The organism is Methylomonas lenta (assembly GCF_001644015.1).
GTDB lineage: Bacteria > Pseudomonadota > Gammaproteobacteria > Methylococcales > Methylomonadaceae > Methylomonas > Methylomonas lenta.
In genome coordinates this window covers 1-56,704 of sequence record NZ_LUUI01000044.1, presented here as the reverse complement: position 1 = coordinate 56,704, position 56,704 = coordinate 1, and the positions used below count along the sequence as shown (strand labels likewise).

At 45.5% G+C, this 56,704-nt stretch carries 59 protein-coding genes (1 of these 59 cut by a window edge); 32 read left to right on the top strand and 27 right to left on the bottom strand.

Annotation, left to right across the window (positions count from 1 at the left end):
* Window positions 1-117 carry the 5' end (the start) of a protoporphyrinogen oxidase HemJ gene (gene hemJ / locus A1359_RS03055; RefSeq protein ID WP_066977810.1) on the bottom strand. 309 nt of this gene lie to the left of the window's left edge, so only the first 117 of its 426 coding nucleotides appear in the window; it begins with the start codon at window positions 115-117; its stop codon lies beyond the left edge, outside the window.
* A gap of 181 nt (window positions 118-298) precedes the next feature.
* Here hemJ and A1359_RS03050 point away from each other — a divergent pair, with 181 nt between their 5' ends.
* From A1359_RS03050 to A1359_RS02995, 12 genes are read left to right on the top strand one after another with little or no spacing between them, the layout of a single operon-like run.
* On the top strand, window positions 299-997 hold the full coding sequence (locus A1359_RS03050; protein ID WP_157200443.1) for a hypothetical protein: 699 nt from the start codon (window positions 299-301) through the stop codon (window positions 995-997).
* Window positions 994-2,175, top strand: a complete 1,182-nt coding sequence (locus tag A1359_RS03045; RefSeq protein ID WP_066977804.1) for a hypothetical protein — start codon at window positions 994-996, stop codon at window positions 2,173-2,175. The genes A1359_RS03050 and A1359_RS03045 overlap by 4 nt, the downstream gene beginning before the upstream one ends.
* Window positions 2,176-2,190: 15 nt before the next feature.
* The gene (locus A1359_RS03040; RefSeq protein ID WP_066977801.1) at window positions 2,191-2,730 is read left to right on the top strand and encodes a GTP-binding protein; all 540 of its coding nucleotides are present in this window, start codon (window positions 2,191-2,193) and stop codon (window positions 2,728-2,730) included.
* 1 nt (window position 2,731) lies between these two features.
* Complete coding sequence (locus A1359_RS03035) at window positions 2,732-3,391, top strand: hypothetical protein (RefSeq protein ID WP_066977797.1); 660 nt, start codon at window positions 2,732-2,734, stop codon at window positions 3,389-3,391.
* 48 nt (window positions 3,392-3,439) lie between these two features.
* Window positions 3,440-3,802: a roadblock/LC7 domain-containing protein gene (locus A1359_RS03030; RefSeq protein WP_066977794.1), complete on the top strand. Its 363-nt coding sequence runs from the start codon at window positions 3,440-3,442 to the stop codon at window positions 3,800-3,802.
* A gap of 24 nt (window positions 3,803-3,826) precedes the next feature.
* A complete protein-coding gene (locus A1359_RS03025) occupies window positions 3,827-4,303 on the top strand; it encodes a PAS domain-containing protein (protein WP_066977791.1) in 477 nt (158 codons plus the stop codon).
* Window positions 4,304-4,314: 11 nt separating this feature from the next.
* Window positions 4,315-5,061: a phosphate/phosphite/phosphonate ABC transporter substrate-binding protein gene (locus A1359_RS03020; RefSeq protein ID WP_066977788.1), complete on the top strand. Its 747-nt coding sequence runs from the start codon at window positions 4,315-4,317 to the stop codon at window positions 5,059-5,061.
* A 12-nt stretch (window positions 5,062-5,073) separates the two neighbouring features.
* On the top strand, window positions 5,074-5,685 hold the full coding sequence (locus tag A1359_RS03015) for a histidine phosphatase family protein (RefSeq protein ID WP_066977785.1): 612 nt from the start codon (window positions 5,074-5,076) through the stop codon (window positions 5,683-5,685).
* 41 nt (window positions 5,686-5,726) lie between these two features.
* Window positions 5,727-8,525 carry a class I adenylate cyclase gene (locus tag A1359_RS03010; protein ID WP_066977783.1) on the top strand — a complete coding sequence of 933 codons (2,799 nt, stop codon included), beginning with the start codon at window positions 5,727-5,729 and terminating at the stop codon, window positions 8,523-8,525.
* Between the two features lie 56 nt (window positions 8,526-8,581).
* Entirely contained in the window at window positions 8,582-9,073 is a 492-nt protein-coding gene (locus A1359_RS03005; protein ID WP_198159248.1) for a hypothetical protein, read from the top strand.
* A gap of 46 nt (window positions 9,074-9,119) precedes the next feature.
* Complete coding sequence (locus A1359_RS03000; RefSeq protein ID WP_066977959.1) at window positions 9,120-9,482, top strand: PilZ domain-containing protein; 363 nt, start codon at window positions 9,120-9,122, stop codon at window positions 9,480-9,482.
* A complete protein-coding gene (locus tag A1359_RS02995; RefSeq protein WP_066977780.1) occupies window positions 9,475-9,687 on the top strand; it encodes a YbdD/YjiX family protein in 213 nt (70 codons plus the stop codon). The genes A1359_RS03000 and A1359_RS02995 overlap by 8 nt, the downstream gene beginning before the upstream one ends.
* Window positions 9,688-9,698: 11 nt before the next feature.
* Here A1359_RS02995 and A1359_RS02990 read toward each other — a convergent pair whose 3' ends face one another.
* The 7 genes from A1359_RS02990 to A1359_RS02960 all read right to left on the bottom strand — a co-directional run bounded on the left by A1359_RS02990 (window position 9,699) and on the right by A1359_RS02960 (window position 15,708).
* Window positions 9,699-10,106 carry a CBS domain-containing protein gene (locus A1359_RS02990; protein WP_083960466.1) on the bottom strand — a complete coding sequence of 136 codons (408 nt, stop codon included), beginning with the start codon at window positions 10,104-10,106 and terminating at the stop codon, window positions 9,699-9,701.
* On the bottom strand, window positions 10,103-10,453 hold the full coding sequence (locus A1359_RS02985) for a P-II family nitrogen regulator (RefSeq protein ID WP_066977778.1): 351 nt from the start codon (window positions 10,451-10,453) through the stop codon (window positions 10,103-10,105). Before A1359_RS02985 ends, A1359_RS02990 begins: the two co-directional genes overlap by 4 nt.
* A gap of 8 nt (window positions 10,454-10,461) precedes the next feature.
* Window positions 10,462-11,241: a DUF1538 domain-containing protein gene (locus A1359_RS02980; protein WP_157200442.1), complete on the bottom strand. Its 780-nt coding sequence runs from the start codon at window positions 11,239-11,241 to the stop codon at window positions 10,462-10,464.
* Entirely contained in the window at window positions 11,238-11,969 is a 732-nt protein-coding gene (locus A1359_RS02975) for a DUF1538 domain-containing protein (protein ID WP_066977775.1), read from the bottom strand. Before A1359_RS02975 ends, A1359_RS02980 begins: the two co-directional genes overlap by 4 nt.
* An 81-nt stretch (window positions 11,970-12,050) precedes the next feature.
* Window positions 12,051-13,610 (bottom strand): cation:proton antiporter family protein, encoded by a 1,560-nt coding sequence (locus tag A1359_RS02970; protein WP_066977773.1) that lies wholly within the window; start codon window positions 13,608-13,610, stop codon window positions 12,051-12,053.
* A gap of 71 nt (window positions 13,611-13,681) precedes the next feature.
* Window positions 13,682-14,566: a carbon-nitrogen hydrolase gene (locus A1359_RS02965; protein ID WP_066977770.1), complete on the bottom strand. Its 885-nt coding sequence runs from the start codon at window positions 14,564-14,566 to the stop codon at window positions 13,682-13,684.
* Window positions 14,567-14,670: 104 nt separating this feature from the next.
* A complete protein-coding gene (locus A1359_RS02960) occupies window positions 14,671-15,708 on the bottom strand; it encodes an agmatine deiminase family protein (protein WP_066977767.1) in 1,038 nt (345 codons plus the stop codon).
* 290 nt (window positions 15,709-15,998) lie between these two features.
* On the opposite strand from A1359_RS02960, the gene A1359_RS02955 reads away from it, so the two are divergent.
* The gene (locus A1359_RS02955; RefSeq protein ID WP_066977950.1) at window positions 15,999-17,246 is read left to right on the top strand and encodes a cation:proton antiporter; all 1,248 of its coding nucleotides are present in this window, start codon (window positions 15,999-16,001) and stop codon (window positions 17,244-17,246) included.
* A 30-nt stretch (window positions 17,247-17,276) separates the two neighbouring features.
* Window positions 17,277-17,831: a DUF4136 domain-containing protein gene (locus tag A1359_RS02950; RefSeq protein ID WP_066977762.1), complete on the top strand. Its 555-nt coding sequence runs from the start codon at window positions 17,277-17,279 to the stop codon at window positions 17,829-17,831.
* A gap of 10 nt (window positions 17,832-17,841) precedes the next feature.
* On the opposite strand, the gene recD is transcribed toward A1359_RS02950, so the two are convergent.
* The 6 genes from recD to trxB form a co-directional block, all read right to left on the bottom strand.
* Window positions 17,842-19,737 carry an exodeoxyribonuclease V subunit alpha gene (recD, locus tag A1359_RS02945; RefSeq protein WP_066977759.1) on the bottom strand — a complete coding sequence of 632 codons (1,896 nt, stop codon included), beginning with the start codon at window positions 19,735-19,737 and terminating at the stop codon, window positions 17,842-17,844.
* Window positions 19,734-23,414, bottom strand: a complete 3,681-nt coding sequence (gene recB / locus A1359_RS02940; protein ID WP_066977755.1) for an exodeoxyribonuclease V subunit beta — start codon at window positions 23,412-23,414, stop codon at window positions 19,734-19,736. The genes recD and recB overlap by 4 nt, the downstream gene beginning before the upstream one ends.
* Before the next feature lie 281 nt (window positions 23,415-23,695).
* Entirely contained in the window at window positions 23,696-24,262 is a 567-nt protein-coding gene (gene efpL, locus A1359_RS02930; RefSeq protein WP_066977750.1) for an elongation factor P-like protein EfpL, read from the bottom strand.
* A 19-nt stretch (window positions 24,263-24,281) separates the two neighbouring features.
* Entirely contained in the window at window positions 24,282-24,983 is a 702-nt protein-coding gene (locus tag A1359_RS02925) for an arginyltransferase (protein ID WP_066977747.1), read from the bottom strand.
* Complete coding sequence (aat, locus tag A1359_RS02920) at window positions 24,980-25,672, bottom strand: leucyl/phenylalanyl-tRNA--protein transferase (protein ID WP_066977744.1); 693 nt, start codon at window positions 25,670-25,672, stop codon at window positions 24,980-24,982. Before aat ends, A1359_RS02925 begins: the two co-directional genes overlap by 4 nt.
* Before the next feature lie 40 nt (window positions 25,673-25,712).
* On the bottom strand, window positions 25,713-26,669 hold the full coding sequence (trxB, locus tag A1359_RS02915) for a thioredoxin-disulfide reductase (RefSeq protein WP_066977741.1): 957 nt from the start codon (window positions 26,667-26,669) through the stop codon (window positions 25,713-25,715).
* Between the two features lie 174 nt (window positions 26,670-26,843).
* Here trxB and A1359_RS02910 point away from each other — a divergent pair, with 174 nt between their 5' ends.
* The 11 genes from A1359_RS02910 (at window position 26,844) to trxC (ending at window position 34,027) form a co-directional block, all read left to right on the top strand.
* On the top strand, window positions 26,844-29,138 hold the full coding sequence (locus tag A1359_RS02910; RefSeq protein WP_066977738.1) for a DNA translocase FtsK: 2,295 nt from the start codon (window positions 26,844-26,846) through the stop codon (window positions 29,136-29,138).
* Window positions 29,139-29,149: 11 nt separating this feature from the next.
* Complete coding sequence (locus A1359_RS02905; RefSeq protein WP_066977735.1) at window positions 29,150-29,338, top strand: hypothetical protein; 189 nt, start codon at window positions 29,150-29,152, stop codon at window positions 29,336-29,338.
* An 8-nt stretch (window positions 29,339-29,346) separates the two neighbouring features.
* Entirely contained in the window at window positions 29,347-29,613 is a 267-nt protein-coding gene (locus A1359_RS02900; protein WP_066977732.1) for a SemiSWEET transporter, read from the top strand.
* Window positions 29,614-29,807: 194 nt separating this feature from the next.
* Window positions 29,808-30,344 carry a cob(I)yrinic acid a,c-diamide adenosyltransferase gene (gene cobO, locus A1359_RS02895; protein WP_066977729.1) on the top strand — a complete coding sequence of 179 codons (537 nt, stop codon included), beginning with the start codon at window positions 29,808-29,810 and terminating at the stop codon, window positions 30,342-30,344.
* Window positions 30,345-30,409: 65 nt separating this feature from the next.
* Entirely contained in the window at window positions 30,410-30,817 is a 408-nt protein-coding gene (locus tag A1359_RS02890) for a ketosteroid isomerase-related protein (protein WP_066977947.1), read from the top strand.
* Window positions 30,818-30,940: 123 nt separating this feature from the next.
* Window positions 30,941-31,303 (top strand): hypothetical protein, encoded by a 363-nt coding sequence (locus A1359_RS02885; protein WP_066977726.1) that lies wholly within the window; start codon window positions 30,941-30,943, stop codon window positions 31,301-31,303.
* Between the two features lie 182 nt (window positions 31,304-31,485).
* Window positions 31,486-31,836, top strand: a complete 351-nt coding sequence (locus A1359_RS02880) for a (2Fe-2S) ferredoxin domain-containing protein (protein ID WP_066977723.1) — start codon at window positions 31,486-31,488, stop codon at window positions 31,834-31,836.
* Window positions 31,837-31,892: 56 nt separating this feature from the next.
* Window positions 31,893-32,222: a cold shock domain-containing protein gene (locus tag A1359_RS02875; RefSeq protein ID WP_066977720.1), complete on the top strand. Its 330-nt coding sequence runs from the start codon at window positions 31,893-31,895 to the stop codon at window positions 32,220-32,222.
* Between the two features lie 108 nt (window positions 32,223-32,330).
* On the top strand, window positions 32,331-33,107 hold the full coding sequence (locus A1359_RS02870; RefSeq protein ID WP_066977944.1) for a DUF3530 family protein: 777 nt from the start codon (window positions 32,331-32,333) through the stop codon (window positions 33,105-33,107).
* A gap of 30 nt (window positions 33,108-33,137) precedes the next feature.
* A complete protein-coding gene (locus A1359_RS02865; RefSeq protein ID WP_066977717.1) occupies window positions 33,138-33,386 on the top strand; it encodes a TIGR02647 family protein in 249 nt (82 codons plus the stop codon).
* A gap of 203 nt (window positions 33,387-33,589) precedes the next feature.
* A complete protein-coding gene (gene trxC, locus A1359_RS02860) occupies window positions 33,590-34,027 on the top strand; it encodes a thioredoxin TrxC (RefSeq protein ID WP_066977714.1) in 438 nt (145 codons plus the stop codon).
* Window positions 34,028-34,230: 203 nt separating this feature from the next.
* Here trxC and A1359_RS02855 read toward each other — a convergent pair whose 3' ends face one another.
* Window positions 34,231-34,884, bottom strand: coding sequence for a transglutaminase-like cysteine peptidase (locus A1359_RS02855; RefSeq protein WP_066977711.1), 654 nt, complete (start codon window positions 34,882-34,884; stop codon window positions 34,231-34,233).
* A gap of 7 nt (window positions 34,885-34,891) precedes the next feature.
* Window positions 34,892-36,799: a LapD/MoxY N-terminal periplasmic domain-containing protein gene (locus A1359_RS02850; protein ID WP_066977708.1), complete on the bottom strand. Its 1,908-nt coding sequence runs from the start codon at window positions 36,797-36,799 to the stop codon at window positions 34,892-34,894.
* A gap of 109 nt (window positions 36,800-36,908) precedes the next feature.
* Here A1359_RS02850 and A1359_RS02845 point away from each other — a divergent pair, with 109 nt between their 5' ends.
* Window positions 36,909-39,209, top strand: a complete 2,301-nt coding sequence (locus A1359_RS02845; RefSeq protein WP_066977705.1) for a PKD domain-containing protein — start codon at window positions 36,909-36,911, stop codon at window positions 39,207-39,209.
* 208 nt (window positions 39,210-39,417) lie between these two features.
* A complete protein-coding gene (locus A1359_RS02840) occupies window positions 39,418-40,254 on the top strand; it encodes an SDR family oxidoreductase (protein ID WP_066977702.1) in 837 nt (278 codons plus the stop codon).
* Window positions 40,255-40,412: 158 nt separating this feature from the next.
* Here A1359_RS02840 and A1359_RS02835 read toward each other — a convergent pair whose 3' ends face one another.
* From A1359_RS02835 to A1359_RS02825, 3 genes are read right to left on the bottom strand one after another with little or no spacing between them, the layout of a single operon-like run.
* On the bottom strand, window positions 40,413-41,048 hold the full coding sequence (locus tag A1359_RS02835; protein WP_066977699.1) for an MBL fold metallo-hydrolase: 636 nt from the start codon (window positions 41,046-41,048) through the stop codon (window positions 40,413-40,415).
* A gap of 55 nt (window positions 41,049-41,103) precedes the next feature.
* Complete coding sequence (gene odhB, locus A1359_RS02830) at window positions 41,104-42,282, bottom strand: 2-oxoglutarate dehydrogenase complex dihydrolipoyllysine-residue succinyltransferase (protein WP_066977697.1); 1,179 nt, start codon at window positions 42,280-42,282, stop codon at window positions 41,104-41,106.
* Window positions 42,272-45,109 carry a 2-oxoglutarate dehydrogenase E1 component gene (locus tag A1359_RS02825; RefSeq protein ID WP_066977694.1) on the bottom strand — a complete coding sequence of 946 codons (2,838 nt, stop codon included), beginning with the start codon at window positions 45,107-45,109 and terminating at the stop codon, window positions 42,272-42,274. Before A1359_RS02825 ends, odhB begins: the two co-directional genes overlap by 11 nt.
* 141 nt (window positions 45,110-45,250) lie before the next feature.
* Between A1359_RS02825 and A1359_RS02820 the strand changes: the two genes are divergently transcribed.
* Window positions 45,251-45,958 (top strand): DUF2914 domain-containing protein, encoded by a 708-nt coding sequence (locus A1359_RS02820; RefSeq protein ID WP_066977691.1) that lies wholly within the window; start codon window positions 45,251-45,253, stop codon window positions 45,956-45,958.
* A 68-nt stretch (window positions 45,959-46,026) separates the two neighbouring features.
* Window positions 46,027-46,344 carry an H-NS histone family protein gene (locus A1359_RS02815; protein WP_066977688.1) on the top strand — a complete coding sequence of 106 codons (318 nt, stop codon included), beginning with the start codon at window positions 46,027-46,029 and terminating at the stop codon, window positions 46,342-46,344.
* Here A1359_RS02815 and A1359_RS02810 read toward each other — a convergent pair.
* The 3 genes from A1359_RS02810 to A1359_RS02800 are packed head-to-tail and all read right to left on the bottom strand — an operon-like array spanning window position 46,337 to window position 49,864.
* Window positions 46,337-47,125, bottom strand: a complete 789-nt coding sequence (locus A1359_RS02810) for an alpha/beta fold hydrolase (RefSeq protein WP_066977685.1) — start codon at window positions 47,123-47,125, stop codon at window positions 46,337-46,339. The two genes, A1359_RS02815 and A1359_RS02810, sit on opposite strands and share 8 nt — an antisense overlap.
* The gene (locus tag A1359_RS02805) at window positions 47,118-48,134 is read right to left on the bottom strand and encodes a M14 family zinc carboxypeptidase (RefSeq protein ID WP_066977682.1); all 1,017 of its coding nucleotides are present in this window, start codon (window positions 48,132-48,134) and stop codon (window positions 47,118-47,120) included. The genes A1359_RS02810 and A1359_RS02805 overlap by 8 nt, the downstream gene beginning before the upstream one ends.
* 8 nt (window positions 48,135-48,142) lie before the next feature.
* Window positions 48,143-49,864: a lysophospholipid acyltransferase family protein gene (locus A1359_RS02800; RefSeq protein WP_066977679.1), complete on the bottom strand. Its 1,722-nt coding sequence runs from the start codon at window positions 49,862-49,864 to the stop codon at window positions 48,143-48,145.
* A gap of 492 nt (window positions 49,865-50,356) precedes the next feature.
* Between A1359_RS02800 and A1359_RS02795 the strand changes: the two genes are divergently transcribed.
* Window positions 50,357-50,680: a hypothetical protein gene (locus A1359_RS02795; RefSeq protein ID WP_066977676.1), complete on the top strand. Its 324-nt coding sequence runs from the start codon at window positions 50,357-50,359 to the stop codon at window positions 50,678-50,680.
* A 79-nt stretch (window positions 50,681-50,759) separates the two neighbouring features.
* Here the strand turns inward: A1359_RS02795 and hemG are convergent, their stop codons facing one another.
* Window positions 50,760-51,287: a menaquinone-dependent protoporphyrinogen IX dehydrogenase gene (gene hemG / locus A1359_RS02790; RefSeq protein ID WP_066977673.1), complete on the bottom strand. Its 528-nt coding sequence runs from the start codon at window positions 51,285-51,287 to the stop codon at window positions 50,760-50,762.
* Between the two features lie 93 nt (window positions 51,288-51,380).
* Between hemG and A1359_RS02785 the strand changes: the two genes are divergently transcribed.
* A complete protein-coding gene (locus A1359_RS02785; protein ID WP_066977940.1) occupies window positions 51,381-52,232 on the top strand; it encodes a DUF3014 domain-containing protein in 852 nt (283 codons plus the stop codon).
* A 126-nt stretch (window positions 52,233-52,358) separates the two neighbouring features.
* Here A1359_RS02785 and A1359_RS02780 read toward each other — a convergent pair whose 3' ends face one another.
* Both A1359_RS02780 and A1359_RS02775 read right to left on the bottom strand, forming a co-directional pair.
* Entirely contained in the window at window positions 52,359-53,930 is a 1,572-nt protein-coding gene (locus tag A1359_RS02780) for an FAD-binding oxidoreductase (protein WP_066977670.1), read from the bottom strand.
* Window positions 53,931-54,204: 274 nt separating this feature from the next.
* Window positions 54,205-54,609 (bottom strand): cupin domain-containing protein, encoded by a 405-nt coding sequence (locus A1359_RS02775; protein ID WP_066977667.1) that lies wholly within the window; start codon window positions 54,607-54,609, stop codon window positions 54,205-54,207.
* Between the two features lie 409 nt (window positions 54,610-55,018).
* On the opposite strand from A1359_RS02775, the gene A1359_RS02770 reads away from it, so the two are divergent.
* A complete protein-coding gene (locus A1359_RS02770; protein WP_066977664.1) occupies window positions 55,019-55,330 on the top strand; it encodes a hypothetical protein in 312 nt (103 codons plus the stop codon).
* Between the two features lie 96 nt (window positions 55,331-55,426).
* On the opposite strand, the gene A1359_RS22205 is transcribed toward A1359_RS02770, so the two are convergent.
* Both A1359_RS22205 and A1359_RS21765 read right to left on the bottom strand, forming a co-directional pair.
* Window positions 55,427-55,588 (bottom strand): hypothetical protein, encoded by a 162-nt coding sequence (locus A1359_RS22205; protein ID WP_157200441.1) that lies wholly within the window; start codon window positions 55,586-55,588, stop codon window positions 55,427-55,429.
* 159 nt (window positions 55,589-55,747) lie between these two features.
* Window positions 55,748-56,203: a winged helix-turn-helix domain-containing protein gene (locus A1359_RS21765; protein WP_083960464.1), complete on the bottom strand. Its 456-nt coding sequence runs from the start codon at window positions 56,201-56,203 to the stop codon at window positions 55,748-55,750.
* Between the last annotated feature and the right edge of the window lie 501 nt (window positions 56,204-56,704).

Genomic DNA, 56,704 nt, shown 5'->3' with positions numbered 1-56,704 from the left:
GTCGTTACTGATTTCGTCATCACTCATTGCATGGTAGACAAACAGTCTGGGTAGATAAAACAAACCGGCGAACCAGGTCACCATAAAAATCAAATGGACTGCTTTCAACCACAGCATGGGTTGCTCTCCTTTCTGTTGGATGGATGATAAAAAATGAGTGGGTGTTAAGTAAAAATCCCAACTCTTTCACGCTTTTGATACTTTTCGCGGCATATTGTCGCGCTATCCTTGCCATGCCCTAAAGCTTTGTTGATTAGCTGCTATTCTTGCATGAATTGTTTTGTTGCGGAGGGAATTGATGCCCCGATTTTCTACAAATATGTTTGTTGATGATACGACTGTCCCCGTTCATTCCCCGGCTTTTCATGATCATGTTGCATTGCAGTTTAATGTTTCAGCGACTCAGTTCTCCATACTCGAAGCGTTGGTTTTTCAGGTACGTCGACAGCCTAAAAATTTGTTGGCTCATTTGCGGCGAATTTATTTTTGTTTTCAAAACGCTTTGTCAGAACCGTTGTATGCAGCTTTGTTAGATTTATTGATAGTACTTGACGATAAAGGTCTGGATTTAAGTCAGCGATTAATTCAGGGTAGTCGAACCCAGCTTGATTCAACGCAATTGGCTTTGCTTAATAACCCTAAAAAATCTTCACAGCAAGCAAAAAGTGTTCGGTTTTCCTTGTTTACGCTTGGACTAATCGGCTCGCCAGTGCTGCTTGACGTTAAGCAGAAAGTCCAAGAACAGCAGGATTATTTAACCTTAGCCAACGATTTTATCGAATTCAGCCAACTTGAAGAAGCCATGATGGTATTGGAAACCGGCTTGGTAAAACAGCCTGCTAGGCAAGATTTACAAACAGCAGTATTGCAACTGTATAAAGCCACGCACAACCAAGATCGGTTTCAAAATCAATATGAAGCGCTGAGCGGCTCTGGTGTTACGTTAGTAGAAGATTGGCAGTTGGTAGCGGAGTTTTTTAGTGGAAAAGCTTCATGAAAAGACAAGGTCTTGTGTCCATCAAGGTGGCCTTGTACGGTATGGATCCGCGTAGTCATAAAACTATGGAACTGTATTTGAAAGGTCCTTGCCGTGGTATTGCAGAAGTGGTTCCAGAAGCAGATGCTGAAATCGATATTATCGATGCGGACTTTGCCACTGCGGGCGAAATCCTGCAAACCAGACGTCAGCAAACGCCGGAAAGACCGATTCTTTTATTGTCCTTGGAATTTTTGAAAATAGAAAATACCTATTTTGTGCAAAAACCAGTAAACGCTGAGCAATTGACAGCTGTTTTGAGCAAGATTGTTAGTAGCAAAAAACCTAAACAGCTCATAGAACCTGAACAACCTGTGACAACTTTAGGAGTATCACCCGCAGCAATCCAGGATGCTATCCCACAAGAAAATACTGATACGGCAAATCCATCACCAAAAGCCACAAAATCACGTAAGACCTTTGCAAATAATGAGGGAGGGTATACAGCATTTTTGGGCACCTTATCCGATATAGACTTCAGCGATCCCGAACAACTGCAACGTGCCAGTTTTGATGCCAAAAGTCATTTACTGGGTTATGTGTTGTCAGCTTTCAAAGTAGCTTGTCACCAAGGTAAAACTCAGCAGCTGAATTCTATTTGGAAGCCTATACTAATATTTCCGGATACCCGTCAGATCTGGTTGGATGCAGATGACAAGCAATTAAGGGTATTTGCCGGAATAGAACAGAACCATACATTTGCAGGCAAAATTAGTCTGCTGGCCGTCGATGCTGCGATAAGTAAAATTGGCTTAGCAGCGGATAAATTTCAGGATATAGATGTTTTTATCTGGAAACTGACCATTTGGACCTCTAAGGGGCGTTTTCCAGCTTCTATAAACTTGCAGCAAGCGGTATACCTGAAACATTGGCCTAATTTTACCCGTCTACTACTCACTCCGGATGCTATGCGGATTGCCGCATTATTACTAAAAGATCCTAGAACCCCTTTACAACTCGCCAATCTGTTAAACATAAAGCCTCAATATGTGTTTGCATTTATTAGCGCCTGCAATAGCTTGGACATTTTAGGACAATGTCAGCGCAGCGCAGATTTTATGGTAGTGCCTGAAGTGCCAAAACCCAGTAAAAAGCAAAACTTGTTTAGCAAAATTCTCAATAAATTGCGCGGCGACTAGCGGTTAAGGAGTGCCATGAGTCAATACAAAATCATTTTTACCGGACCGGTAGGTGCCGGGAAAACCACAGCAATCAGTAGTATCAGCGATGCGCCACCGGTTAAAACTGATGCGGCAGCCAGTGATATGACCAAAAATCGCAAGTCGTCCACCACGGTAGCCATGGACTATGGGGTGATGAATCTTGAAGGTGGTGAAAAAATTCATCTTTACGGTACTCCCGGACAGGAGCGGTTTGATTTTATGTGGGATATTTTAACCAATGGCGGTATTGGACTGGTGTTATTACTGGATAACACCCGAGCCGATCCTTTTCAGGATATGCGATTTTTTCTGGAAGCCTTTGACAAATTTATAGCCAACACCGCTGTTGCCATTGGTGTGACGCAAATGGATGTTAGTAGCAAACCCAGTATCACAGAATACCATCAACAGTTACAAACCTTGGGGCTTAAGCCGCCTGTGTTTTCTGTGGATGCCAGGGAGCACAATGATGTGTCGTTGTTAGTACAGTCTTTGTTGTATTCCCTTGATCCAGGTTTAGTAGGTGAGTGACATGAGCGAATTAAAACTAAAACCCGGCTTATATTTATACCCAACCCCTGCTGGAGCTTATCAGGCCATTTCTACACCACAAACCAACAAACCCGGACGATTTTTGCAACGCCTATTGCAACAGCCACAAACCCCAGCATTAACACTGGAAGAGCTTTGTCGCTTAGCAGAAACTGATGATGAAGCCAAAGTGTTGGAGTTACTTCATCATTGCCAGCAGCTTGGCTGGGTGCAGGGTGTCGATGAAGTTTTGTCCGCTCCACAGACGGCCCTCGAAATATTACTACCGGATTTATTGGGTCAGATTTCCGAAACTGGCAAAGTATTGCTGGCCGATGAGCAAGGTTTGTATTTGGCTTGTAGTGGTTTTACCCATGAAGTGGCCGAAGAGTTATCGGCATTGAGTGCCGATTTGGCCACAGTGCATCAGCGACGATCTGGCTTATTGATCAGCAATATGGGGATCGCAAGTCATGCCTGGGCCATTGTAGATGTATTTGGTTGTAGCCAGATTGGTTTTTGGCCGTTGTTTATCGGGAATCACCATTTTGTTATTGCTATTGCCGGTATTCCACATTTCAATCAAGCCGAATTTGTAACTTTAATTTGGGCTTTAAGTATACGTTACGCAAAAAAGGACTCCCCTAAACAGGGTGAATAATCTTGGATCTGATTAATTCGATCTTACTTTAAGTAGAGGAAATACATTATGAAAGCTGAATTGCTGACCTCCGTTTTAACTGAGCTCAACGGTACTTCTGCGGATATTGAAGCTTCGGGGGTAATTTCCACCGATGGCTTGATGATGGCTGCTGTATTACCGTCTGGGATGGATGAAGACCGGGTGGGTGCGATGAGTGCCGCGATGTTATCGTTGGGCGATAGAACCGCGCAGGAATTGAATCGAGGCAATCTGGAGCAGGTGTTAATCAAGGGTCGACATGGCTACGTATTAATGACTTACGCTGGCGAGGAAGCCGTATTGACAGTGCTGGCAAAACCTAACGCCAAACTAGGCTTGATTTTTCTGGATGTGAAAAGAGCGGCGGAAAGCATTGCCGACATGCTTTAACGCAAGCGATACCGGGAGTAGATTATGATTGCAGATATGAAAGCAGAAGATATAGTCGGCGACTATCGGGAAGTCAGCTTACAATTATACGGTTCAATCAAACGCAAAATACTCTATACGGAAATCGAAACGCCTTATCCGGATGGCAAACTGATTGTTTCCACCACCTCGCCAGAAGGCATTATTACCCACGTCAACCGCTCCTTTGTGGAAATGTCGGCTTATGCTGAGGATGAATTGATCGGCGCACCGCATTCCATACTCAGGCATCCGGATATGCCGCCAGCTGCCTTCAAGGATTTGTGGGATACCGTTGCGCTTGGAAAAAAATGGCAAGGGTTTGTAAAAAACTTGCGTAAAGATGGTGGGTTTTACTGGGTCAAAGCTACCGTAATCCCTAATGTTAGAGGAGGCCAGGTGGTAGGTTATACATCGGTTAGACGTAAACCTTCTCGCACTAAAGTTGATGAGTGCAGCAAACTTTATCCGACGCTTTTTTAGAGAGGCCGTTTATGTCATATCAATTTACTGTGAGCCCGGACTTTACCCCGGACCATTTGTCTGGCTGGTATATCTTTAATACCTGGTTGCAAAAACAAACCGATTTGGCCATTCATCTGGAAATGTACAATGACTTTCACAGCCAGCGCGCGGCCATACAAGCCGATAAAATCGATTTGATTTATGCCAACCCATTTGATGCTGCGATGCTGGTCAGGGAAAAAGCCTTCCTGCCTTTAGTCAAAGCTGAAGGTGCCGCTGATGAGGCCTTAATCGTAGTTAGTGCCGATAGTCCTTACGATGATGTTGCCGATTTAAATCCAGGAATCCGGGTGGCTTATACCGAAGATCCGGATGTGCGCCTGATGGGTATGATCATGCTGGAGCCTGGTGACCTGGATAGCAGCAACATCATGCCAGTGATGGCTGATAATTATGTGTTGGTTGCTAAGTATTTATTGAAAAACCAAGCGGATGTCGGTATTTTTCTGGCCGAAGCTTACGACGATTTATCGGCCATGATTAAAAGTCAGCTTAAGGTGTTAGTCAGAAGTCAGATCAGCGTTATTCACCACGCCTTGATGATAGGACCAAAGCTACAGGATAAGCGCGCGGCTATTCAGCAACTGCTGGTTGATATGGCCAACGATGAAAAAGGCAGCGGTGTACTAAAAAGCCTGGGATTCAATACCTGGCAAAAAGTGGCTGACGAAGAAATGGAATTTATGATCGACTTGATGGACACTTTGAATACTTGAGTTAAGCAAGCTATGCCGGAATCCAAGTTACAGCCTACCATTGTTGATTTTCTTCGGCATGGCGAAGTGCTGGGCGAAAACTGTTTTCGCGGCGTGACAGATGATCCCTTGACCGAACAGGGCTGGCAGCAAATGTATCAACAGTGCCAAGGTCGGCATTGGCAAGCAGTGATAAGTTCTCCCTTGCGTCGCTGCGCCTCTTTTGCGGCTGCCTGGGCGCAGGAGCACCAGCTGCCATGGGTGAACCAGCCGAATTGGATGGAAATTGATTTTGGTGATTGGGAAGGTCATACGGCAGAGCAGATTAGCCGGCATGCACCGAATGCGCTAAATAAGTTTTATCTCGATCCAGCGGGTTTTACACCGCCCAATGCCGAAAGTTATGCGCACTTCGCCGAAAGAATTCAACAAGCTTGGGATAGCCTTATAACTCAATACGCCGGACAGCATGTGTTGGTCATCACCCATGCGGGTGTCATTCGGCTGCTGTTCTCACAATTGCTGGGCATTACACCCCAGCAGAGTTTCCAGATCGACGTGCCACACGCTTGTTTAAGCAGATTTAGTTGTTTTGATGATGAAGTCGGCAGATTCGTGCAACTAAACTTCCATAAGCCTGTTTGATTTTCTATACTGACCCAAGCCTTCATTTCTCAGGATAGACTTTGACTTCCCGCTTTCCACCGATCCATTTAGGCGCCCCCGGCGAAGAGATCAGTAAAAAAGATCTGTATACGGTAGCCGAACGTTTCAAACATTTTAACCAAAGCCGTCTTCAGCGAGTGCAGGCTTTTTTACAGCCCAGGCAGCATGATTTTTTGTATATCCTGCCGCTGCTTTTTCATCAAAACCATCCATTGCTGCCCGGTTTTGTGTCTTTGGAAACACCGGCTGGTATTCCGGACTATCTACCCAGTAAACAGGCTATCAATACTGCCAAGCAGTTTTCGAAAGCCTATTTATATAAACGAAAAGCCCTCAGGCGTTATTCAATACAGAGTATTTTTTTAATGGGCAGCGTTGGCAGCATAGCCTTTTCTAAAGATAGCGATATTGATATTTGGCTGTGCCATGAGCCGAGTTTGATAGCTGACGAGTTGGAAGAATTACAACAAAAAGCTCGATTGATAGAAAAGTGGGCGGCTTCGTTAAAACTCGAGGTTCATTTTTTTCTGTTGAATAGCGAACAATTTAGACAAGGAGAAAATACGCCGCTGTCTGCTGAAAGCAGCGGTGTGACGCAGCATTATCTATTATTGGAAGAGTTTTATCGCACGTCGATTTATATTGCTGGGAGAGTGCCGATGTGGTGGTTAGTACCGCCGCATCAAGAAAATAACTATCCGCAATATGTAGCGCATTTGCTGGAAAATCGTTTTATTTCCGAGTCTGATGTGCTGGATTTCGGCGGCCTGCAGGATATTCCATTAGCTGAATTTGTCAGCGCCACGCTTTGGCATATTTATAAATCTTTAAGTTCGCCGCACAAGGCCTTATTAAAGTTATTTTTAATGGAAAGCTACGCGACTGAATTTCCCCGTCCACAATGGTTGTGTTCGTCTATGAAGCAAGCCATTTATCGCGGTGATTTTAGTGTCGATACGCTCGATCCCTATTTGCTTATTTACAACAAAGTCGATGATTATTTGCGTCAAGCAGGTTCAGTTCAACGGCTGAATCTGGCCAGGGAATGTTTCCAAATCAAAATCATGGGTTCTTCCTCCAGCTCACTGGATAATAAAACCCGACAGCTGCATGATGATTTTATGGGTATGATTGCCCGTCGTTGGCAGTGGCCGGACGATTTAATCAGCAATTTAGCCAAGCAGAACTTTTGGGATATTAAAAAAGCCACTATTGAGCACGCTGTGATTCGTGATCAGTTGCAACAGTGCTTGCGGGTTATTTTGAAAATCACCGGTGATCCTATAGACCATCCCGATCAAAATCATGATTTAAAACTTTTAAGTCGTAAATTAAGGGCTTTTTTGGATTTGCGCCCTGGTAAAGTCGAAGTGCTGACAACGCGCACCATGGTGCATGCCAAACCAAATGTGTGGGCCATTGCAGAGTTGCCCCTGACGGATACTCAGTCGACTTGGTGTTTGTTTGAAGGCAGGATGCCACCTGCACCGCAAAGCGCGGAGCAAGCCATCAAACAATGCGATACTTTATTGGAGTTGTTGTGTTGGGCGGTAGTGAACGGTTTGTATAGACGCGATCTTAATCTGCAATTACAAACTAAAACCCAAAAAATTACCGACAGCGACTTTAGTCGGTTAATCACTGAGCTAAATGCTTTTTTATCGAAATACTTACCAGCCAAAGAAACCGGCTTGGAAATCTATGCCCAACCTAATCGCTTGTTATCGTCATTGCTGATGGTGAATCTAGGAGAAGGATTGGCTATTGATGCTAACCAGCAGCAATTCATGATGAGCGAACGCTCTGATCCCTTGAGTTATGGGGAAAGCCGATATTGTTTTGTACAAGGCATTCAAAAATTGTCGGTTTCCAGCTGGGGCGAAGTGACCTTGCAGCAATATGTTGGTTTGGAGGGTATCTTTGCCTGTCTTAGCGAAATCTTTAGTAACACGATCAAACCTTTAGTGCCAGAAAGTTTGCAAGTGGTTTGTTACACTCGCGGAAGAGGGCGCAGTATTGAATTAAGAATAGAATCCATCTTTGCTCAATTGTTGGAGAGATTTGCTAAACATCCGCAACAATATGGCAGTCGCTATTTTGTGGCTGCAGCAACAGGTTATTGCTGTTTTAAATGGCAAAACAATGCGTTGGGTTTTTATTTTTTGGAAAATCATAATCAATTATTACATGAGTTGTACAGTGCCCAACCCCAGTATTCAGCCGTTATTTTTGATGATTTTGTGTTGGAGCAAACCTATATTCCGTTTTTATACCAACATAATTTACCGGATACCTTGCAGATTTTTTATCACGCTACCAGCAAACATGTCGCTGTTTATATCATCGATGAAAAGAGTGCGTTATTTGTGCGTCAACATAGTGGTGCCAATCCGCAGCACATATTGATGCACTATTGTGTGTTTATCAAAACCTTACAGCTTGAAGCCAAGTTGCCCGAAAATTTGCTCATTAAATGTTATGAAATCCAAAGGAATTCGTCGGGGGTAGTGTCTTGTCATGCAACGCAAGTGAAGCAGGGTAATTCGGTGCTGGATTTGCGTGTGAGGATAGTGGTTGATCGAGATGAAGACTTGGCCGTTTATTGTAATGAACGTAAATTTTCTACTGTTGATGCCCGTTCTTACCGCGAGGTCAAAAACTACATTTTGAGTTTCAGGCAAGGTCATGAAGATTATCCCTTCCATATCACCGAAATCGAGGTGCCTTTGGAGTTACTGGGTGTCAAACATATCGATCAAGTGCAAAGTCTGCATTACCTCAATTACAAACAAAAAATCGAAGAAAAATTAAATATTTAACGTTCTCAAATAGGTGTCGATAACTTCATGGAAGCTTCTGAAGTGAGGACACGTTCATGATTATCGACAACGCAGCCATCAAAATGCAGGCCGGGTATCACCAGCAACAACGCACCGATCAATTCGATATCGATGCCAATGGTAGTTTGGAGAAAATTGCCACCCTGAAATCCAATAGCGGCATGCTGGCGCTGGATAAAAATCAGGACGGTAAAATCAACCATGGTTCCGAGTTATTTGGGCCTATATCCGGAAACGGCTTTGCTGAGTTGGCCAACTATGACGAAGATAACAACCCATTTATTGATGAAGCCGATTCCATCTACAAGCAGCTTAGAATCTGGCAACGCCATGCCGATGGGTCGCAACAATTGCTGGCCTTGGGTGAAAAAAATATTGACGCTATTTTTCTGGGTCATATCACCAGCCCATTTCAGCTCAAAGCTGAAGAGAATAATCGTTCTTTAGGTGAAGTGGCCAGTAGTGGTATTTATTTAAATGGAAATGGTCAGGTGGGCAGCGTGCAGCAGATAAATTTTACCGTCTGAACGATTCTGCCTATACTCACGGCAAAGCCTAATATGGAGCATGAGAGTGGAAGCCGATAAACGTAGTCATATCCGATTTAACCCCGAAGGACTTGCCGCGCACATCATTATCGATCCGCCACCACCTGCTGACGAAATTGTCATCGACGGCCTGGTAGTTGATATGAGTTATAGCGGTATCAAAATCAAACTGAAACAGCCTTTTGGACAGGAAATCGACGAGGCGGAATTGCGAATATCCATTATCCTACCGGAATCCGGCGTACCGGTTTCCATCCATGGCAGAATTAAACATTTTCATAAAAAAAATGAATGCGGTCTGCAATATGCTGAGCACCACACTGAAGAAGAATTGGACAATCTGATGTTTGAATGCGTTAAATATGCTCCTGATCCTGCAGATGAGTAAGCAAGTCATGCAATTGATCAACCGATTTAGTTTAACTCGATTATTAAAACTTTGGCATAAGCTGAATGGCGAGGCTGCCTACGAGCGCTATTTGGCCCATTGGCAAGCCCTGCATGCTGAAACAGATGAACGACCATTGAGCCGTAAAGCATTTTTTGCCGATGAGACCCAGCGTAAATGGAATGGCATTAAACGTTGTTGCTGAGTTAATTCAGCTCACAGGTTTTTGTATAAGCCATCCAATACCAGCGCGTTGGGGCTGACCATGCCTATCACTAAACCGTTCTCGATCACCGGCGCTCTTACCAAGCCATAATTGGCAAATAATTTTGAACACAAGCGAATATCCATTTCCGGGCTGACCTGAATCACCGGGCAGGCCATGATTTCATAGACATTGACTCGATCCGGTGCTTTATCTTTTGCCAACACGTGTCGGGCAATATCGCCTGAGGTGACCAAACCGTATTCGTCATATTCATGGCGTTTATTGACTACCAGTACCGAAGTTTTTTTGCTTTTCATCAGCAGCAATGCTTCTTTTACTGTAGCCGAACCGTCAATGTTGGCAAAATCGGTGCGCATGATGTTTCTAACCTTAATGATTTTAGTGCTATCGATCATATTTCATCTTCCAATTCTTGAGTGAGTTCTTCGACTTGATGCATGACGCCAATCGCGTCTTCCACATCGATTTTAAATGCGATACCTGAGCCGGGTTTGGAATCAAACTCTCCGGCCTTGGCGATTTTTTCCAGAATATGGCGGCTTAAGTGTTCTTCAACCAAAAACAGTAAAACATCTCGCTGGACATCCAGCGTCAGACCGAAGAATGTCTTGGATTGCTTGATACCCTCGCCGCGAGCCTGGGTAATCACCGTGGCGCCTTTGGCGCCGCTTTTACGGGCGGTATCCAGTACCAACTCGGTTTTGGTGTCGTCGACAAAAGCAATGATCAATTTAAAGCGCATGATAATCCTCAGGAATGATTGGAATTGCGTTTCTTGGCTCGCCATTCGGCGAGTTGAGCATAGCCCAGTACCGATATGATCGGAAACAGGCAGGCGAATGAAATCAGGCCAAAACCATCCAGCAGCGAATTGCGCCCGGGTATGGTGGACGCCAGCCCCAAACCTAGTGCGGTTACCAGGGGCACCGTGACGGTGGAGGTTGTCACGCCTCCGGTATCGTAAGCCAGACCGATGATGAATTTAGGGGCGAACAGCGTCTGGATGATCAGTACCGCATAACAGGTAACGATATAAAAATACAGCTGAGTGCCGGTAACAATCCGAAATGTGCCTAACGCAATCCCTATTGCAACCCCAAAAGATACAGCAATCCGCAAACCCAGGGCACTGATGGCTTTGCCGGATATTTCCTCGGCTTTTGTCGCCACGGCCAGCAAAGACGGTTCGGCAAGCGCCGTGGCAAAACCGATGCAGGCACCAAAAAGGTAGACCCAGCCATAATTCCGCCAGTCCGCAGCGGCGGTGCTGTCGGCGATATTTAGAAACTCTGGTGCCGTGAGTTGCGTGGCCATCAGTTCGCCGAGTGGGAACAGCGCCATTTTTAAGCCTTCTAAAAAGAAGGCGATGCCGATCAGCACGTTGATAAACCCCAACAGCGTCTTGCCGGGATGGGCGATAGGTTTGCGTATCACCAGCAACTGAAAACCGATGATGATGGCCGCAATCGGTAACACGTCGCGACCGGTTTCCAGCAGGGTATCCAAAAAGTGTTGTAGCCACGTCATCATGCCAGCATGCCGAAAGCCATGACGAAAATGATCGGTGTTAGCGACGCAAAGGCAATCAGTCCGAAGCCGTCCGTGACCGGATTACGGCCCTTGATGGAGTTGGCGAGGCCGATACCCAACGCTGTAACCAGTGGCACTGTAATGGTGGAGGTGGTGACACCCCCCGAATCGTAAGCAATGCCAATGATTTCAGCCGGCGCGAACGGTGTCATCACAGTCACCGCAAAGTAGCCGGCGATAATGAAATAATGTAACGGCCAGCCCATCAGGATGCGCAGTACGCCGATTACGATGGCAACACCGACCGAGGTGGCGACCGTCAGACGCAGGTCAAGCGCATAATCGGTTTTGGCAGCATCGTTATCGGCTATCAAGTGCGCGCCGCCGGCAATATCGGCAGCTTTCGTTGTGATGGCAATCAGAGCAGGTTCGGCAATGGTAGTGCCAAACCCTAAGCAAAACGCAAACAGCAACAGCCAGAACACGCTGCCTTTGCGGGCAAAGGCATTGGCCATAGATTCGCCGATCGGGAATAGGCTTTGCTCCAGGCCAAGCATGAAGAAAGTCAAGCCCAACACCACGAATAACGAACCGATGATTAACTCGGCTACATTTGGAATCGGCTGTTGGATCACCGCTAGTTGAAACACCAACACGACCGCTAAAATCGGTGCCAAGTCGAGACAGCTGCTGATGATCAATCTGAACAATCGATTGTTACGGAACATGGGATAGTCATCCAATACACAATTGCCGGTTTATCAGGTTAGCATAATAATTGCTGTCTAGTGGTGCGGGGTCGTGATGAACTAGTCACCCGACAGGCTGTTGTTATACTTGGTCAACATGTGTTCTGCCATCTGGTTCCCCGCTTCAGCCAGCGGGTGAATCACATAGCTGGCACCCAAGCGCATCAGCTCCAGTTGTTCGTCATCATAATAATAAATGGTGCCTATCGTACCCTGAAAGCCAAGATTTCTCAGCTGAGTGGTTGCCGAGCAGCGTATGTTAAATTCAGGTAGAGTCAGAATCACACCTTTTATCTTATTCAGGGGTAAGCCATTCCATAATTCGGTATCCTCGGAGTCGCCGTAGACCACGCGACGGTTTTTAGCCAGATGAATTTCCACTACGGTAGGGTCGGCATCGAAGCCAACCACACGCTTTTCCTGGCCTTGCAAGGCCATGTATGCTGATGTGCCGGTGCGGCCCATGCCTATCACCAGCCATTCGGCCGCGCCTATGGTTTCCGGAATACGATCCAGGTGGGGTTGGCGTTGTTTGCGTTCGAAACGAGTCAATACCGGCTCCAGCCAGGCAAACAAGATATGTGAATAACGATTTAATGGTGCTGCTATGGCCAAAGAACCGGCAACTGTCAGACTGATGATGGCTTGCCATTCTTGCGCCAACAGGCCCGAATTGACCGCTGCTGCAGTGGTGATCAGGGCGAATTCGCTATAGGTCGTCAGGGCTAGCGAAGATACAAAGGCGGTACGAGCCCGTAAACCTGCCATGATGAAGAGTACGAAAAACAAGCCGCCTTGCAGAGGCAGCCAGGCTAACAACGCCAAAGCGGTTAGTGCTTCTTGCTGAGTGGGTAAATTGTTAAGACCGATTTGCAAGAAAAACGCCACCAGAAACAGCTCTTTCAAACTCCAGAGTTTATGCGCGATATCCTCGGTTTTGCTATGTCCGCCCAGCATGATGCCGGTTAACAAAGCCCCGATATCGGCGGAAATATCCAGATGTTCGGCAAACACGCCACCCGCCAACGCCATGGTTACGCCAAGCAGCAGGCGCAATTCTTCGTTACGGCTGGCTTCCAGCAAGCGGTAGGCGATTGGGCGCATAAAGGGAATCACCAGCAATTCAAGTGCCCAGGGCGTGGGTTGATGGCCATCGGTAAAAGCCAATAAGGCGATGGCGATCAAATCCTGCAAAATCAGGATGCTTAGTACATCGCGACCATGAAACGAGGAAAGTTCGCCATTATCTTCCAGCACCTTGATGGCTAACACGGTACTGGAAAAAGCCAGGCTGATGCCCAGTATCAAACCGCCGGTGATGTGCTGGTCCAGCCAGAAAAATGTCAGCGTCGAAAATCCGGCCACGATCAGCAAATGCCAGCCGCCTACGCTGAGAACCTCGCTGCGAATCAGTGAGCGGGGCTTGATTTTCAGCCCAACCGTAAACAACAGCAATTCGATGCCAATGTCAGCGATATGGGGTAGGGCGGTTAGCGGGCTGAAATCGAGTGCATGCAAAACATAGCCGGCCAGAAGATAACCTACCAGCGGAGGTAGCATTATTCTGGAAGCTGCTAAACCCATAAAATAGGCTGTGCCGATCCAGATTAATTCAATCATTGTGCTGAAGGCGTTTTAAGGTTGACAAAAATCTCAATGGTACGATAGATATAAAAATGCTGGATTCTAAGTTAATCGATATAGCGCTTTACCAGTTCAGCGTAGCAATCAATACGCCGATCACGCAGAAATGGCCAGATGCGGCGCACATCTTCACTGCGTTTAGGGTTCAAAGTTGCTAATAACAAGGTATCATGTTGATCATCGGCATGTTGCAAAAATTCTCCTTGTGGACCGACAATAAAGCTGTTGCCCCAAAATTGAATGCCGTTGGCCTGGTCCGGAGCCGCCTCGTATCCGATTCGGTTACAGGAAATGAGCGGTAGGCCATTGGCAACGGCATGCCCGCGCTGCACAGTAATCCAGGCGTCCAGCTGACGTTGTTTTTCATCCTGCTCATCATCCGGGTTCCAACCTATGGCGGTGGGATAAATCAATACGTCGGCGCCGGCTAAAGCCATCAGGCGGGCGGCTTCCGGATACCATTGATCCCAGCAAATTAATACGCCTAGTTTTCCAATCGAGGTTTCAATCGGTGTAAAGCCTAAATCGCCTGGGGTAAAGTAAAACTTCTCGTAAAAACCCGGGTCGTCGGGAATGTGCATCTTGCGGAATGTTCCGGCCAGGCTGCCGTCTTTATCAAATACCACTGCGGTGTTGTGATACAAGCCGGGGGCACGTTTTTCGAAAATCGTCGAGACGATGACGACTTTGTTGTCTTTAGCGGCCTGGCTCAAGGTTTCGCAGCTTGGGCCGGGGATGGTTTGAGCCAGGTCAAAACAGTCGGTGTCTTCGCTTTGACAAAAGTAATGGTCCAGGTGTAACTCGGGCAGCACGATTAATTCGGCATTCTGCCGCGCAGCTTGTTCGATTTGACTGATGGAATAGGCCAGATTGTTATCCCGGCCACGATTGCAGGGTTGTTGAACTGCGCAGGCAATGATGGGTTTTTTCATGGGCTGGTGTGTCAGGTGGTGAAATTAAGGTAGGGCGCAATAGCAAAGCGTATTGCGCCTAATTTAAAGTCATTTGGTGCAATACGGCTAGCGTTTTTGCACCTTCACGGTTCGAAATTTAAGTTTACAAAGGCCGGAATTTGCATGCTGGCGCAATGCAAACTGCCATATTGATGTACCAGGGGACGGCAGGGCACAGCGATGATTTCCCGCTCTGGAAAACAATCCGCCAGTCTTTGCAACGCTACTGCATCGTTGGCGTCCGCATAAACAGGGACCAATACCGCATTGTTGATAATCAGGAAATTAGAGTAGTTCGCCGGCAGACGCTGACCTTCTTCGTCGGTAATTGGCTTGGGCAACGGCAAGGCAATTAGTCGATAAGCTTCGCCAGTTACGGTTTTAAAGGCTTTTAACTGCTCTTCCATGTTTTTCAAGCTTAGATAGTGTGCATCCTCAGCATCGTCACAGCTGGTGTAAGCAATGGTATTGGTATCGCAGAAGCGGGCCAAGGTATCGATGTGAGCATCAGTGTCATCCCCGGCTAGATTATCCTGCTCCACCCATAAAATACGTTGGGCACCTAGATAATTCTTCACTTGGCTGGTAATGGCCTGTTCCGATAAGCCTGGGTTTCTATTGGGGTTAAACAGGCAGTTTTTAGTGGTCATGACCGTACCTTGACCATCTGATTCCACACTTCCGCCTTCCAATATCAAATCGATGGTAGCTGAAGGTTGGCCCTTTAAAATGGGATGATTAAATAAAGCCAGATTCAAGTTGTTATCGGCATCGTGAGGGTATTTATTGCCCCAGCCGTTAAATCGAAAGTTGACCAACTGTAGTTTGGCTTTAGGGTGTTGCCATTCCATACTTAAAAAAATGGTGTCTCTGACCCAGATGTCGTTGTAATCTGCTTGTATGAAGTGGATGTTTTCAGTGCTTTTCAATAAATTTTGAATGTGCACCTCATGTTCGCCATTTTTGCAAACAATGATAAGTGGTTGAAACCGGCTGATCGTTTTGGCAATGAAATGATAGGAGTCCTCAACGTCGGAAAGATTAGCAAAATCACCGCAAGAATGCGGCCATGCGATAACAACGGCAGCTTGTGGTTCCCATTCGGCTGGAAAACGGATCATGAATGACTCCATAGAGTTAAAGTGGATTTGAAACAAATGCGCTATTGTATCAATGCTGCTTAGGGAATGTTTTGCAGCTTAAAAATATATACTCATCAGCGGGATAATTGTCCTATTGTGGTTGATGATGCCATCAATAAAATGGCTAGGGTGATATGCAATTACTGCATTCAGCTGATGCCTTTGTTTTATGCAGAAAAGTGACATAATTTTTTAGAAATTGCCTTTATTCAATGCGGCTGGTTTTATTAAGCCGAACTAAATCATTCTATTTTTTTAAAACCCAAATCATGATTTTCATAGCTGTTTTTCTGTTGACGGTATTTTTATACAGCCTGGTGTCCCGTCGTTTGGAGCGCACCGTGGTTACTGCGCCTATTATTTTCACACTGGCCGGCATGCTGCTCTATAGCTTGCCGTCAGTTAGTATTTCCGATCTGGTGCTTGAACGACACGGCTTTTTATGGGTGGCCGAAATTGGTCTGGTGATGACATTATTTACCGACGCAGCTCATATTAGTTTTAAACACCTGATTACTAATCGTAGTCTGCCGTTTCGTCTACTGACCACTGGCATGCTGCTGACCATTCTATTGGGTGCCATAGCGGCTGTGATGGTTTTTCCTGGGATTAACGTATGGCAAGCCGGCATCCTGGCAGCGATTTTGGCACCTACCGATGCTGGACTGGGTGCGGTGATAGTCAATAGCCCCAAAGTGCCTTTACGTATCCGTGAAGCACTTAACATAGAAGCCGGTCTGAATGATGGTCTTTCTGTGCCTTTTTTGATGTGTTTTATAGCTCTGGTTTTGGAAAGTAGTGAAGCTGCATCGGCACTGTTAAGTCGATTTATGCTTGAACAAATCGGTTATGGCAGTTTGATAGGTTTCAGCATCGGTGCTGTTGGTGGTTGGTTACTTGAACTGGCTTGTCGAAAAAAATGGATGGCAGCGCCTTTGCAGCAATTGGGATTGGTCGCTTTACCACTGATGTGTGTGTTAGCTTCTGAAGCCAGTGGCGCCAGTATGTTCATCGCCGCTTACATCGGAGGCTTTGCCGTGCAGATTTGTTTCACAGATGCGGGTAAACATAGCGTCGAATTTACCGAAACCTGGGGTCAATTGTTCGATTTTTTCGTGTTTTTCTTGTTTGGCGTATTGGTGGCGCAGGCTAGTACACAGTTTGATTTTACCCACCTGATCTATGCGTTGTTGAGTCTTACGCTCGTGCGTATGCTACCGGTTGCAATGGCTCTGGCTGGTAGCGGCTTGAGCCGTTCCACTGTTTTGTTTATGGGCTGGTTTGGTCCCCGTGGCTTGGCATCCATAGTCTTGGGTTTGGTTTATCTGGAACAAGAGTTGAATATACCCGGAGAGGCTACCGTTAAGTTAGCCATTATGATGACGGTATTGCTGAGCATTTTTGCGCACGGATTTAGCGCCTTACCGGGAATCAATATTTACCTCAAAAGAATTGCCGGCCTGCATCCATCTGCGGCTGAATTTAAGGGCATTGATGCAGATGACTCAGCGGGTTAAAGTGAATTAAAAACAACGGAGATAAAAGTCATGTTTACCCAGTTACGCAACTATACAGTTGCCGCCATTAGTTTTTGTCTAACTGCCTGTTCCAGCATTACGGTGACGACAGACTACGATCATGCGACATCTTTTAGCCAATATCGAAGCTATACTTTGGCGCCCTCTACCGAAAAGATTCCACTATCGCCTTCCAGTGATGCAGCTCTCCGGCAAACCTTGCGTGCTACTCTTTTTCAGCACGGTATCATTGAAAAAGCCGAAAATGCCGATCTGCATGTGATACAGCATGTGTCGACTCAAGAAAAATTGGCTGTTTTTCAATCGAACGATTGGGGTTATGCTGGCATGCGTTATGGCTATGGTCGATACGGCATGTGGGTGGGTGCTCCCTACAATTATACTGATGTGTCGCAATATACCGAAGGCACGTTAATACTGGATTTCGTCGATGCCAAGACTCAGAAACTAGTATTTCGTGGCATTGCTACCGGTACTGTCAGTGACCCGGAAACCAACGCCACGCGCATTCGGGAAGCCGTTGAAGAAATCGTCCAAGAGTTTCCCGTTGATGGTGCGCATTGATAGACTGGTTTTATTTGCAGCTCAGCGCTATGGCTTGGGCAAAAATATCACCCCGGCATTCCAGTAAGCTAAAGTGTGCTTTGGCGCGGGTAATGCCAGTATAAATAAGTTCTCGGGTTAACACTGGGCTGCGAGTATCCGGCAATATCAAAGCCACATGATTAAATTCCGAGCCTTGCGATTTGTGTACGGTCATGGCAAATGCGGTTTCCACATCAGGCAAGCGCATCGGCGAGACCCAGCGAATTTTGCTACTGTTTTCGTTACCGGGAAAGGCCACCCTTAGTTTCCCGACAACATCCGGCAAGGTAATGCCAATGTCACCATTCATTAAGCCCAGGTTGTAGTCATTCCGCGTGATCATGACCGGTCTGCCTGCATACCAAAGTGTGTTTTTTATCTCTGGAAACAGCCATTTTTCGATGCGTTGATTCAAGCCTTCCACGCCCCAATCCCCACTGCGTAAAGCACATAGTACTTGGAACAAGTCAAAAGCCTGCAACACATCAAGCGCCCATTGCTCATAATTGTCGGCATCATTAGGCCGCTGCTGGAAAATAATATTAAGATAATGCCCGTAGCCTGGATTACTTTGCTTGTCACCAACAGCCAATACTAATTGTTTAAACTGCGTATCAGCCGAATCGGACAACGTTAAGCGTTTCAGGTCGGGATAAGTTCCTGTGTCAGATAAAATGCTTTGGGCGCTGATAACATTGCCAGCGTTTACGGCTCTGGCCAGTTGGCCGATACCGCTATGCTCTCCAAAGCGATGACTGTAACGCAGCATGACAGTTTGTTGATTAATCGCTGAGCCGGGATTGTCGACTGCGCTCAAGCTCTCGCTGCTATAACGGCTTATCCATTGCAAGGTTGCTTGATCGTAAGCAGCGTATTCGGCAGCCTGACATAAATCGCCCATCACCGAACCGGCCTCTACCGAAGCCAGTTGATCTTTATCGCCCAACAAAATCAGTTGTGTCGATTCCGGCAAAGCATCCAATAAAGACGCCATCATTTCCAGATCGATCATCGACGCTTCATCGACAATCACAATATCCGCTAACAGGGGATTGTGGCGATTATGCTGAAAGCGCCGACTTTCGGGACGACTGCCGAGCATGCGATGCAATGTGCTGGCTTTTTTGGGGATCTGCTGTTTGATTTCTTCCGGCATTTGCAGGTGTTCCAGCGCATTCGCAATTGATTCGCTGACGCGTGCGGCTGCTTTGCCGGTGGGTGCGGCTAATAGAATAGTCAGCTTGGGTTTGTCTGTTTCATGTTTGGCCAGTTGAATTAACAAGCTTAACAATTTAGTTAATGTCGTGGTTTTACCGGTGCCGGGGCCGCCGGTGATAATGGCAAAGCGGCTGCGCATGGCTAATACGCAAGCAATTTTTTGCCAGTCAGGTTGTTCCTGGTTTTCACTAAAGAGTTGTTGCAAGGTTTGCTGAAAGTCGGCTGGCAGCTGATGTCTGACCGGTTGCAAACGCAAGCTGATTTGCCTATCCAGCGTTTGTTGGTACTGCCAGTAACGTCGCAAATACAAACGCCTATTTTGCAATACCAGCGGGGTGCTGCCTGCACCCGATGCCAGCAAAACTGACTGTTTCAGCTGGCTAATCCAGTCATCCGCTGAATCAGCCTTAAATAAGCACAGTGCATTTTCATTGTCATCGCTGGATAGAGCCAACGTTAAACCCGGCTGCAAACAGAGTTTTTCCAAATCAAGATAGACTTCGCCACGTCCAAGTTGATGACTGACCAGGGCGCCGGCCCATAGCACCACCTGGTTGGCATTAGGTTCCAGGTCGTGTAAAAAAACGGCAAAGGCTTTGTCTAACTGACTCAGCCAACCGCGTGTTATCCAGTCATCTATCATTGCAAAAACCTGCTTTGAACTCATGTCGGCTCTCCTTGCAGGCTTGAATTGGAAAACAACGTATCCAGTGATTCGATCAAAATTTTGGCTGGTTTGGCACACATCCGTCCAGCAGTGGTGCTTTGCGCGCCGCGTAGAAATAAATAGACATAACCGCCGATATGGCTGTCGTAATCGTAGTTATCACCTAAGCGGGTTTTAAGCAGTCGATGTAGTGCCAACAAATACAACACCGCTTGCAGGTCGTAGCGCTTACTTAACATGGCGTTGTCTAATGCTGGTTGGGTGTAATCAGCATCGCTATTGCCCAGCGCATTAAACTTATAATCCAGTACATAATATTGATCGTTGTGCACAAATACCAGGTCGATAAAACCTTTCAGTAAACCGTTAATTTGATTGGCCAGTAAACGAGGGCGGGGTTGGCCGGAAAAGGTGTGACGTTGTACTAATTCGTCCACGGCTATGACATCCACACTGTCGGCACCCAGCAAAAATTCCATTTCGGCTTGATAATGCACAGTTTCCAAATCAGACAAACTCAACGACGTATTAGCCAGCAAAGCTAAGTTCAGCCACTGATATAAACCTTGTTCAAGAATGTCGTGTTTGTCCAGCCATTCAGCGTGGTTAAAGACTTTCTCGATCAGTTGCCTGCCCAACGCAGGGTTTGCATATACCGCTTTAAATCCGTATTGGGCGCATTGTTCCAGACACTCATGAATCAATACTCCAGGCCCGGCGCCCCGAGCTAAGCTATGAATGCCGGAGGCTGGGATAGCTTGCAATGCAGAAGTTGCATCGGCCTCATCGCTGTGTTTATCTTCGCGGTAGTTTTCCGCCTCATCTTGCTTGCTTGCTTGACTGTTTATGCTGGCGGTTTCGCTTTGCAAGGCCGAGTAACTGGCAATCCACCAATTGTCGCTGATCTTAACGGTCGACATGCAGGCTGTTTCAAAAGCCAAATGGGTTTGCGTCGGCTGATAAAGGCTGGCATTAGCTTCTGGTAGCTCAGTTGTATCGATAGACGAGCAATTGCCTTTAAGTTGCCTCAAACAATTGCTGAGTTCACAGCTGGCCATACCTGCCTGCCAGCCCAGTAAATATCCCAGGGCGCTTTTGTCGAGTTGGCTGGTTTTGCTATTGCCCTGTTTAATCGCCGCGATGCCTAACCAGCAGGCGTAACGGGCACGAGTGATAGCAACATACAGCAAGCGCAAGTCTTCTTGTAATCGTTCTTTGTCGCTGATCGCTTTGATGTCATCATTTTTATTCAAGTCTATTCTGAGATTTAAATCCTCATCATGGTAGCGGTAATAACGGTTATTGCGCCCAGCGACTTCTCGAAAGCTGCAAATAAACGGCAGAAACACCAACGGATATTCCAGGCCTTTGGATTTATGAATAGTGATGATTTTGATTAAATTGGCATCACTTTCCAGTCTAATCACATTATTTTCGGCAGTTTGTTCGCTGGCGGCAATAGTTTCTGCCAGGTGCCGGATCAACGCCGGTTCGCCCTCTAAATGGCTGCTGGCTTGTTGCAATAATTCCGCCAGATGCAACAGATTAGTTAGCCGGCGTTCGCCGTCAGAGCTGTACATCAATCGGGCCGGCAGGGCGTAATCGCTCATCAATTGCCGCAATGTCGGCAAAATACCGTCTTTCAACCAGCGTTGTTGGTAGCCTAAAAAACGCTCCAGCTCTTGCTCCCAGGCCGACTCGTTTAGCGTCAATTGTTGTAGAGATTGATACGACCAGCCCAGGGTTGCGGTACTTAAAGCCGCCCGCACTTTGCGCTCATCGCGCGGCTGAGCCAGGGCTTTCAGCCAAATCAGCATGTCACCAGCTTCCGGGCTGGCGTAAATTGATTCGCGTTCCGATAAATACACGCTACGCAATTGCCGATTAGACAGCGCGTTGCGCATGACTTTAGCTTCGTGGTTGCTGCGCACCAATATGGCTATATCGGCCGGCTGTAGTGGGCGTATTTCGCCGGCTTTGAGTTGAAAACCGGTTTGGCCGATAGCCGCCGAATGCAAAAGCCGCACAATCTCGCTGGCGGTAGTTTCCGCCATTTGTTGACGATATTCCGGCATACCCACAGCGGCTTCCGAAGCTAATGTCCACAGGGTGAGGGCCGCAGCGGGTTGTTGGTCTACGACCCAAACATCCTGACGGCCTTGTGCCGCCACCGGAATAAAGGGTAGCGGATTGTGATCATGCTGTTTAAAACAAAAAGCCCCTTCGGTTTGTTGTTTGTCCGCATGGCTGAAAACCTGGTTCACCCCGTTAACCAAAGCCTGTGTGGAGCGGAAATTGGTATCTAATGTGTAATGTCGACCTTGTGTGGCTTGATGGGCTTTCAGATAGGTAAAAATATCACCGCCACGGAAAGAATAAATCGCCTGCTTAGGATCGCCTATCATGAAACAGCCTAAGTCATTTTGAAGGTCGGCTGGATACAAACGGGCGATTATGCGGTATTGCACAGGGTCGGTATCCTGAAATTCATCAATCAGTGCAATAGGATATTGCTGTCGAATGGCATCCGCCAGCCTGTCGCCATTTTGGGTTTGCAAAGCTGTATCCAGTCGAGTCAGCATGTCATGAAACGTCATGCGGGCGATACGCAGTTTTTCGGTTTCGTAACGCGCCCGTATCCATTTGATCGCATGACGAGTGATACTGTCGGCGATGTCGATTTCTGTAGCGCAATGCTCGACTAAAGTGTCGAGGGCTTGAAAAGCCGCGTGTTCAAAATAAGGGCTTTTATCCGGATGGGCTTTAGTTAGCGCTTTTTGTAGTTTTTGCTGGGCAAATTTTGTCAGACTGTCGAGATCAAGTTCATCCCCTATCGACCAGGCGGCCATTTGCTGTAATTTACTATCAAAGCCTGCCTTTCGATACAGATTGCCATTTAGCCATCCATTTTGTGAAGCTTCTGTTAATAAGGCTGTCAGGGCTGGCTGATTTTGTAGCCATAACTCACGGGCTTTGGTTTCCAGCTTTTGGCGTTGATTATCCCAGTCTTCCCAGGCTTGAAAGGTATCAGCAATAGCCTCATCTGCCCAATCCAGCCCCAAGGCTTCGGTTTCAAAAAGCAGTGGTTTCAACAATTGCGCCAATGAATCCGGCGTGTTTGCCAGCTGATATACTGCTTGGCAGGCTGTAGCGGACAACGGATAAAAAAACTGTCGCCAATAATCGCGCACCACCTGATTCAATAACTCCTGATCATCGGTATCGACTTCCTGTTGAAACAGGCTGCCGCTATCAAACGCATGTTGTTGCAGCATGCGGTTACACCAACCATGTATGGTGTAAACCGCCGCTTCATCCATCCAGTTGGCAGCCAGTTCCAGCCGATAGGCACAGGCCGACCATAGCTCTTCAGGATAATCGGCTCGCAGCCTTTGCAAAAAATCGTCGCTATCAACTGCTTTGTCGCGAAAATACCCGGCAGCCTGCGTTAAGCGTGCGCGTATACGTTCGCGTAATTCTTTGGTTGCCGCATCGGTAAAAGTCACCACCAAAATATCCGGCGGCAACAACTCCATACCAGACAAGCCATGACCAAGCACCAAACGCACATACAATGCGGCGATGGTATAAGTTTTACCAGTCCCGGCGCTGGCCTCGATTAATCGAGTGCCGGATAAGGGGAAGGTCAGGGCGTCGATACTGCTGGCAATAGTCATACTGGTTTATGGTGGGTGTGCAATTCAAATGATGCCAGTAAATTTACCGGGATTAAGCCTGGGTTGCATGGGAATGTTGCATGGAATTTCATCGGCAACACGCAAAGCAGGGAGCATGAACAAATTGCAGATTTTCAGTTTTGCTGCGTGGCTTTGCTGTTCATTTTCCCTGCTTTGGTTATCGAGAAACATCGGCTGATCGAAACTTGAGCAAGGTGCAGTTCAGATAACTTTGATTTCTTTGCTATTAGCCTTAGACGATGGCTGGATGCGCCTATTGATTAAGCCCGAGACAAAAACTTGCCGGTTTCGCTGTGCACTTTGACCATTTCGCCGCTTTCGATATATTCAGGTACCTGAATTTCCAGGCCAGTGTTGAGTTTGGCGGGTTTGGTGCGGTTGGTGGCGCTAGCACCTTTCATGGCCGGCGGGGTTTCAATAATTTGCAGGGTGACGGTGCTGGGTAATTGTATGCCTAGTGGGGCATCGTCCATTAGCAACAGCATGATGCCTTCCAGGCCATCGGACAAATATTCGGTTTGCCCCTCCAGATCATCCGCCGACAAGCTGTATTGCTCGTAAGTTTCGCTGTTCATGAAGTAGTAGGTATCGCCATCCTGATAGGAAAATTGCACAGTTTCCCGTGAGCAATCAGCTGCTTTCAGCATGTCGTCGCTTTTAAAGGTTTCATCCAGCTTTTGCCGGGTTTTCATATGCGTGAAGCGGACTTTATACAGTGTGGTGGCACCACGCGATGTAGGATTACGCACATCTATTTTTTTTACCACATAAGGTTCGCCGTTGATTTCGATGGCGGTTCCCTGCTTGAGTTCGTTGGCTTTTGGCACTGCTTAATCCTCGTTAGATTTATGATTTGATGTTTTGCCACTTTCCGGCGATTAAGCCTTCTAGTGGTTGATATTGGGTTTTGTAACTCATTTTACGGCAATCGGCGATCCAAAAGCCTAGATAAACATGTTCCAGCTGGTGTTGTCGGGCGGTTTCAATTTGCCATAACACGGCAAATACGCCTGGGCTGTAATCGTTAAATGCTGGGTCGAAAAAGGTGTATACCGCAGACAAAGCATTTTCCAGTACATCGACAATCGCTACCGCTGCCAATTGGCCTTCGATCAAAAATTCCACAAACCAGGTGTCGCACCATGTGCTGCCTAAAAAATGTAAATAATCTTCGCGGCTGATCTCAGTTGCTTGTGTCTTGTCATGGCGGGCAATTTGGTAACGCCGATAGAGATCAAAATGCCGTTCATTGAATTCAGCTGTTTTGATGACAACCTGGGTGTGCTTATTACGTTGGCTACAACGGCGCTGTTTGCGGTTAGGCTGAAAAACGGCAACCGGAAGTCGGGTAGGTATGCAGGCTTGACAGTTATTACAGTACGGTTTGTAGACTTGGCTACCGCTGCGACGGAAACCTTGTTCCAGCAATTGCGCATAGAGCGGGGTGTCCATGTCAAAATCCGGATGCACTACAGCCGATTGCGACAACTTGCCAGTCAGATAACTACAAGCATTTTCTGCAGTCAGCCACAGTGGCAGTGAAATCATGGCTGCCAAGCCTGTGCGTCGGCATACTGGTCGCAATAATGGTTTAGCAAGTTTGCAAATTCATCACGCGAAATTTCCTCCGCACCTAAACTCACAAGGTGTTCACTTTTGACTTGGCAATCGATTAATCGATAACCCCAGTTTGTGAGTTGCTTAACCAGATGTACAAATACGACTTTGGAGGCGTCGGTTTTTCGGTGAAACATGGATTCGCCAAAAAAAACCTGGCCGAGGCTTATGCCATATAAACCGCCTGCTAACTCACCATCCTGCCAGGCCTCCACGCTATGGGCAATGCCCAGGTGATGCAGCTGCAAATAAGCTTGTTTCATCTCATTGCTAATCCAGGTGCCTGCTTGTTCCGGGCGTGGTTCGGCACACGCCTGTATCACGGATAAGAATGCGCTATCCAAGCGGATTTCAAAAAGTTGTTTGCGTAGGGTTTTATTCAAGCTACGCGATACCTTAAGCTTTTCTGGAAATAAAACCAGGCGTGGATTAGGAGACCACCACAAAATAGGTTCGTCAGGATTGAACCAGGGAAAAATGCCATGCCGATAGGCATTGATTATCCGCTGCGGCGACAGGCAGCCGCCGACAGCGATCAAGCCATTGGGTTCTTCAAGGGCTTGATCGAGGGTAGGGAAGGCTTGATTCGGTTTGAATGAATCGAGAGCTGTGAGTCGCATGGAGTATCAATGCGGGAAGAAGCTATTCCAGCAACTGATGTTAGTCGGCTAATTCATCCAGATATTTTTCCGCATCCAGGGCAGCCATACAACCGGCACCAGCTGAGGTAATGGCTTGTTTGTAATGTGAGTCCATCACATCGCCGGCAGCAAATACGCCAGATATGCTGGTGGCGGTGGCATTGCCATGAATGCCGCTATTGACGACGATATAGCCATGTTCCATGTTCAATTGGTCGGCAAAAATGTCGGTATTGGGCGTGTGGCCGATAGCGATGAATACGCCATGCAGATCGATATCTTTACTTGTGCCGTCTTGGGTGTTTTTGATGCGAATGCCAGTGACGCCCATATCATCGCCCAGTACTTCGTCCAGCGTGTGGTTCCATTCGATGCGGACATTGCCGGATTTGGATTTTTCCAGCAATTTATCCGACAGTATTTTCTCAGAACGGAATTTGTCCCGCCGATGCACGACAACTACTTCCGAGGCGATGTTGGCTAGGTACAAAGCTTCTTCGACCGCTGTATTGCCACCACCGATGACTGCTACGGGTTTGTTGCGATAGAAAAAACCGTCGCAGGTTGCACAGGCGGATACGCCTCTACCTTTGAAATCTTCTTCGGATGGTAGACCCAGATATTTGGCTGAGGCACCGGTGGCAATAATTAAAGCATCACAAGTATAAACATCAGTATCGCCCGTCAGGGTGAAAGGGCGTTTAGACAGATCGGCAGTATGGATGTGATCGAAAATAATTTTGGTGTCAAAACGCTCGGCATGCCGCAGCATTCTGTCCATTAATTCCGGCCCTTGCACACCGTCTACGTCTCCGGGCCAGTTATCTACGTCAGTGGTGGTAGTGAGTTGTCCGCCTTGCTGCATGCCGGTGATTATCACTGGATTGAGGTTGGCGCGGGCAGCATAAACGGCAGCAGAATAGCCGGCAGGGCCGGAACCTAAAATTAACAATTTGCAATGTTTTGCGTCAGCCATTGATGCGGTCTCCATGAAGCGGGTTAAGGTGGGAAAATTATACGGGCAATTGCCAAGCTATAAAACCGCTATGACATCAAGGCTTTGGCAGTCAATTCTTCAGGTTAATGTAAAATGTGGTTTTTATCATCTATAATCATGTTTTATTGAGCTTTATTTTGTGAGCATTGCGTTATGGTAGCTGTTGTGGAAGAAAGAACTGTGAGAGGCTTTCGCGAAATAGCCTTATTGGGATTTTCCTGTTGCGGATTATTTCTTTTAATCGCCTTAATTACATTTAATACCGAAGACCCTAGCTGGAGTCATAGCACGTCTTACCAGTCAATTCAAAATGCCTGCGGTTTATTCGGCGCCTGGGTGTCGGATTTTGTCTTGATACATTTAGGTCTAATGGCCTATTTGATACCGATGATGATTTTTTGGTATGGCTACGCGCTTTATACGCCGGGTACATTTGAAAGTCGTTGGTGTTTGCTGCTACGAAATTGTGGTTTTATTGCCACGATGGTTTCCGGTTCGGCGGTTTTCTCTTTACATTTTCTTTTCCTTAGAACTAAAGTCGATTTGCCAGATGGTCCTGGTGGTATTTTGGGTAGGGAAATCGGTGATGTACTGGTGCTTGTATTGGGTAATTCAGGATCAACGCTGCTGCTGCTGGCTGTTTTTATGACCGGGATTACTATGCTGACTGGTTTATCCTGGTTGGGCATGATGAATTTAGTGGGAAAGTTTGCCTTGAACACTTTTACCACGGCTGGTCGGCGGGCTTTGGATGTGTCCGAACGGGATAGTGCTGAAAAACCTCAACCTGAGGTGCGAAGCAAAAAAAAGCGGGTCGTAGCGCCTGAAGTCAGTGAGGAAGAAACGCCTAAAAAAGCCAAAATACAAATCTTAAAAACCGCGCCTGTAGAAAGTCCCGTTAGCCTTAAGCCACAAGCTAAAAAAGAGACTAAACCGACTGAGGACTTCACTGCGGATATTTATTTGAATGCCTTGCCGCCATTGTCATTGCTGGATAAGCGAGACACCAAGGTTAAACGTTATTCAAAACTGGAGCTAGAAGAAATTTCCAGACAAGTCGAAGATGTCTTGCAGGATTATGGCATTTCGGTAGAAGTGGAAGCAGTGTTGCCGGGACCTGTTATCACCCGTTTTGAATTGCGTTTGGCCGCTGGCGTTAAAGTCAGCCGCATTAGTACTTTATCTAAAGATTTGGCCCGCGGTTTGTCGGTGACCAGTGTGCGTATCGTTGACGTTATCCAAGGCAAGTCGGTGATTGGTCTGGAAATTCCCAATCAGGAACGGGAAATGGTATCGCTGCGGGATTTGCTGGTTTCGGATGAGTTTGAACGTTCCAAATCCAAACTCAGTATCGCAATGGGGAAAGATATTTCCGGTACGCCGGTGGTGGCTGATCTAGGTAAAATGCCGCATGCATTGGTAGCCGGTACCACGGGTTCCGGTAAATCGGTAGCCATTAACACCATGATTCTGAGCTTGTTGTACAAGTCCAAACCGGATGATGTACGTTTAATCATGATTGATCCAAAAATGCTGGAACTGTCGGTTTATGAGGGCATTCCACATTTATTAACACCTGTGGTCACCGATATGAAGGACGCTCAGAACGCTTTGCGCTGGGCGGTGGCTGAAATGGAACGTCGTTATAAACTGATGTCCAAAGTCGGAGTGCGTAATTTGGCCGGTTATAACCATGCGGTCACAGAAGCCGAAGCTAAAGGTCAGCCCATACGTGATCCTTTGTTTCGGCCGGAAACCCCCATACCCTTTAATGATTATCCAACCCTAACCACATTACCTAGCATTGTCATCGTTATCGATGAGTTAGCCGATATGATGATGGTGGTAGGTAAAAAAGTCGAAGAGTTGATTGCGCGGCTGGCGCAAAAAGCCAGGGCCGCCGGCATACATTTGGTACTGGCCACACAACGACCCTCGGTTGATGTATTGACAGGTTTGATTAAAGCTAATGTGCCAACCCGGATTTCGTTTCAGGTATCGTCCCGCATCGATTCCCGCACCATTATCGACCAAGGCGGCGCTGAAGCGTTGCTGGGTAACGGTGATATGTTATTCTTGCCGTCCGGTACCAGTATTCCATCCCGCTGTCATGGCGCATTTGTTGATGATCATGAGGTGCATAGGGTGGTAGAGTTTTTGAAAAAAACCGGGCCGACGAATTATCTGGATGAAATTACCCAGGAACGCACCGATACTGGCGATGTAGCCGGCATAGGTGGTGAGGAAAGCGAGAATGATGCTTTTTATGATGAAGCCGTGGCTTTTGTAACCGAATCCAGAAAGGCATCCATTTCCAGCGTACAACGTCGCTTTAAAATCGGTTATAACCGTGCTGCGCGCATCATCGAAGACATGGAAAATGCCGGTGTGGTTAGCCCCGCTGAGAATAATGGTGCCCGAGAAGTGCTGGCCCCGCCGCCGCGCTAACATTCTATAACATGGTCATTGTTTACTTATTGGGTGTATTGCTGATTTCCACTGGCTGTAGTTGGTGGATAATTCGGCGCAAAGTCGAAGAAAAGCCGGTTAAAGTGATGATGTTTGTTGGCTATTTTTGGCTATTCACGTTTGGACAGTTGTTATTGTTTACTTTGCTGTATTTCATCTATCAACGATTTTATTCCTGATTATTCTTATGTTCATGCTTCCCGATTTGGTTGGATACTTGGCGGCTACACTGACGACGGTCTCATTTCTACCGCAAGCGATTATGACGGTTAAAACCCGTGATACCAGTTCATTGTCGTTGGGTATGTACAGTATGTTTACTCTGGGTGTGTTGTTATGGCTGATCTACGGTATTTACTTATCCAATTTAGCCATCATTGCTGCCAATGCCGTTACTTTTTTGCTGGCGACATTAATACTGAGTTTTAAAATCTATAACATGCTTCGTAAATAACGCCTGCTGATTATTAAGCTGTTTCAGCAACATCGGTTGGTTGGATTAGAAAAACATGCTCAGCAAACGTAACGGATGCCCACGGTTTATTCATTTTGGATTATTTAATCACTGATTAGTGGCTAAAAATTTAGCTACATCTTTCGTCAATAATATTTTGTCAGTGCACCGGGCGCTGCAACGGAGTGGTTTGTTTGAAAACAAGAGATAGAAGGCAAGGTGTGGTGCTGGTGCATACCGGTGAAGGTAAGGGAAAATCATCCAGTGCTTTTGGTATGGTATTTCGTGCTGCAGGTTGGGATATGAAGGTGTGTGTGATTCAGTTCATTAAAGGCCAATGGCAGACGGGTGAACAGAAAGCCGCGCAACGGTTTGATAACATCGAGTGGCATGCGATGGGGGATGGTTTTACCTGGGATACTAAAAACCCTGAGCAAGACATCAAAACCAGTCGCGAAATTTGGGAATTCAGCAAACAAAAAATTCTGTCCGAGGAATTTGATTTAGTGCTGCTGGATGAAATTAATTATTGCTGCGGCTATGGCTGGATAAGCGGGGAAGAAATCGCCGAATTTATCCAGAATGACAAGCCGAGCTGGTTACATCTGATCATGACTGGGCGTAATGCCGCACCGGAAGTGATTGATGTGGCGCATACTGTGACTGAAATGACTCCGATAAAGCACGCTTTTCAAGCCGGGATTAAAGCTGAGCAAGGGGTAGAATTTTAAGCTGAAAATTTCTGTCGATTCTGGCAGAATTGCCAACCTTTTAACCTTTTCAAATGAGCACGACCATGCAACAAGCTAAAAAACTTATCGAAAATTACTATCAAGCCTTCAATAACGGTGATATGGATACTTTCCTGAGCTTGCTGACTGATGACGTGGTGCATGACATCAATCAAGGCGACCGCGAGCAAGGTAAGGCGGCATTTGCTCAATTCATGCAAAAAATGAATCATCATTATCGTGAGCAATTGGTTGATATGGTTGTGATGGCTAATGAAGCGGGGAGTCGCGCAGCTGCAGAGTTTGTGGTGTTGGGTGAATACCTGAATACCGACGAAGGTTTACCCGAAGCTAATGGTCAAAAATACCGCCTACCAGCTGGCGCTTTTTTTGATATTCGCGACGGCAAGGTTGCCAGAGTAACTAATTATTACAATCTGGGTGACTGGATCGCGCAGGTTGATCCACAGTAATTTCTTTGCCACAGCATGAGCGATTGCAGAATCATTAATTGCTGATATTGCCAGCATGGCATAGAATCCAATAAGTACAAATTCGGATTTACCGAATATAACTATAACTAGAGGAGAGTGACCATGGATAATACACAGAAATTGATGGCTGCAGTCGTAGGCGTTTTTGTAGTTGGCTTTATAATGGTTGGCGCCAGTAAAGATCAAACCAACGAGCAAAAAGAAGCAGCATCGCAAATTCGGACTTTAGTCGCCATGCAGGAAATGGCCACCCAGAAGTGCCCAAAATTAATTCAAGATAAAACCGGTTCGCAGGTGTTTTTCCCGTCTAAAACCGATACTGACAAAGAGACTTATGTCACTATGGAATGGATTGGTGAAAAGGGTGATAACTTTAAAACCGCTTCATGCACCTTACATTCACAATTGGGTGGCATATCCAAATTGGTGATTGATGATAAAGTGTTAATCGACAAAAAATTCTAACTGAATGGGTGCTTCTGTTTTTGTTCAGGGGCACCTGATTCATTCAACTATAGTTTTTGCCGATCGTGATTCTGCGCAATCGCCAACAACTATTCTCAGACCAAGCATTTCCTATTCAGAAATAACGCATAGGTTTTTCTTATACACGCTCTGCGCGTAATCAAGCCATAGTAGAGCATGCTGTGAATGAAATTTTAAAACCTAGTATGCCTGCCTATGATCGCATTGTACTGGTGTGTACGGGCAAAAACTGCACTCAAAACGGTGAGGGCTTGGCATTATATGATCGCTTGAAGACCCGGCTAAAACAGCTAGGTCTAATCAATGGAACAATCAAAATCAAACGCAGTAGGGTCCATTGCTTTGGGGTGTGCAAGGCAGGCCCCTTATTATGCGTACAACCCGATGGGGTTTGGTATTATGCCGTCGATGAAGCAAAGCTCGAACTCATCATCGAGCAACATCTGATCCTGGGCAAGCCCGTGACAGAATGGGTTTTTCACCAAGGACCGCAAGTTACATGCAAGAAGTGACAGACCGATAAGTAGAGTTTTTATGACAACATTACAGCAAGACAGAGGTAAAGAAGATGGCAGAAACTGAACGTAAAGGCGTATTAAAAACCTGGAAAGACGACAGAGGTTTTGGGTTTATCCAGCCAGACGATGGAGACAAAGATATTTTTGTGCATATATCGTCATTAAAAGGCATGGCACGGCGACCTATGCGAGGCGATGTGTTGTTTTATCAGGTAGGCCAGGATGCTGGCGGAAAATTTAAGGCCGTTGACGCGCGTATAGACGGTGTGGAATTTGTGCAAGAACCAACCACAATAGCTAAAAAATGGATCTGGATAGTGGCAGTTGCTTTGGGTTTGGTTAGTGCTGCAGTTGCAGCTTATGCTTTTTTAAATAACTGAACCTGTTTAGGTATTGATCACCCTGAGTAGCCATGACTGACTTGAATATTTCTGGTTTCTCTGCTGATTGTTATGAACGTGTGAATTTTTACGCAGTAGCTGGTGTTTGTGATTGAACGGTTTTTGATTTGGGCTGTTTTTTTAATCTTGCCTAGCGAGATTTGGGCCGGTGATCAACAGCGTGAGCTGGAGTATGCTGCCAGCCTTGAAAAGAATAATCCAGTCGGCCAGATTGTCTGGTTAAATTCGGAACAAGTGCCATTTTTGGGCTTGTTTACCCAAGCTGAAAGAACAGACAATACAAACGCCGTCATTGTATTGCATGATCGTGGCGAATATCCTGACCAATTGCCTTTGATTCATGGTCTACGTACCGTTATGTCGCAGCACAATTGGTCGACACTGGCTATCCAATTACCCTTGCGTGAAATCGACGCTGGAGCGGCCGATTACTATGATTTGTTTGACGAGGCGCGGGGTAGAATTCAGGCATCAGTTATCTATTTGCGTGATAATGGCGCCAAAAACATTGCTTTAATAGGCTATGGTACTGGAGCAGAAATGGCGGCTTATACTCTAAGTCTGGATCCTGATGCTTTATTGGCGCTGGTAGCGATAAGTTTGCCTTTGCCCTCAAGTAGCGTTCCGCCTGCGCAAATTGCTACGTTTATTCCTAAAATAGCACTGCCTTTTCTGGATCTGTATGCCGAATTCGATTTGCCTGATGTGGTAGATACCGCTCGTCAGCGGCGCATGCTGGGCAAGGATAATCCGGTGTATAGACAAGTTAAAATGTACGGTCAAAATCACGCCTACCAACAGGATTCCGCTCTGGTGATTAAGCGCGTCTATAGTTGGCTGGATTTAATGCTAAACCAAAATTAATTATTAACCCCTAAAACCAGGAGCATTTCAATGCGCTTAAACGACGAAATTGTCGCAGAAATACATTTATTATCTTTATTTAACTTAGTATCACATCAGGAAGGTGTGAAAGTGCATCATGATGCTGAGCCAAAAATGATCGAGGCCGCCCAGCGCTTATTTGACAAAGACCTGACTACGCGAACGGATGGTGGTTATCTTACCGATTTAGGTCTGGAAGCGGCCGAGCATGCACAAAGAGTGTTGACTATATTGGGTGCTAAAAAATCATCTGATTAAGCTACTCTACTGTTAAATCACGAAGAATTTTAAGCCATTATGCTTTTCTCACTGGTAACCAGAGTGTGAAGGCATAACTAAAGCGTTTAGATTTCTTCGTGCTTTTCTCGAGGGATTTGGAAGAACTGAAGAGAAGCGGATATCGGTTGCAGTTGGGTGATTGTGGCGATAATGAAACTGAAAATTTGAATCAAGGTTAATTTATGAGCGACTCATTGCATATTGTATGTCCACATTGTTCGGCTACCAATCGCCTGCCCAATTTGCGTCTAACCCAGGCACCAAAATGCGGGCAATGTCACCAGTCATTGTTTAACAAACAAGCTTTGCAGCTAACCAACAGTAATTTTGATAAACAATTAACTCGTAATGATATTCCGTTGTTGGTCGACTTTTGGGCCGATTGGTGCGGGCCATGCAAAATGATGGCGCCTGCTTTTACCCAAGCGGCTCAGATGCTGGAGCCCCATGTAAGGCTAGGTAAACTAAACACAGAAATGGAAGCTGCAATCAGTGCTCGATACAACATACGTAGTATCCCAACCCTGATATTGTTTCAAAAAGGTAGGGAGCTTGCGCGCCAAGCGGGTGCAATGAGCGCACAAGATATTGTGAAATGGACAAAAAGTCATTGCCATTAAAAATATGAATACCGGACCAGTGGGGTCAGATATTTTAGAGCTAAGTTTTATTAATTGCTGTGCTAGCGTCAATACTGCACAGCAAACCCATCAGCAATTCGTTGCATTGTGTAATTACTCGTATCATACCCCTCCTTTATGTAGTCCCTGTCTGGATTCTGTTGTCAAGTAATTTTAAGCGCGATTACTCTGTTTTTGTGAGGTTAGAAGGGTAACTCTAAAGCCCTTTGTTTGAGATCTTGCCAAAGACTGAGATTTTCGGAATTGCCCGCCGGGTTTCCGGATGCCTTATTTTTTGCCAGCCATAAACTACTGCCATTGAAGCTATAAACTGGCAATAAGTCGGTGCGTTCAGTTGCAGGCATTATTGAGGCAAGCAGATTGTCTAGTACAAATGGAATGGCTTGTGGCGATTCGTAATAGGTTAAAACCATATGAGCTTGATTCAATGTTAACGATTTGACATAGGTAATACGCATTTTGTTCTCAGCGATACCCATTTCAAGTAACGTATAGTATTTGGCAATCGAATAATCTTCACAATCACCGGCACCTTTTAGTAAAAACTCAATAGGCGTGGCCCAATAGTCGCTTTTTTGCCACAAAATGCTGTCATCGATAAATGCAGTGTTCTGATTGAAAAAATCATTCACACTTTTGAGTTTTTCCATCTCCGGCATGTCAGCCCCCTTGCCAATTAAGTTCTCCCAAGTCTCGATGCGTTGACGGGCTTCAGGACCAAAACGAAGCTGGATTTGTTCGAGTATTGCGCGTTCAAACTCCCTGCCATTAACGTTATTATTGCCAATAATCAAAACAATCAGCACGATGTGAAAAGGCTTTAGCCAATTGACCATAGACACTTTATAGACTGGTCCAGAGGACGCTCATGTTTTTTAAAGTATCCCTATCTTTGGCGCTATGCACATTTTCGGCTAACAACACGGTGTCGATTAGATTGGCCAAAGCTTGCAAGGTGGTAACGAAATCTTGCTTTGGCGGGCTGTCGCTGATGCCGTTAGTCAACTCCCGGGCCAAGCGAATATAGTCCGGGTTAAGTTTTTTTAACAGTTCTGCAGATAAATTTCCGCTTTCAAAGCGTTTGATCATGACTTTGCAGTCAAAGCGATGAAGAGAGGTAAAAAACTCATGACAAATAGCAAAATCTTTACTAATCGCATAAGCAGATAAGCTGAAAATTAATTTTTGCGCGCAGTGCGTGTTTTGCTGGATTTGTTCTGTCAGCCAACTGCGAAAGCGGGCATTGTTTATTGAATAGGGTGACACATTAACCGCTAGAAAATGCGATTGAGGATTTTGCTGAATACGTTTTAAGACCGTACTGATGATAAATTTGTCTATATCGATAATTCTGCCGGTGTTTTCGGCGATAGCGATAAAGGGTGCTATTGGAACGGGTTTGCCTTGTTGGACGGCTACTTCGATAGCAGCCTCTTCCATCAGTAGACTCTGAGTTTGTATGTTTTTGATCGGGTCTTTGAGTATGACCGAATAACCGACGCAGTCGATAGTGTTTTCAACCAAACTAACCCATTCTGCTATATCTCGTGCCGAGATATTTTGTTTGCGAATAAAGTAACGGTTGGCACCAATCAGCTTGGCTTGTTCGTAAGCTTCGTTGGCCGCGTCCCAAATCTGTTCCAGTGAGTCGGTTTGCGAAATCGGTGTTGCGCCGATATGACTAATATCCGGATAATGATATAGGTTGCCGAGTTCAGAATACGTTTTGCTCAGTTTATCGGCCAGTGTATCAATATCATCAAGATGGCAATTTACCACCAGCAAGCCAAACTCGGCAGCATGAAAACGGTATGCCGTTAGTTTGTGAGGGGGGGATTGTTCAGTAGTTAAATCTTGTAAAACTTGGGCAAAAGTTTGCAGATAACGATCTATAGTTTGGCTGTCTCTTAGTTTGGCCAATTCCTGCAAACCGTCGAATTTTATCAGTACAAAAAATGCTTCGGTGCTATCTTTGTTTAATGCACTCACATCATTTTCAAATGCAGATTTTTTGGGTAAGCCGGTGAGGTCGTCCTGTAATAATTTAATGCCTAGCGTTTCTAGTTGTTGATTCAAGGCGGAAAACGCGTTTTGCAGCTTATTTGACATGATATTCATGGATTTAGCGACATTTCTAATCTCGTCTGTCCACGGTAATTTGTTGATCGTCACAAAATCACCATCGGCTATCGCCAGTGCCATTTGATCGACCTTTCTCAATGAAGCTAAGCTTATTCGCAACGTTAGAGAGAGCAATAGGAGTGACCCGAAAAAGGCCGACAGAGAATAATAAAAGGTAGCTTTAGCCTGGCTATAAAGCTTTATATAAGCATGGGCCGGATTCACGGTCACATAAATGATTCCACCAATCTGCCAGCCGGAACTGATTTCGCTGGTCGCTGTTGCTGGCTCTAGTTTTATATAATCTACAAACCAACCAGGAACGCCTTCAGCCTGTGGTTCATTTTTGAGTGAGACCAGCTCGACATTGTTTCCTGTCGATAACCTGATTTCCTGGTAATAACCCATGTCGAAAACAGCGCTGATCATGCTGTTGATGGTTGGGTCATCTGGATGTTTTATATAAGGAGAAAGCGAAAGTCCCAGGGAAGTAGCTGTATTTTGCGCATGGATTTTTGCCTCTCCCTGCAGATAATCTTTGATGTTTTTGATGCTTAAAATTAAGTTAAGTGTGAAAATCAATAAAAATAACGTGGAAATTAATACGTGGAGTTGCTTTGAAAGAGGCATTTGTTTTCCAGTAGTGTAACGAAGGTCAAATAAAATTTATTCGGCAGCGCCTATATTTTAGCTCGAAGACTATTTGATCGTATCTCGATAAATGATGCAGGTGCATGTTATGAAAATTCAGAATAGAACAATAATCGCAACAGCAGTGCTGATGGCATTGCAAGGTTGTGCAACAACGAGTGAAGACGTTTCGTTACAAGAGGCCGATTTAACCAAAACATTACCGCCTGCAAGTGCCGGCATTTCATCTGAACCACAATATTTTTCTTCGGCACAGGAAGCGGCTAAAGCACTGTCAGGATACAATTATGGGCTGGTTAATCTCCCGGATGGCAGAGTTCAAGCGTTTGTTTCAGGGTATGTGGGTTCAGGTGCTGATAATGCTATCACGCCAGTTGGCTTAGCAAGACAAAGTAACGATACTGTAGTTGCTGAGCTTGATCAAAAAGGCGACGAAACGCCTTTTCCAGAAATTAGGCTGAGCGAGAAAAAAAATGGCCAGGCCGCCATAGACGCTTTGGGTGACAAACTTGATGAAGTGGCGGCATCTTACAAAATGTCACCGGAACGCTTACAGGAAATATTACAGACTGATTCTACGGCCTGGATAGATGAATCCGGTCGCTTGCTATACATTGACTCACATGCCGAAACACCCCCGGATCAAGTTCAGGAGGTTACCGCAGCAGCTGAAAGCAGTAGTACGTTTTCTACGATTGCAGCGACATCTGAGCCTTTTGCTTTACACAGTAAACCCGGTTCCAATCGGTTGATTTATTTGGATTTTAATGGGCATGTAGTGACCAATTCTGCCTGGAATAGTGGCACATTGACGGCTCAACCCTATGATACAGATGGTAATCCGGCAGCTTTTAGCAGCACCGAGCTGAATAATGTCAAGGCAATCTGGCAAAGGGTTGCAGAAGACTATGCGCCCTTTGATGTGGATATTACTACCGAAGAACCGGCGCTAAGCGCATTACAACGGACCAGTAGTGGCGACATTCAGTATGGTACCCGAGCAGTGATCACTCGGTCTATGCCGCAGTTATGTAACCAGTCTTGCGGTGGGGTCGCTTATGTCAATGTATTTTCCTATTATTCATCAACTACACCGGAAAGATATCAACCAGCCTGGGTTTTCTTTGATAAATTGGGAAATGGCTATCCCAAATATGTGGCCGAGGCTGTTTCCCATGAAGTTGGGCATAATCTGAATCTGAATCACGATGGTAACGCGACCACCGGTTACTATACTGGACACGGTAGCGGTGCAACGGGTTGGGCGCCCATTATGGGGGTTGGTTATTATAAACCCGTCACACAATGGAGTAAGGGTGAATATCCCGGCGCCAATAATTTACAAGATGATATTGCGGTAATTCATGCCGCCGGGGCTGCGTTACGGCCTGATGATTTCTCCAATACGATCGCCAGTGCTTCACCTTTAGCTGGCAGCGCTAATGCAGTCAATCAAACAGGTATTGTCGAGCGTAGTTCTGATGTGGATGTGTTTAATTTTTCTACCGGAGGAGGTAGTGCGCAGTTTACGGTAACGCCAGATTCACTGGCTCCAAACCTGGATGTTTTGCTGAAAGTGCTCGATGCACAGGGGAAAGTGATTGCCGAGGCAAATCCTGTAGACAGTTTATCGGCTTCGGTAAGTTTGTCGTTAGCTCCCGGTCAATATTTCCTACAAGTAGAAGGCGTCGGTAAAGGTGATTTGAGCACGGGTTATTCCGATTATGGCAGTATCGGGCAATATCAGATCACAGGCAATTTTCCAGCAGGTTCGTTATTAGTTTCACCATCGGCCTCTTTGTCGGCGGCACCTGCATCCGGAGAGGCTCCATTGACTATAACCCTTGATGGTAGTAGATCTAGTGATAGCGATGGCACCATTCCCGGCTATAGCTGGAATTTTGGCGATGGGTCTACAGGGTCAGGTAAAGCTACTACCAGTCATGTGTATCAAACGCCCGGTACTTATACCGCAACCTTGATAGTAACGGATAATAGCGGCTTGACCGATATTGCGACTCAGACCATTCAGGCGACTCAAGCACCTGTCACAACCAATATGAAGTCTGTCAGAATCAATGTAACCCGTAAGGTCAAGGGCACAAGTTCTCAATGTGTTGCCAGTGTATTGGTAAATTACGCTGAGGCGCCAGTAAACCGTGCAATCGTATACGGATATTGGAGTGGCTCGGCTACGGCAGACAAAAAACAATTTATTTTCAGTGCTTTAAATAGCGGTGTAAGCGGCAATACAGGGCTGGCAAACATTACCAGTTCTCTAGTACCTAAAAACTCTAAAGGTAGTTGCGCTTTTACAGTCACCAATATTGTTAAGCAAGGTTATGCTTATGAAGGTAGTGGCGAGGTTACTGATAGCTTTAGTTGGTAAGCTAATATTTAGTGGTCTTCTGTTCGGGGAAGGTTTGTCTAAGTCAAGCGAAGACAAACTTTCTCTGAGAGAGCAAGTTTATGAATGTTTATATCCATTGATTGTACATTCGGCGCCAATGCTGCTCTTGAGGTTTATTGAAGTTATCCGATTCGTTCAATATCGGCCATCCTGTTGTTTTATTTGACAGACAAATCTTGAGGTAGTCATGGCTAGAATTTTAGTGGTTGGTTGCGGTGATATTGGTTACCGGGTGGCGCAGGCATTACATGAGCTTGGTCATGATGTGACTGGCCTTAAAAAACATACGCCAACCAAAGCGGCGCCATTTCCCATTATGGTTGCTGATATTCAGCAGACTTCTGCATTGGCCTTATTACCCACTGATTTTCAACAGGTTTTATTTATTGTTTCAGCAGGCAGTCGTCAAGCAGACGCATATCAAATGCTCTATCAGAATGGCTTGCATAATTTGCTGTCACATTTTGCTATATCTGGCCATTCACCCAGCTGGTTGATGGTGTCTTCCACCAGTGTCTATGGACAAAATCAGGCTGAGTGGATCGACGAAAACAGTGAAACAAAGCCAATCTCGGCCAGTAGTCAATATCTGTTGGCGGCAGAGAAAAGTTTATTGCAACTAGATGCCAGGCATTGCGTGGTTAGGTTTTCGGGTATCTATGGGCCCGGGCGCGACTGGTTGTTACGACGAGCAGCGAGTGGCGAAAGCATTCAGCAGCAGCCACCTAGCTACACTAATCGAATTCATCAAGACGATTGCGTCGGCGTGTTGGTGTTTTTAATGCAAAAACAACTAGCTAATGAAGACTTAGAGTCTTGCTATATTGCTAGCGATAACGAACCCGTGCCGCTGTGGGATGTCATGCACTGGATTGCGCATCAGTATGGATTACCCGAGCCAAACGGATTAATCATGCCCGCTGATGCTCCTCAAAACAAACGTTGCAGCAATGCCAAGTTAGTCGCGTTGGGTTATCAATTTTTGTTTCCAAGTTACCGAGACGGCTATTTGAAACCCGCCTAATAATCTAATAAAAGCCTGATCTATAGGGTTGAGAAAATACTTTTATTTTCCTGCTTAGGATTTACTCATAAACTACTTCCCGCTATCAAAGCCCATCGTGCCGGCGGGCATGACGGGCTTTTTCAATTGTGGAGTATAAGTCCAGCCTACTTTCTGGCTTAAGCTAGACCCACATAAGGGTTGTTGCGCATTTCTTCGGCAAAGGTCGACATGGGGCCATGGCCGGGGATGAAAGCGACGTCGCCGCCTAGTGGCCATAGTTTGAGTTGTATGGAGTCGATCAGGGTTTGATAATCGCCGCGTGGGAAATCGGTGCGCCCGATTGAGCCTTTAAATAACACATCGCCGACGATAGCCAGGCGCTCACTCGGGCTAAAAAACACCACGTGTCCAGGCGTATGGCCTGGGCAATGGATGACTTGTAAGGTTTCATGGCCGACGTTTACGCTGTCGCCATCGTTAAGCCAGCGCGTGGGTTTAAAACTGTCTGTTTTCGGGAAGCCAAACATTTTGCATTGTTCTGGCAGGGCTTTAATCCAAAAATCATCTTCTTGTTGCGGGCCAATAATCGGTAGGTTCAATTGTTTTGACAGTTCTGCAACGCCACCTACATGATCCAGGTGACCATGTGTTACCAGTATTGATTCCAGTTCTACTGCTTGCTCTTTGACGGCCTGCAGCAGTAGCTCCAGGTCGCCACCCGGATCGATCAGCGCGGCCTTTTGGGTTTGCTCGCAAACCAGCAAGGTGCAGTTTTGTTGGTAGGGTGTGACTGGGATGATGGTATAGCGCATGATAGGACTTAACAGAGATAAGCACACCAGACTTAGCCGGTGTGCTTTTGGTGGATTAAATATTCAACAGCAGGTGAGCCGGTGATTCCAGGCTTTCTTTGATAATGCCTAAAAACTGCACGGCTTCTTTGCCATCGACTAAGCGATGATCGTAAGATAAGGCCAAATACATGATGGGCCGAATGACAATTTCGCCATTTTCCACGATAGGTCTGTCTTTAATAGCATGCATGCCCAAAATTGCACATTGTGGCGGATTGAGGATGGGGGTGGAGAGCATGGAGCCGAAAATGCCGCCATTTGTAATTGTAAAGGTGCCGCCACTCAAATCTTCCACGCTGATTGAGCCATTTCGAGCTTTGCTGCCAAAATCGTGTATACCTTTTTCGATACCGGCAAAGTCGAGTTGATCGGCGTCGCGTAAAATCGGTACGATCAATCCGCGTGGGGTGGTAACCGCAATACCAATGTCGTAATAACCGTGATATATGATGTCGTTGCCATCGATGGAGGCATTAATAGCGGGAAAACGTTTTAGGGCTTCGATAGAAGCCTTGACGAAAAACGACATAAAACCCAGTTTGACATTGTGTTTAGCTTCGAAGCGATCTTTATATTGGTTGCGTAAATCAATGACAGATTTAAGGTTGACCTCGTTAAAAGTTGTCAACATAGCCGCGTTTTGCTGTGCTTGTAATAAGCGTTCAGCGACTTTGGCGCGCAGACGGGTCATGGGTACGCGTTGTTCCGGCCGCAAGCTGGCAACTGCCGTAGCTGACAGTGGTGCGTGACTGGTTTCAGGAGCAGTTTGGCTGACGATTTCCGGATTTACTTCGGTGTCGCTTAAATACTCCAGGATGTCGGTTTTTAAAATTCGACCATGTTTGCCTGAGCCGCTGATTGTGTTGGGGTCAATCTCATTTTCCGCCACCAGTTTGCGTACAGAAGGACTCAAAGGTGCTTCTGTAGTAGTAACAGGTTTGGCTGGCGCTACTTTTTGTTCATCCAGCTTGGCTAATAACTGACCGCCAGTCACTGTTTCGCCAGCTGCTTGGCTAATTTCTGTCAAGACGCCGCTAACTGGCGCCGGGACTTCCAGTACCACTTTATCGGTTTCAAGGTCCGCCAGATTGTCGCCTGCATTCACCCAGTCGCCAGCTTGTTTGTGCCATAACACCAAGGTGGCATCGGACACGGATTCGGGGAGGCTGGGAACCAGAATTTCAAAACTCATGTTTTTTTCCTACTTTGATGCCATAAAGGGCAGTGTGAACGACGTTTTTTTGTTCGCTTAAGTGGCTTTTGTAATTACCTACGGCCGGTGAGGCTGAAGGGACTCGGCCCGCGTAAATAATCGGGATATTATCATCGATAATGTCAATAAAATGGTGTTTACTTTGATACCAGGCCCCCTGGTTTTTAGGTTCTTCCTGGCACCAGGCTACCAACTCAAGATTGGGGTATTTATCGATTTCATTTTTAAAATACTCATTCGGGAAGGGATATAGCTGCTCGATGCGGATAATGACGACATGTTTAAGATTATCCTCTCGGCGGGTTTCCAGGATATCGTAATAGACTTTGCCGCTGCACATGACCAAGCGAGTAACGTGGTAAGGATCGACATCGTCAATTTCCCCGATCACGGGCAAAAAACCACCTGTTGTTAATTCATCCAGGCTGGATACGGCGAGTTTGTGTCTGAGCAGGCTTTTCGGGCTCATGACTATCAAGGGTTTGCGATATTGACGTATTAATTGCCGGCGTAGTAAATGAAATATTTGTGCGGGTGTGGTCGGATAACAAACCTGTATATTTTGATCGGCGCATAATTGTAGATAGCGTTCCAAGCGAGCGGACGAATGTTCCGGGCCTTGGCCTTCAAAACCATGCGGTAATAGCATGACTAAGCCGCTAAGCTTGCCCCATTTGGTTTCTCCGGAACTGATGAATTGGTCGATTACTACTTGAGCACCGTTTGCAAAATCGCCGAATTGGGCTTCCCAGATTACCAGCTTGTCAGGCTCTGTAGAGCTATAGCCGTATTCAAAACCCAGTACCCCGGCTTCAGATAGCAAGGAGTTAAAAATTTGGGCATGACCTTGGGTTTCAGTCAGGTGTTTCAAAGGAATTAAGCTGTCGCCCGTTTGTTGATTGAGTAATATTGCATGCCGATGCGAAAACGTGCCGCGTCCTATGTCCTGACCGGTTAATCTGACATGATAGCCTTCAACCAGTAGAGTGGCGTAGGCCATATTTTCGGCAAACCCCCAATCCATCAAAATTTCACCGTGAGCCATTTTGTTACGGTCATCCATGACTTTGGCAACCCGAGAATGCAGCTCAAAGCCTTCAGGGAAATCTTGCAAGCGTGTGTTGCAAAACTGTATTTGCTCCAAAGAAACTGCTGTGTTGGCTGCCTGATCCCAGTCTTGATTAAGATATTTGTCCCAGCGGGCGGAGTAGGAATAATTGCCATTGATGACAAGCGGACGAGATACCACTTGGCCTTCGCTCAACCTTTGATAATACTCTTCCTCCATCGCGTTCACTGCTTCTTCAGTGATTACGCCGTCATTGATCAGTTGTTGCGCGTAGAGTTGACGCGTTGAGAGTAGGTTGCGAATTTTTTGGTACATCATGGGCTGAGTAGCCGCCGGTTCATCTGCTTCATTATGGCCGAGGCGGCGGTAGCAGATTAAGTCAATAACAACATCCTTATGGAATATCATGCGATAGTCCAATGCCAGTTGCGTAATGAAGGCTACGGCTTCAGGGTCATCGCCATTTACGTGGAACACCGGCGCCTGAATCATATTGGCAACATCGGTGCAATATAAAGTTGAACGAGCGTCGAATGGGTTACTGGTGGTGAAGCCAATCTGGTTGTTGATGACGATATGAAACGTGCCGCCAGTATGGAACGCACGTGTTTCGGACATGTTTAAAGTTTCCATCACAATGCCCTGGCCGGCAAACGACGCATCACCATGAATCAATACGGGCAAAATGGCGTCGTCACCGCCTACACCATGTCTATCCTGTCGGGCTTTAACCGAGCCTTCAACCACCGGATTGATGATCTCTAAATGTGATGGGTTGAAAGCCAGAGTCAAATGGATGGGGCCGCCCGGTGTTGTAATATTAGAAGAAAACCCCATGTGGTATTTGACGTCGCCGGTTATAACGCCGGGGGAGGATGTATGCGTACCTTCAAACTCGCCAAACAGCGCCGCAGGGTTTTTGCCCAGGACGTTAACCAGCATATTCAAACGACCACGATGGGCCATGCCGATGACAATTTCTCTAACTTTGTTTTCACCCGCGCGCTGAATTAGTTCATCGACGATAGGGATTAGGGATTCGCCACCTTCCAGAGAAAAACGTTTTTGCCCGACATATTTACGATGCAAATATTTTTCCAGGCCTTCAGCGGAGGTTAACAGTTTTAATAAACCGATACGTTTTTCCGGATGACTGGCATAGTCAGGTTTGGCGCCCTCCAATTTTTTCCTGATCCAGTTTTTAGGTTCGGTATCGACAATATGCATGAATTCGCTGCCGATACTGCCGCAATAGATTTCTTTTAGAGTTTGGATGATAGTATGCAGGGGTAGCCGGTCTATGCCGCATAAGCCACCGGTATCAAATACGGTTTTCATGTCCGCCTGAGTCAAACCGTAATAAATAGGTTCCAGATCAGAGGGCATGACTGCGGTGTTGCCAAGTGGGTTGTTACTGGCAATCTGATGACCTTTGACGCGGTAATGATTGATCAGACGAGCTACGGCAGACTGCTTTTTGACGCTTTGTTCGGTAAAACCTTGCATTTTGGCGAGTTTGCCGGGCTCGGAAATCGCTAGTTTTTCAAAGCGTTCAACAATAATGCTATGCGGCGTGTCGTCCTGGGAATTGCAATGAATTTCATCAAAACGTTGTCGCCAGTTACTGGAGACTGAGTTAGGGTCATTCAGGTATTGTTCATAGAGAAATTCTATATAACTCGCATTGCCGCCATACAATGCCGAGGATTCTTCAAATAATTTAAGCAGGTTGCTCATATACCATCCAGGTTTTCAGCAAGTGATGCTCATTATGGTAGAGCTAAAATGGTATATTACCAAGGGAAAAATGTAGTAAAAACATGCGCTCAAAGCTTAGAGTCACGAGTCGCAATTTTGAAAGTAATTAAGAGATCCAGCATGGCTGACAATAAAGTGGTTATTAAAATAAATTACGATAAGGACAGGCACAGAAAGGCGCTCATCGATCCTAAAATGGTGACTGTTTGGCATACTCGGCGCATACTCGGTGCTCTAATTGTATTGCTTGTACTGGTTTATGCTATTTACGGGCTTTTTTCCGGTGAAAATACAAATCAGCAGCCTGCACAATCTAGCGAGATACTAAAATCATCTTCAACAGTGACACCCCAGCCAGCGGAAGCTATAAAACCGGAAATGATACAGGCAGCACCGCAGCCTTTAAAAGATACCAAGCAAACACCTGTTGTCAATCAGCTGGAGGCTGCCAGCGAGAAAGTGGCTGAGGCCAAAAGACCGGCGGCGATTATTTTTGATAAACGGGTAATTAGAGCATCTATTAATACAGCACCCAAAAGCGAAGAGCCTGGCGATGCCGTTAAATTGCCAGTGCATATTGAACATAATAAATCGCTAGAGTTGTTTTATTTTAGCCAAATTAAAAACATGAGGAGTAATGTTTTATTTCATCGTTGGTACAAGGATGGGCAATTGGTACATAAGAAACAGTTCACTGTTAAAAGCAATAATGCAAAGCTAATATCTAGTAAAAATTTTACGGCTAATGATGTAGGCGAGTGGCAGGTGACGTTAGTCAATAACAAAGGCGATTCACTTAGTGAAGTTAATTACTCAGTTAGAAAATAAATTAGTTGTTTGTTATAAATTAAATTGACGTTACAATTAGTTTGGAAACTTTAACTTTCGAGGAAAACATGACTGACTTCAATAATCTCTCTGAATCTGAATTACAAGCTCATATTGAGAACGCTGAAAAAGCTCTGAAAGAAAGACAATCTAGCAAACGCAAGGAAGTGATTGCAAAGATAAAAGAATTGGCCGCTTCAATTGGTGTTTCGGTTGAAATTAGCGATAGCGATAAAAAAACCGAGCGAAAAACCGCTAAAGTAGCCGCTAGATACCGCAATCCTGCCGATGCATCACAAACCTGGACTGGCCGTGGATTGGCGCCTAGGTGGATGCAAGACTTATTAGCGGCAGGCCGCAATAAATCAGAGTTTGAAATTAAATAACGCTAGATTCATTTCTGAGTAAGTCTGTCCAGCTTCGCAGGCGGTCAGCCACCCATGCACCGTCATCCAAAGTTAGGTCATGACCAGCCCAGGGATGAGTATGTAATTGGAGTTGCCATTTTTTAGCGATGGCTTCCGAACAGGACGGGGCGACTAAGCGATCGCCTCGACTATTCAATAATAATACCGGCGCCGCTGGTTTTCTATCTTCCGGGCGGTAGCAAGCCGCTGCGGTGATTTGCCTAAAACTATTTTTAAAACTGACCGGCCTTTCAGCTTGGATTCTTGCCCATTCCTTTGCCGTTTTTTCATACTGGGCGCGATTATTCGCGACATATTGGATAACTGCTAATTCTCTTTTAAATCTATTTGACTGCGTAATTAATTTAAAAAAATTGGCATAGCTTTGCCAGCGTAAGCGATGATAAAAAGGGCTTAAGCTCGCTTGGCTGGTATTGATTAAAGCGGCTGCACAGATATCTTCCGGATACTTTAACATCCACTCCCAGGTCACCATGCCGCCTAGCGATAAGCTTAATATAGTAAGCGGCTGTTTTAACAAATTCAGCGACAATGCCTGCGCGCGCACGGATTCGGTGATTTTATTTATATTGCAGGGACTGGTTTCTTGATGACGCTGACCAGTGCCGGGTAGGTCTAACGTGTGAATTTGCGCCAAAGGGAAATGCGATTGTAATAAGGGCAAAAACTCACCCCAATGTCCCGCTTCCCTTGCTAGCCCTCTGAGTAATAGCCAGTTTTGACCCATCGCGTTATGCATACCAAAGGTTCAGGGCTTGTTGTTTGTGTAAATCACTTTGCTGGCTATTTAATTGTGTCCATTGTGTTGGATACAGTAAGCTGCGATAGAGAAAATCAAACAAGGTAAAGTGTCTTCTAAGTATTCTTTGCTGGCGATGCGGCAAGAGGGGATGAAATAAGCCATGACGTTGAAATAAATGTAACGGGCTTTTGCGTAGCCATAACCAGGAACCCATTTCCAGTGTCAATGGCATAAAGACGCGCTGTTCAGGGGCTGTTTGCATAAAACACTCGTAAAGATAATCCCATAAATCGCCATTGATGACATATTCCTGACTCATGGGTTCGATTTTATAAAAATGATTAGGATAACAGGCGTCAAAGCTTTGTTTTAAAGCGTGAGCTTCGCTGATGCCGGGAAAAGGTTTATTACTGGAAGCATACGGAAACCACAAACGGTCATGGATGCCAAAACCGGAATGCAAATCCAATGCAATCGACAAGGGTGCATTGAATAAATGTTGTTTAACCACCTGACATAATGCCTGGGCTTCTACTTCCATTTTTGTGCTGTCACCACGATACCAGGGTAATTTTGGGCTGAGTCTATGGCCGCTGTATAGTTTAGTGTTGCCTACGCCTTCGATAGGGGCGTTTCGCATCAAGTCGACGCCATTACCATTACTTCGGGTGCCTCTGAATACCCCAACTGGATTGATGATAGGCATAAATACCAAGCGGGATTTCTCTAATCTGGCAGAAAACTCCTCGTCCCATTCCAGTAAATGAATGATGGTTTGCAGATAAGACAAAATCACTTCCGAGCCTATTTTTTCTAAACCATGCACGCCACCAAAAAAGGCCAGCACGGGAACATTAGGCTGCATTGAGCCCAGTACGATGCTGTAGATAGGGAATTGCCGGTTTTTATAGGGTATATGGCTAATAATTTCTGTTTTAGCTCGATTGCCCAGCTTTGCAATCAATAATTCCAGTAACTCTAGTTCAGCAAACGCGATATCCGACATCCTGATAATTAATGTGTGAGCGTGGTTTCGATATAACGCTGGCGTTTTTTGGGGGCTATTTTGTCAATTTCCACCATGATCAGGCCATCGATGCAGTTATTAAAATCTGGATCAACATTAAAATCGATAAAATGACAGCCTTTGTCGACACATAATTCTACATACTGCTTATAAAGCGTCGGGACTTTAACGCCCAGTTTGCGCAATTCGCTATTCAAAATTTTAAAACTGGTTGAATAATCGCTATTAAATTCTTGCGTCGCAAAATACTGAGATTGCTCGGAAATCACAAAAGGCGTCTTGGCTTTGGCTGTCGGTAATTCAGAGCCGAATTGCTGTTTATAAAAACCGATGATGAGTTCTTTGGCTAATGGTGGATAGGCATTGCTGATACTGACTGGGCCAAACAGATATTTAATATCCGGTTGCTCACGTAAATATGCGCCTATGCCGTACCATAGATACTCCAAGCTATGTTGCCCCCAATAACGAGGCTGCACAAAACTACGGCCTAATTCCAGGCTATAAGGTAGCAAAGCGGTAAAGTCACTATGTAAATCAAACAGTGTGTGGGTATAAAAGCCTTCGATGCCATGGCTGTGAATGATTTTTGGGCCTTCACCTATCCGATAGGCACCGACGATGTCCAGTGCATGATCGTCCCACAGCACAATATGGCTATAGTAAATGTCAAACTTGTCCAGATCCAGCGATAGGCCAGTGCCTTCTTCCACAGTCCTAAACGTCAATTCCCTTAGTCGAGCAATTTCCTGCATGACAGGGCAGTCATCCTGGAATTGATAAAGAAAAATCTTTTTGCCATCACGGGTTTCGCCGAGCAAGCGTGATTGGAATAGAGCTTTTTTGACAGCCTTGGTGTCAACCGGATGCGCCACAGAAACTACCGTATCGAACAGCGGCGTTTTATGCTTTTTACCCAGGTTTAAAACGTGTTTACGAAATCGTTGGCTTAATTGTTTGTTGGTTTGTTCGCTTGCTTTGATGACGATATATGGAATCGGAGCGCCAACTTTGAACTTGATTTCCTGGTTTTTTTTATTAAACATCTCTTTAACCAGCAGCATGGTGCCCAGCGGCTTATAGAGTGTGGACATGCTGTAAAAAAATGCTGAATTCTTGGCTTTGATATAAATCGGCAGAATAGGGCTGTGGGTTTTTTTGGCGAGTTTAATAAATCCATTTTGCCATTTGCCATCACGAATACCTTTGGGTGTGATGCGCGAAACTTCGCCAGCCGGAAACATAATCACGGCTTCCTCGTTTTCTAAGGCATCCAGCATGGCTTTATAGCTATCTTTTAAGGCCTTTTTGTCCGACAGTACGTCTACGGGCAGAAATATGGATTTCAAAGGTTCCATGTGTGAGAGTACTCGATTGGCGACTATGCGCACATCCGGCCGCACAGATCGAATCAGTTTTACCAGTGCCAGTCCATCCAAGGTGCCGATTGGATGGTTGGCAACAATTAATAATCTGCCTTCTGAAGGTATATTGTTATAAGAAAGGTTGCTGACCTGGTATTGAAAATTAAAGTAATGCAGCAATTTATCCAGAAAAGCAAACCCACGTAGATGCTGGTTATTACTGATAACCGCATTAAAATCAGATTCGTGTAATAAACTTTTTAAGGCCTTAATTGCCAGTTTATTGTGATTGCCTAATTTAAAGTTAGGGTAGGTTTCCTGCAATATGCGTTCAGCATCGATCATTAATATTGATCCAGTAAGATTTTTTAGGATGAGGCGATGAGGCTATCAATTGGCTGCATGGGAAATATCGGATAAGTTGCATACAGCTTAATCAAACAACGTGACAGGAATGTTACAAGTTAAGGGCTTATGATAGATGGGAAGAGCAATGCTGCGTTCAGACTGATCTGGCTTAAATTACACCAGGATAGGTCGTTAATCATAGCTATCCTATCCGACCTAAATCGAGTGATCTTGATTTTGATTTAAGATGTAATTTCGATAGGGGGGATTAAAATGTATAGGCTGGATAACCCCCGCGTTCACAGGGCTTTGCCAATTGCGAATTTGATGAATATCTCAAAAGGCCGATATCCGCCAGTATTGCGACCAAAAAATCAAGTAACGCCAGGGCTTTTATTTTATAATGGCCGGCAGTTTGCGGCTGGGAATTTAGGCAGGGTAGGGCTCACCGCATCTTAGACTACTTAATTGATCCGAGAAAAATAAATCATGAAAAACCTGAATGTTGCTTTGGTAAGACTGTTACAGTTTGTTGTGTTCGTATTGTTCACTTTCTTCGTGTTGGTGTATTTTGGCACCATGATTCTGTTGCCTTTGGATCTTGTCGTTTTATTGACTAAGTTTCTTGGTTTCTTGGGTATTGGCTCAGTATTTGGCGCTATCCTTGCCGTGCCTGTGGTGGCTTATCTGGGTAAAATTGTCTACAGTATGCCTGGTTTGATTCAAATGATCGTTGATAACGGCATCGATTTGGTGAATGTGGGTAAACAGAGAGTAGAAGCGTTCAATAAATTGGTTGAAGCAGCTAGATAGTTTGTTATGGTTAGAAATGAAAAAGGGGCTTTTAAGCCCCTTTTTTGTGTCTGTGGGATTGTTCGATATTTTTAAATGATCACATTTCACTGATCTGTTCAGCAAATGCGGCAACTTGTTCCCAGTCGGTAAATTCAATCGTGGCATTTGGATCGGTCGGCCCATGTGTTATCCACATGATCAGACGAATCATAAAACGATCGAAGAAAGTGTAACTAGGGTAATCAATTTTGCCGGCAAAAACAGCTAGATGCTTAGGTTGCCAGGCAATACGTTTTAGGAATTTTTGCAGATAGGGGTTGGTCTCTGGTCGACTTTTCTCGGGTTTGCGCGCCACCACATTAACTGAAAAAAAAGCGTTGGGTTTGCTATCCAAAGCGGCTTTATTGTTCTGAATGAAATCAACAATCTTAGGGCTATGTTTGCCATAACGGATGCTGGCGCCCAGAATAATTTTGTCGTAAAGCGCTAAATCAACTTGCTTAGATTCCTCGACAGAAATCAGCGTAACGCGTTGTTCTGCCAATTGAATGATTTCTTGTAATCTCTGGCATATCTTTACAGTTTGGCCGTCGTGACTGGAATAGATGATTAGGATGTTTGTCATTTTTGTCTCTATCTATTGGATAAATAAGCTGCGGCCCCTTGCATTGAGTACATGATATGCTTACAGCAACTGAATATCAAAGGGGACAGAGCAATGGGACGGTACGATTTAACTGAAGAAAAAAGCTATACCGGGGTTGTAATAGGCCTTATTTTGCTTGTATTAGTCGCAGGTGGTGGGTGGTTTTTTTGGCAAAAATCAAACGCGGAACCTGATGAAATTCAAACGCTTAGTTTACCCGTCTTACCCAGTGGCAGCGACGTCAATCAGGCAGCAGATGAAAACCTGTCCAACGATATAAATCAAACCGATGCCGTGGTGTTAGATGAGACTGTTTTGCCGGAACAGACGGTTGCTTTACCTGAATTATCCAGCAGCGATGAGGCATTTCGTGAAGCAGTGATTGCTATTTCGCCAGGACTTGCGCCTTGGCTGAAACAAAATCAACTGATCAAGAAATATGTACTCATCGTAAATGACTTTTCCCAGGGTTTATGGCTGGAAAAACACATGCGATTTCTTAAGCAAAAGCAAGCTTTTGTTGTGGAGAATACGGCTAGTGGTTTGGTTATGTCGAAAAAAGGATATCAACGCTACGATACATTGGCAGCGGCAATCGATGCGGTGAATGTCAATTCTGCATTGGCAACATACCTAAAATTTAAACCATTATTACTACAGGTTTTTGCCGACTTTGGTTATCCTGCAGAGCGTCCACTAGACGATATCTTCTTGAAAACAGCTGCACAAATCTTGGCGGCACCGGTGATTGAGCAGCCAATTCCGTTAGTAAGACCTTCGGTATTTTATAAATATGCTGATAAAAAATTGGAAGCATTAAGCCCCGTAAGCAAGCAGATGTTGCGTATGGGTCCTGAAAATACCCGCATTATTCAAAATAAAGTTAGGCAGTTGGTTGAGGTGTTGGTTAACATGAAAGAGTAAGACTGTCCTCCTTTGGATGCCGTTAAATTCCACCGTTCTCGCCAGAAGAGAAGGGTGGAATAGCCTTAATTTTAACTGGCGCTGAATAGTTGCTCTAAAAATTTGCTGGGTTATTAAAGTTTATTATCAAGCCGTCTTTTCTAGCTTCCTCATTTCCACAGGTGCGCATCTGCCTTTAGAAGAAACTTTGTCGTAGACTTCATCGAAGGCTTGCTGGCAGTATGGCAGCCGTTGGCGCAACAGGTCGTAGTCGGTATGGTCGAACATGGTCCTAAATTCTTCTCTGCTCATGGAAGTTCTGGCATATAAGGCTTGGTAGCCTTTATGTTGAATAACAAACTTTTCCAGCAATGGCAGTGCAATGGCATTATCAAACTCTTGTTTGCTTGGAGTGCCGTAGGCTCCGATATCGACATACATTTCGTCCACTGTACCTTCTGCCGTTTTGAAAGGATGAACAAAGCCGGGTTGTCCATTGTTATCTTTGATTGCCATGGGCGAAAGCCACAAGGGATATAGGCTGAAATGTTCTTCAAAATAGAGAATCGATTGTTTCAAATAGCGGATAGGCATCAGCATATCCTGAATTACATGGAATTTTTCCCTCAACCTTTGAGTGGTTTGGGTTTCGGTGTATTTTAATAATTCGATGCGGGGCGGTAAGGCCCAACCCAATAAAGCGCGAAAAACAGGGTGATTGCCAAAAGGAATAATTTCCTCCATGGCCCAAAAGTAACCCCGGGTGTGTCGATGAAAATAATCCCGTACTGGTAAATATTCAATAGCTTCCTTTCGCTGCTTTAAGTAAGTTTCTACATGCTTATAAAACCACGGTTTGTACCATAGTCCTATGGCATTTAGAGGTCCGTCTGTGTCTACTGTATCAGTAAACTTTCCGGTCATGATGACCGCTTGCTCGCTGCTATAAACCAGCCCTTCTATAAAATCATTATTTTCGGTGTTGGCGCATGCTTGCGCGAAATTTTCGACCATGGAATCCAGACTGTAAACGGGCTGGTAGCAAAGTCTCACATATTTTTTGACGGGGATAATTTTTAATTCAGCAGCCACCAGAAAGCCTAGGGTGCCATGGCTCCATGGAATCTGATAAAACAGGTCAGGATTAGACGAAGCGCTACATTTCACCAACACGCCTTCTGCCGTTACGATTTCGAAGGCTACACAAATATGCTGGAATAAGCCATATTTGTGACTACTGGTTTCTATGCCGAAGCCCATAATCAAGCCGCCCACCGTCAAACTGTCCAACTCCGGTACTACCGGTAGTGTCCAGCCTTGTGATATCAAACTGCGTGAAATCTGACCCATGGTGGCTAGTGGCTCAACCCTAATTATTTTGCGTTGAGTGTCTATCTCAAGAATGTCGTACATGTCGATATTGATTTTTCGGTGCGACAGCTTGTATTTAGGCACCAGCTCACTCATGGTTTTCCAGCCTGACCTTGCAGTGCAAAGTTTTTGTCCTGCGCCGTGTGTTTTCCAGTCCTCGATTTGGCGAATTACTTTTTCAACCCTGGTTTCGTGTTTTGCAGGGGCGCTTTTCAGTTGGAAGGAAATCCAGTTGCGGATAGTAGAGTAGGCGCCGTAGACTGCCGAGATTGGTAGTAGGCATAGAGTGGCGAATATACCTCGGTAATGGGTCAGTATATGTTCGAATAATGACTGCGCTTTTGTCATTGCGTATTTCCTGAATTAACCAATAATATGAGATTTACCGGCTTAGTCATAGGTTGTCGTAACAAGGGTTGCCGGAAAATTCGCCCTTGCTATCGCCGAGCAAACTTATTCAGGTCTGATTTTACGATAGCCTCAGCCGGGTATAGGCAACAAAAGCCCTATAGGTAAGCTTATGAACCAGCTGTCCGCTAACTATGCCAAAATTAATAATCTTCAGTCAATAGGGTTCTAAATCCAAAGGAAAAGGCAAGAACCCAATGACTCGCGGGCTTGTTTATTCCTTTTGCTTATCTGGAGTTACAGGGGCCAGTTCAATAATCAATATTTCAGCTTCTGTGGCGCCAATATTCTCCACCGTCATTTCTGATCCTGTTTCCCAAAATACTTTTCCGGGACCAAAAACATTAGTTTCTCCATTATCTGTAACTTTCAATTTTCCTTTAATGACATAACGCGGGCCAGGTCCTTCATGGGTATGTATCGGCGTTTTATAGCCTTTTGGAAATTTCACATGTATGACATTTGTATCCACCGTATTCGATGGCAGGGTTGTTCTTTTTTTAAATAATGATTGACGGGAAAATTTATTAGCAGGTTCTTGGGTGTTTTCTGCATGTGCTCCAAACGTAATTAGCCCAAGAACAGCAACCAGATAAATAAAATGCATTTTTAGTCTCATGTTTTCCCCCTGAAATTAACGAATCCAATTACGATAAGCTGTAACCGAGTCAAATGTCCAGATCAGGGCGTAAAATTTATTGGCTCTTGATAGACGATGGCGCTTTTTTGCGGCCAGAATTGTATTTATCTGTCGTCTGGATCGTGATCTAAGGAACGCCTGCGAAATAATTTCAACACCTTGTCCCTTCCCCCTCCGGGAGAGGGCTAGGGTGAGGGAATTAAATGATCGAGTTAATTCGCGCGCATTCCTAAGGAACTTCAACTGTCACAGAAAGTCAGATTTATTTAGATAGTTGAATGGTGGTGTTTCTGTGGCTTAGACTGGCATTTACACCAATTTTTTTTATGCTGCATTATTCCTGAATTAAAACCGGGTTAATGCTTGTTCAATCGACTCAATTTGGCATATGCTCAAAATCTATAAACGAACTATCCATATCGGTACGCCGGAACATATTCAACGACTGGATTCGTCAGCATACTACGGGCAAAAAAATTCTGTTTCACAACGGATTTCTAGTGCGCTGACAATACCAGCGATGATTGCGGGTGCTATTTTGGGAACACTGATGTTCTCAATATTGTTTGCCGTGCTTTTGATTCCAATGGGAGTCATAGGATTTAGAGCTTGGCGTTTAATGAAAATTGCAAAACAACAAGCCAGAGATCAGAGCATAGATGCTGAATTTACAGTGATTGATGATAGGGATAATCAGTAAACTATTTAAGACGAAGCAGTGATTTTAATGATTTGATCTACGCCCGAACCAACTGATACCATGAATGCGCACGACATGAATTGGCTACTCAGCGCCTTAATCCAGTTGCCGTTCATGATATATAACGCTGACGCGTTCGTTATCCAGACTTTCTAATACAGTTTGGTTTTCATGCACATCGAAGGCTGCCGAATGATAATGGGCAAATAAACCGTCTATGGAGGGTGGACAGACAGGGTAATGCTGTTGTCCACTCAACCCCGTTTTAAAGGCTTTATCCAGCTGTCAATAGTTCAGCAGTTTTTACTCGCAATCGGCAAAACTAGCCTCATGGTTCACAACCGATCCTAACCAGTGTAACTAAACTCAGCAATCCCTATAAGAAATGCAGTGCAATCATCACAGGTAAAAAGAAAGTTATGCTTTTAGCATGATGGTCTCAACCCGGTTGGCGGTGTCGATATGAATTTTGTCTTCCTGAGCTAACCAGCCGATGCTGCGTTGGATAACTTTTTCTTCCTCGCTAAGCGCAGCAAGCAATTTGGAAACAGGCGTAGCACCATTTTCAGACAAGTAATGCCAAATGCTGCCTGCTGTTAAACCGACGCGCTCAGCGATGGGTAAGTTTGCTGCTGCCGCCCCCGATTTGGATGTCACGCCTTCTACCTTTGCAGGGGTGCGAGGTTTTGGAGTAGGTTTTTTAGGCGTGGCATCAGTAACAACGGGTTGTTCTGCTTTAGCTTCGGCCTGCTTTTGAGCTGGTTTAGCCGAGCTGGTTTTTTTTGGTGTTGCTTTGCTGATTTTTGGGGCAACTGACTGTTCGACAGCAGTGGCTGTTACTGGTTTTTCAGAGGTGGTTTTAGATTGTTTCATAATTAGACCATTAATATAGAGGATGATAAATTAGTATAAACCATTAAAAATCTGTGTATTACAAGGTTTCACAACATAAATGATTAATTGATATTCAATTCACCTGAGCTATCAATGTATTGCTTATTCAAGTAGGGCTCTATTCCAACAGAGCTTTAGCCTCTTGCGAGTAGTAGTGGCAAAATCTCTATAGCAGTCGGCATCAAGTCATCTCGGACGCCAGTTTTATTTTAACCAGACAGTATCGTATGCGTAAGATAAATTTAAAGTTCAGCATTTCCTGGCGCTCCATTGGCCTACATTGATGAGATTGTAGCTTTGAACAGTCCATTACCACTTCCCGCGATTATCGAGATCTGCCTGAAGGCTGTTCATATTTTTAACGGAATTCTTGGAGCCCTGTAGTTGCTCAATGCCATTAAGTTAAGAAAAAGCACCCTCTCCTGCTGGAGAGGGTTGGGGAGAGGAGATTTATAATAAGGCAAAAAAGCTTTATTTAAT

What these genes read in the sequence shown, in the direction of transcription:
- A1359_RS02875 (WP_066977720.1), top strand. Translation starts at nt 31,893, where the DNA reads ATGGCAGAAACTGAACGTAAAGGCGTATTAAAAACCTGGAAAGACGAC.
- A1359_RS02965 (WP_066977770.1), bottom strand. Translation starts at nt 14,566, where the DNA reads ATGAAAAAACCCATCATTGCCTGCGCAGTTCAACAACCCTGCAATCGT.
- A1359_RS02770 (WP_066977664.1), top strand. Translation starts at nt 55,019, where the DNA reads ATGCTCAAAATCTATAAACGAACTATCCATATCGGTACGCCGGAACAT.
- A1359_RS03030 (WP_066977794.1), top strand. Translation starts at nt 3,440, where the DNA reads ATGAAAGCTGAATTGCTGACCTCCGTTTTAACTGAGCTCAACGGTACT.
- hemG (WP_066977673.1), bottom strand. Translation starts at nt 51,287, where the DNA reads ATGACAAACATCCTAATCATCTATTCCAGTCACGACGGCCAAACTGTA.
- A1359_RS02890 (WP_066977947.1), top strand. Translation starts at nt 30,410, where the DNA reads ATGCAACAAGCTAAAAAACTTATCGAAAATTACTATCAAGCCTTCAAT.
- A1359_RS21765 (WP_083960464.1), bottom strand. Translation starts at nt 56,203, where the DNA reads ATGAAACAATCTAAAACCACCTCTGAAAAACCAGTAACAGCCACTGCT.
- A1359_RS03015 (WP_066977785.1), top strand. Translation starts at nt 5,074, where the DNA reads ATGCCGGAATCCAAGTTACAGCCTACCATTGTTGATTTTCTTCGGCAT.
- A1359_RS03040 (WP_066977801.1), top strand. Translation starts at nt 2,191, where the DNA reads ATGAGTCAATACAAAATCATTTTTACCGGACCGGTAGGTGCCGGGAAA.
- A1359_RS02900 (WP_066977732.1), top strand. Translation starts at nt 29,347, where the DNA reads ATGTTCATGCTTCCCGATTTGGTTGGATACTTGGCGGCTACACTGACG.
- A1359_RS03035 (WP_066977797.1), top strand. Translation starts at nt 2,732, where the DNA reads ATGAGCGAATTAAAACTAAAACCCGGCTTATATTTATACCCAACCCCT.
- A1359_RS02850 (WP_066977708.1), bottom strand. Translation starts at nt 36,799, where the DNA reads ATGCCTCTTTCAAAGCAACTCCACGTATTAATTTCCACGTTATTTTTA.
- A1359_RS02855 (WP_066977711.1), bottom strand. Translation starts at nt 34,884, where the DNA reads ATGGTCAATTGGCTAAAGCCTTTTCACATCGTGCTGATTGTTTTGATT.
- A1359_RS02995 (WP_066977780.1), top strand. Translation starts at nt 9,475, where the DNA reads ATGAGTAAGCAAGTCATGCAATTGATCAACCGATTTAGTTTAACTCGA.
- A1359_RS02970 (WP_066977773.1), bottom strand. Translation starts at nt 13,610, where the DNA reads ATGATTGAATTAATCTGGATCGGCACAGCCTATTTTATGGGTTTAGCA.
- odhB (WP_066977697.1), bottom strand. Translation starts at nt 42,282, where the DNA reads ATGAGTTTTGAAATTCTGGTTCCCAGCCTCCCCGAATCCGTGTCCGAT.
- A1359_RS03045 (WP_066977804.1), top strand. Translation starts at nt 994, where the DNA reads ATGAAAAGACAAGGTCTTGTGTCCATCAAGGTGGCCTTGTACGGTATG.
- A1359_RS02905 (WP_066977735.1), top strand. Translation starts at nt 29,150, where the DNA reads ATGGTCATTGTTTACTTATTGGGTGTATTGCTGATTTCCACTGGCTGT.
- A1359_RS02910 (WP_066977738.1), top strand. Translation starts at nt 26,844, where the DNA reads ATGGTAGCTGTTGTGGAAGAAAGAACTGTGAGAGGCTTTCGCGAAATA.
- A1359_RS02925 (WP_066977747.1), bottom strand. Translation starts at nt 24,983, where the DNA reads ATGATTTCACTGCCACTGTGGCTGACTGCAGAAAATGCTTGTAGTTAT.
- A1359_RS02845 (WP_066977705.1), top strand. Translation starts at nt 36,909, where the DNA reads ATGAAAATTCAGAATAGAACAATAATCGCAACAGCAGTGCTGATGGCA.
- A1359_RS02795 (WP_066977676.1), top strand. Translation starts at nt 50,357, where the DNA reads ATGAAAAACCTGAATGTTGCTTTGGTAAGACTGTTACAGTTTGTTGTG.
- A1359_RS02960 (WP_066977767.1), bottom strand. Translation starts at nt 15,708, where the DNA reads ATGATCCGTTTTCCAGCCGAATGGGAACCACAAGCTGCCGTTGTTATC.
- A1359_RS02975 (WP_066977775.1), bottom strand. Translation starts at nt 11,969, where the DNA reads ATGTTCCGTAACAATCGATTGTTCAGATTGATCATCAGCAGCTGTCTC.
- A1359_RS02840 (WP_066977702.1), top strand. Translation starts at nt 39,418, where the DNA reads ATGGCTAGAATTTTAGTGGTTGGTTGCGGTGATATTGGTTACCGGGTG.
- A1359_RS02800 (WP_066977679.1), bottom strand. Translation starts at nt 49,864, where the DNA reads ATGATCGATGCTGAACGCATATTGCAGGAAACCTACCCTAACTTTAAA.
- A1359_RS03020 (WP_066977788.1), top strand. Translation starts at nt 4,315, where the DNA reads ATGTCATATCAATTTACTGTGAGCCCGGACTTTACCCCGGACCATTTG.
- A1359_RS02785 (WP_066977940.1), top strand. Translation starts at nt 51,381, where the DNA reads ATGGGACGGTACGATTTAACTGAAGAAAAAAGCTATACCGGGGTTGTA.
- aat (WP_066977744.1), bottom strand. Translation starts at nt 25,672, where the DNA reads ATGCGACTCACAGCTCTCGATTCATTCAAACCGAATCAAGCCTTCCCT.
- trxC (WP_066977714.1), top strand. Translation starts at nt 33,590, where the DNA reads ATGAGCGACTCATTGCATATTGTATGTCCACATTGTTCGGCTACCAAT.
- A1359_RS03005 (WP_198159248.1), top strand. Translation starts at nt 8,582, where the DNA reads ATGATTATCGACAACGCAGCCATCAAAATGCAGGCCGGGTATCACCAG.
- A1359_RS02885 (WP_066977726.1), top strand. Translation starts at nt 30,941, where the DNA reads ATGGATAATACACAGAAATTGATGGCTGCAGTCGTAGGCGTTTTTGTA.
- A1359_RS02805 (WP_066977682.1), bottom strand. Translation starts at nt 48,134, where the DNA reads ATGTCGGATATCGCGTTTGCTGAACTAGAGTTACTGGAATTATTGATT.
- A1359_RS03050 (WP_157200443.1), top strand. Translation starts at nt 299, where the DNA reads ATGCCCCGATTTTCTACAAATATGTTTGTTGATGATACGACTGTCCCC.
- A1359_RS02990 (WP_083960466.1), bottom strand. Translation starts at nt 10,106, where the DNA reads ATGATCGATAGCACTAAAATCATTAAGGTTAGAAACATCATGCGCACC.
- recB (WP_066977755.1), bottom strand. Translation starts at nt 23,414, where the DNA reads ATGACTATTGCCAGCAGTATCGACGCCCTGACCTTCCCCTTATCCGGC.
- A1359_RS02815 (WP_066977688.1), top strand. Translation starts at nt 46,027, where the DNA reads ATGACTGACTTCAATAATCTCTCTGAATCTGAATTACAAGCTCATATT.
- A1359_RS02950 (WP_066977762.1), top strand. Translation starts at nt 17,277, where the DNA reads ATGTTTACCCAGTTACGCAACTATACAGTTGCCGCCATTAGTTTTTGT.
- A1359_RS02865 (WP_066977717.1), top strand. Translation starts at nt 33,138, where the DNA reads ATGCGCTTAAACGACGAAATTGTCGCAGAAATACATTTATTATCTTTA.
- A1359_RS02955 (WP_066977950.1), top strand. Translation starts at nt 15,999, where the DNA reads ATGATTTTCATAGCTGTTTTTCTGTTGACGGTATTTTTATACAGCCTG.
- A1359_RS02775 (WP_066977667.1), bottom strand. Translation starts at nt 54,609, where the DNA reads ATGAGACTAAAAATGCATTTTATTTATCTGGTTGCTGTTCTTGGGCTA.
- A1359_RS02985 (WP_066977778.1), bottom strand. Translation starts at nt 10,453, where the DNA reads ATGCGCTTTAAATTGATCATTGCTTTTGTCGACGACACCAAAACCGAG.
- recD (WP_066977759.1), bottom strand. Translation starts at nt 19,737, where the DNA reads ATGAGTTCAAAGCAGGTTTTTGCAATGATAGATGACTGGATAACACGC.
- A1359_RS02835 (WP_066977699.1), bottom strand. Translation starts at nt 41,048, where the DNA reads ATGCGCTATACCATCATCCCAGTCACACCCTACCAACAAAACTGCACC.
- A1359_RS03025 (WP_066977791.1), top strand. Translation starts at nt 3,827, where the DNA reads ATGATTGCAGATATGAAAGCAGAAGATATAGTCGGCGACTATCGGGAA.
- A1359_RS02780 (WP_066977670.1), bottom strand. Translation starts at nt 53,930, where the DNA reads ATGACAAAAGCGCAGTCATTATTCGAACATATACTGACCCATTACCGA.
- trxB (WP_066977741.1), bottom strand. Translation starts at nt 26,669, where the DNA reads ATGGCTGACGCAAAACATTGCAAATTGTTAATTTTAGGTTCCGGCCCT.
- A1359_RS02825 (WP_066977694.1), bottom strand. Translation starts at nt 45,109, where the DNA reads ATGAGCAACCTGCTTAAATTATTTGAAGAATCCTCGGCATTGTATGGC.
- A1359_RS02980 (WP_157200442.1), bottom strand. Translation starts at nt 11,241, where the DNA reads ATGATGACGTGGCTACAACACTTTTTGGATACCCTGCTGGAAACCGGT.
- A1359_RS02810 (WP_066977685.1), bottom strand. Translation starts at nt 47,125, where the DNA reads ATGCATAACGCGATGGGTCAAAACTGGCTATTACTCAGAGGGCTAGCA.
- A1359_RS02820 (WP_066977691.1), top strand. Translation starts at nt 45,251, where the DNA reads ATGGCTGACAATAAAGTGGTTATTAAAATAAATTACGATAAGGACAGG.